Origin of the sequence: Flavobacterium bernardetii (assembly GCF_011305415.1) — a bacterium.
Taxonomy (GTDB): Bacteria; Bacteroidota; Bacteroidia; order Flavobacteriales; family Flavobacteriaceae; genus Flavobacterium; species Flavobacterium bernardetii.
In genome coordinates this window covers 115,344-173,014 of record NZ_JAANOQ010000002.1, presented here as the reverse complement: position 1 = coordinate 173,014, position 57,671 = coordinate 115,344, and the positions used below count along the sequence as shown (strand labels likewise).

Annotated in this window: 56 protein-coding genes, 1 tRNA gene and 1 pseudogene (2 of these 58 cut by a window edge); 11 read left to right on the top strand and 47 right to left on the bottom strand. The window is 31.2% G+C overall.

The genetic code is table 11. The features are described from left to right. Positions 1 to 139: the 5' end (the start) of a fatty acid desaturase family protein gene (locus G6N05_RS05680; protein WP_166125612.1), read on the bottom strand. It extends 959 nt beyond the left edge of the window; the window shows 139 of its 1,098 coding nt (coding positions 1-139); its start codon is at positions 137 to 139; its stop codon lies off the left edge, out of view. Between the two features lie 107 nt (positions 140 to 246). Here G6N05_RS05680 and rsmG point away from each other — a divergent pair, with 107 nt between their 5' ends. Beyond that, complete coding sequence (rsmG, locus tag G6N05_RS05675; protein WP_166125611.1) at positions 247 to 876, top strand: 16S rRNA (guanine(527)-N(7))-methyltransferase RsmG; 630 nt, start codon at positions 247 to 249, stop codon at positions 874 to 876. Between the two features lie 58 nt (positions 877 to 934). Here the strand turns inward: rsmG and G6N05_RS15585 are convergent, their stop codons facing one another. From G6N05_RS15585 to G6N05_RS05620, 12 genes and pseudogenes are all read right to left on the bottom strand, one after another. After that, positions 935 to 1,318, bottom strand: coding sequence for a T9SS type A sorting domain-containing protein (locus G6N05_RS15585; protein ID WP_225875135.1), 384 nt, complete (start codon positions 1,316 to 1,318; stop codon positions 935 to 937). Continuing rightward, a pseudogene (locus G6N05_RS05670) lies at positions 1,316 to 3,460 on the bottom strand (M36 family metallopeptidase); the annotation flags it as partial. The pseudogene G6N05_RS05670 and the gene G6N05_RS15585, both read right to left, overlap by 3 nt. Positions 3,461 to 3,833: 373 nt before the next feature. Beyond that, positions 3,834 to 7,175, bottom strand: coding sequence for a PA domain-containing protein (locus G6N05_RS05665; RefSeq protein WP_166125610.1), 3,342 nt, complete (start codon positions 7,173 to 7,175; stop codon positions 3,834 to 3,836). A gap of 202 nt (positions 7,176 to 7,377) precedes the next feature. Beyond that, a complete protein-coding gene (locus tag G6N05_RS05660; RefSeq protein WP_166126017.1) occupies positions 7,378 to 8,721 on the bottom strand; it encodes a deoxyguanosinetriphosphate triphosphohydrolase in 1,344 nt (447 codons plus the stop codon). Between the two features lie 36 nt (positions 8,722 to 8,757). Next, positions 8,758 to 9,198 (bottom strand): GNAT family N-acetyltransferase, encoded by a 441-nt coding sequence (locus G6N05_RS05655; RefSeq protein ID WP_166125609.1) that lies wholly within the window; start codon positions 9,196 to 9,198, stop codon positions 8,758 to 8,760. A 71-nt stretch (positions 9,199 to 9,269) separates the two neighbouring features. Further along, on the bottom strand, positions 9,270 to 9,491 hold the full coding sequence (locus tag G6N05_RS05650) for a hypothetical protein (protein ID WP_166125608.1): 222 nt from the start codon (positions 9,489 to 9,491) through the stop codon (positions 9,270 to 9,272). 31 nt (positions 9,492 to 9,522) lie between these two features. Then, positions 9,523 to 9,807, bottom strand: a complete 285-nt coding sequence (locus tag G6N05_RS05645) for a type II toxin-antitoxin system RelE/ParE family toxin (RefSeq protein WP_166125607.1) — start codon at positions 9,805 to 9,807, stop codon at positions 9,523 to 9,525. Continuing rightward, entirely contained in the window at positions 9,804 to 10,022 is a 219-nt protein-coding gene (locus G6N05_RS05640; RefSeq protein WP_166125606.1) for a hypothetical protein, read from the bottom strand. Before G6N05_RS05640 ends, G6N05_RS05645 begins: the two co-directional genes overlap by 4 nt. A 192-nt stretch (positions 10,023 to 10,214) precedes the next feature. Next, positions 10,215 to 10,493 carry a hypothetical protein gene (locus G6N05_RS05635; RefSeq protein WP_166125605.1) on the bottom strand — a complete coding sequence of 93 codons (279 nt, stop codon included), beginning with the start codon at positions 10,491 to 10,493 and terminating at the stop codon, positions 10,215 to 10,217. Positions 10,494 to 10,510: 17 nt separating this feature from the next. Then, positions 10,511 to 12,940 carry a ribonucleoside-diphosphate reductase subunit alpha gene (locus G6N05_RS05630; RefSeq protein ID WP_166125604.1) on the bottom strand — a complete coding sequence of 810 codons (2,430 nt, stop codon included), beginning with the start codon at positions 12,938 to 12,940 and terminating at the stop codon, positions 10,511 to 10,513. A gap of 186 nt (positions 12,941 to 13,126) precedes the next feature. Beyond that, positions 13,127 to 14,104, bottom strand: a complete 978-nt coding sequence (locus G6N05_RS05625) for a ribonucleotide-diphosphate reductase subunit beta (RefSeq protein WP_166125603.1) — start codon at positions 14,102 to 14,104, stop codon at positions 13,127 to 13,129. A gap of 267 nt (positions 14,105 to 14,371) precedes the next feature. Beyond that, positions 14,372 to 14,938 (bottom strand): DUF3109 family protein, encoded by a 567-nt coding sequence (locus G6N05_RS05620; RefSeq protein WP_166126015.1) that lies wholly within the window; start codon positions 14,936 to 14,938, stop codon positions 14,372 to 14,374. Between the two features lie 142 nt (positions 14,939 to 15,080). Here G6N05_RS05620 and G6N05_RS05615 point away from each other — a divergent pair, with 142 nt between their 5' ends. The 3 genes from G6N05_RS05615 to G6N05_RS05605 are packed head-to-tail and all read left to right on the top strand — an operon-like array spanning position 15,081 to position 16,519. Then, positions 15,081 to 15,656, top strand: coding sequence for a MarC family protein (locus G6N05_RS05615; RefSeq protein ID WP_166125602.1), 576 nt, complete (start codon positions 15,081 to 15,083; stop codon positions 15,654 to 15,656). Between the two features lie 58 nt (positions 15,657 to 15,714). Then, positions 15,715 to 15,909, top strand: coding sequence for a hypothetical protein (locus G6N05_RS05610; protein WP_166125601.1), 195 nt, complete (start codon positions 15,715 to 15,717; stop codon positions 15,907 to 15,909). A gap of 1 nt (position 15,910) precedes the next feature. Continuing rightward, the gene (locus G6N05_RS05605; RefSeq protein WP_166125600.1) at positions 15,911 to 16,519 is read left to right on the top strand and encodes an FAD-dependent oxidoreductase; all 609 of its coding nucleotides are present in this window, start codon (positions 15,911 to 15,913) and stop codon (positions 16,517 to 16,519) included. A 1-nt stretch (position 16,520) separates the two neighbouring features. Here the strand turns inward: G6N05_RS05605 and G6N05_RS05600 are convergent, their stop codons facing one another. From G6N05_RS05600 to fbp, 5 genes are all read right to left on the bottom strand, one after another. Continuing rightward, a complete protein-coding gene (locus G6N05_RS05600) occupies positions 16,521 to 17,228 on the bottom strand; it encodes a carboxypeptidase-like regulatory domain-containing protein (protein ID WP_166125599.1) in 708 nt (235 codons plus the stop codon). Positions 17,229 to 17,313: 85 nt separating this feature from the next. Then, a complete protein-coding gene (locus G6N05_RS05595; RefSeq protein WP_166125598.1) occupies positions 17,314 to 18,903 on the bottom strand; it encodes a S41 family peptidase in 1,590 nt (529 codons plus the stop codon). After that, a complete protein-coding gene (locus G6N05_RS05590; RefSeq protein ID WP_166125597.1) occupies positions 18,896 to 19,327 on the bottom strand; it encodes a deoxycytidylate deaminase in 432 nt (143 codons plus the stop codon). The genes G6N05_RS05595 and G6N05_RS05590 overlap by 8 nt, the downstream gene beginning before the upstream one ends. A 145-nt stretch (positions 19,328 to 19,472) precedes the next feature. Then, complete coding sequence (locus tag G6N05_RS05585; RefSeq protein ID WP_166125596.1) at positions 19,473 to 20,063, bottom strand: HupE/UreJ family protein; 591 nt, start codon at positions 20,061 to 20,063, stop codon at positions 19,473 to 19,475. Between the two features lie 84 nt (positions 20,064 to 20,147). Then, on the bottom strand, positions 20,148 to 21,155 hold the full coding sequence (fbp, locus tag G6N05_RS05580; protein WP_166125595.1) for a class 1 fructose-bisphosphatase: 1,008 nt from the start codon (positions 21,153 to 21,155) through the stop codon (positions 20,148 to 20,150). Positions 21,156 to 21,393: 238 nt separating this feature from the next. Between fbp and G6N05_RS05575 the strand changes: the two genes are divergently transcribed. The 4 genes from G6N05_RS05575 (at position 21,394) to G6N05_RS05560 (ending at position 25,399) form a co-directional block, all read left to right on the top strand. Beyond that, a complete protein-coding gene (locus G6N05_RS05575; RefSeq protein WP_166125594.1) occupies positions 21,394 to 21,882 on the top strand; it encodes a GNAT family N-acetyltransferase in 489 nt (162 codons plus the stop codon). Between the two features lie 42 nt (positions 21,883 to 21,924). Then, entirely contained in the window at positions 21,925 to 23,175 is a 1,251-nt protein-coding gene (locus tag G6N05_RS05570; RefSeq protein ID WP_166125593.1) for an aspartate kinase, read from the top strand. A gap of 388 nt (positions 23,176 to 23,563) precedes the next feature. Next, complete coding sequence (locus tag G6N05_RS05565; protein WP_166125592.1) at positions 23,564 to 24,391, top strand: UDP-2,3-diacylglucosamine diphosphatase; 828 nt, start codon at positions 23,564 to 23,566, stop codon at positions 24,389 to 24,391. A gap of 6 nt (positions 24,392 to 24,397) precedes the next feature. Then, a complete protein-coding gene (locus G6N05_RS05560; protein WP_166125591.1) occupies positions 24,398 to 25,399 on the top strand; it encodes a glycosyltransferase family protein in 1,002 nt (333 codons plus the stop codon). Positions 25,400 to 25,570: 171 nt separating this feature from the next. Here the strand turns inward: G6N05_RS05560 and bioB are convergent, their stop codons facing one another. The 4 genes from bioB to G6N05_RS05540 form a co-directional block, all read right to left on the bottom strand. After that, complete coding sequence (gene bioB, locus G6N05_RS05555) at positions 25,571 to 26,653, bottom strand: biotin synthase BioB (RefSeq protein ID WP_166125590.1); 1,083 nt, start codon at positions 26,651 to 26,653, stop codon at positions 25,571 to 25,573. 67 nt (positions 26,654 to 26,720) lie between these two features. Next, positions 26,721 to 27,164, bottom strand: coding sequence for a hypothetical protein (locus tag G6N05_RS05550; RefSeq protein ID WP_166125589.1), 444 nt, complete (start codon positions 27,162 to 27,164; stop codon positions 26,721 to 26,723). Between the two features lie 164 nt (positions 27,165 to 27,328). Further along, the gene (locus tag G6N05_RS05545; protein WP_166125588.1) at positions 27,329 to 28,621 is read right to left on the bottom strand and encodes an HTTM domain-containing protein; all 1,293 of its coding nucleotides are present in this window, start codon (positions 28,619 to 28,621) and stop codon (positions 27,329 to 27,331) included. Further along, on the bottom strand, positions 28,618 to 29,601 hold the full coding sequence (locus G6N05_RS05540) for a bifunctional riboflavin kinase/FAD synthetase (protein WP_317167475.1): 984 nt from the start codon (positions 29,599 to 29,601) through the stop codon (positions 28,618 to 28,620). The genes G6N05_RS05545 and G6N05_RS05540 overlap by 4 nt, the downstream gene beginning before the upstream one ends. A gap of 107 nt (positions 29,602 to 29,708) precedes the next feature. Here G6N05_RS05540 and G6N05_RS05535 point away from each other — a divergent pair, with 107 nt between their 5' ends. Continuing rightward, on the top strand, positions 29,709 to 32,537 hold the full coding sequence (locus G6N05_RS05535; RefSeq protein WP_166125587.1) for a zinc-dependent metalloprotease: 2,829 nt from the start codon (positions 29,709 to 29,711) through the stop codon (positions 32,535 to 32,537). 857 nt (positions 32,538 to 33,394) lie between these two features. On the opposite strand, the gene G6N05_RS05530 is transcribed toward G6N05_RS05535, so the two are convergent. From G6N05_RS05530 to G6N05_RS05500, 7 genes are all read right to left on the bottom strand, one after another. Beyond that, positions 33,395 to 35,446, bottom strand: a complete 2,052-nt coding sequence (locus G6N05_RS05530) for a M43 family zinc metalloprotease (RefSeq protein ID WP_166125586.1) — start codon at positions 35,444 to 35,446, stop codon at positions 33,395 to 33,397. 172 nt (positions 35,447 to 35,618) lie between these two features. After that, complete coding sequence (pth, locus tag G6N05_RS05525; protein ID WP_166125585.1) at positions 35,619 to 36,272, bottom strand: aminoacyl-tRNA hydrolase; 654 nt, start codon at positions 36,270 to 36,272, stop codon at positions 35,619 to 35,621. 72 nt (positions 36,273 to 36,344) lie between these two features. Continuing rightward, entirely contained in the window at positions 36,345 to 38,450 is a 2,106-nt protein-coding gene (locus G6N05_RS05520; RefSeq protein WP_166125584.1) for a peptidylprolyl isomerase, read from the bottom strand. Positions 38,451 to 38,531: 81 nt separating this feature from the next. Then, a complete protein-coding gene (locus G6N05_RS05515; protein ID WP_166125583.1) occupies positions 38,532 to 38,723 on the bottom strand; it encodes a hypothetical protein in 192 nt (63 codons plus the stop codon). Positions 38,724 to 38,726: 3 nt separating this feature from the next. After that, on the bottom strand, positions 38,727 to 39,275 hold the full coding sequence (gene lptC, locus G6N05_RS05510; protein WP_225875130.1) for an LPS export ABC transporter periplasmic protein LptC: 549 nt from the start codon (positions 39,273 to 39,275) through the stop codon (positions 38,727 to 38,729). A 4-nt stretch (positions 39,276 to 39,279) separates the two neighbouring features. After that, positions 39,280 to 40,533, bottom strand: coding sequence for a hypothetical protein (locus tag G6N05_RS05505; RefSeq protein ID WP_166125581.1), 1,254 nt, complete (start codon positions 40,531 to 40,533; stop codon positions 39,280 to 39,282). Next, positions 40,526 to 41,260, bottom strand: coding sequence for a type III pantothenate kinase (locus tag G6N05_RS05500; RefSeq protein ID WP_166125580.1), 735 nt, complete (start codon positions 41,258 to 41,260; stop codon positions 40,526 to 40,528). Before G6N05_RS05500 ends, G6N05_RS05505 begins: the two co-directional genes overlap by 8 nt. A gap of 121 nt (positions 41,261 to 41,381) precedes the next feature. Here G6N05_RS05500 and G6N05_RS05495 point away from each other — a divergent pair. Then, positions 41,382 to 41,454 (top strand) — tRNA-Phe (locus G6N05_RS05495). Between the two features lie 82 nt (positions 41,455 to 41,536). Then, positions 41,537 to 42,736, top strand: a complete 1,200-nt coding sequence (locus G6N05_RS05490) for a site-specific integrase (RefSeq protein WP_166125579.1) — start codon at positions 41,537 to 41,539, stop codon at positions 42,734 to 42,736. Here G6N05_RS05490 and G6N05_RS05485 read toward each other — a convergent pair. The 18 genes from G6N05_RS05485 to G6N05_RS05400 form a co-directional block, all read right to left on the bottom strand. Continuing rightward, positions 42,728 to 44,677 (bottom strand): hypothetical protein, encoded by a 1,950-nt coding sequence (locus G6N05_RS05485; RefSeq protein ID WP_166125578.1) that lies wholly within the window; start codon positions 44,675 to 44,677, stop codon positions 42,728 to 42,730. The genes G6N05_RS05490 and G6N05_RS05485 overlap by 9 nt on opposite strands. After that, positions 44,655 to 46,829 (bottom strand): hypothetical protein, encoded by a 2,175-nt coding sequence (locus G6N05_RS05480; protein WP_166125577.1) that lies wholly within the window; start codon positions 46,827 to 46,829, stop codon positions 44,655 to 44,657. Before G6N05_RS05480 ends, G6N05_RS05485 begins: the two co-directional genes overlap by 23 nt. 5 nt (positions 46,830 to 46,834) lie before the next feature. Beyond that, a complete protein-coding gene (locus tag G6N05_RS05475; protein WP_166125576.1) occupies positions 46,835 to 47,227 on the bottom strand; it encodes a hypothetical protein in 393 nt (130 codons plus the stop codon). Then, a complete protein-coding gene (locus G6N05_RS05470) occupies positions 47,224 to 50,721 on the bottom strand; it encodes a phage tail tape measure protein (RefSeq protein WP_166125575.1) in 3,498 nt (1,165 codons plus the stop codon). The genes G6N05_RS05475 and G6N05_RS05470 overlap by 4 nt, the downstream gene beginning before the upstream one ends. Next, a complete protein-coding gene (locus tag G6N05_RS05465) occupies positions 50,721 to 51,200 on the bottom strand; it encodes a hypothetical protein (RefSeq protein ID WP_166125574.1) in 480 nt (159 codons plus the stop codon). The genes G6N05_RS05470 and G6N05_RS05465 overlap by 1 nt, the downstream gene beginning before the upstream one ends. Before the next feature lie 114 nt (positions 51,201 to 51,314). Continuing rightward, positions 51,315 to 51,575: a hypothetical protein gene (locus tag G6N05_RS05460; RefSeq protein ID WP_166125573.1), complete on the bottom strand. Its 261-nt coding sequence runs from the start codon at positions 51,573 to 51,575 to the stop codon at positions 51,315 to 51,317. Positions 51,576 to 51,580: 5 nt separating this feature from the next. Further along, positions 51,581 to 51,823, bottom strand: coding sequence for a hypothetical protein (locus G6N05_RS05455; protein WP_166125572.1), 243 nt, complete (start codon positions 51,821 to 51,823; stop codon positions 51,581 to 51,583). Between the two features lie 6 nt (positions 51,824 to 51,829). Further along, positions 51,830 to 52,108: a hypothetical protein gene (locus tag G6N05_RS05450; RefSeq protein ID WP_166125571.1), complete on the bottom strand. Its 279-nt coding sequence runs from the start codon at positions 52,106 to 52,108 to the stop codon at positions 51,830 to 51,832. A 269-nt stretch (positions 52,109 to 52,377) separates the two neighbouring features. Beyond that, on the bottom strand, positions 52,378 to 52,950 hold the full coding sequence (locus tag G6N05_RS05445; RefSeq protein ID WP_166125570.1) for an NINE protein: 573 nt from the start codon (positions 52,948 to 52,950) through the stop codon (positions 52,378 to 52,380). A gap of 89 nt (positions 52,951 to 53,039) precedes the next feature. Next, entirely contained in the window at positions 53,040 to 53,561 is a 522-nt protein-coding gene (locus G6N05_RS05440; RefSeq protein WP_166125569.1) for a hypothetical protein, read from the bottom strand. A 5-nt stretch (positions 53,562 to 53,566) separates the two neighbouring features. Continuing rightward, positions 53,567 to 54,385 (bottom strand): hypothetical protein, encoded by an 819-nt coding sequence (locus G6N05_RS05435; protein ID WP_166125568.1) that lies wholly within the window; start codon positions 54,383 to 54,385, stop codon positions 53,567 to 53,569. Further along, positions 54,375 to 54,551: a hypothetical protein gene (locus G6N05_RS05430; protein ID WP_166125567.1), complete on the bottom strand. Its 177-nt coding sequence runs from the start codon at positions 54,549 to 54,551 to the stop codon at positions 54,375 to 54,377. The genes G6N05_RS05435 and G6N05_RS05430 overlap by 11 nt, the downstream gene beginning before the upstream one ends. Continuing rightward, positions 54,551 to 55,099, bottom strand: a complete 549-nt coding sequence (locus tag G6N05_RS05425; RefSeq protein WP_166125566.1) for a hypothetical protein — start codon at positions 55,097 to 55,099, stop codon at positions 54,551 to 54,553. Before G6N05_RS05425 ends, G6N05_RS05430 begins: the two co-directional genes overlap by 1 nt. A 34-nt stretch (positions 55,100 to 55,133) precedes the next feature. Then, a complete protein-coding gene (locus tag G6N05_RS05420) occupies positions 55,134 to 55,637 on the bottom strand; it encodes a glycoside hydrolase family 73 protein (RefSeq protein WP_166125565.1) in 504 nt (167 codons plus the stop codon). A gap of 78 nt (positions 55,638 to 55,715) precedes the next feature. Next, on the bottom strand, positions 55,716 to 56,267 hold the full coding sequence (locus tag G6N05_RS05415) for a phage holin family protein (protein WP_166125564.1): 552 nt from the start codon (positions 56,265 to 56,267) through the stop codon (positions 55,716 to 55,718). A 1-nt stretch (position 56,268) separates the two neighbouring features. Then, positions 56,269 to 56,778: a DUF7103 family protein gene (locus tag G6N05_RS05410; RefSeq protein WP_166125563.1), complete on the bottom strand. Its 510-nt coding sequence runs from the start codon at positions 56,776 to 56,778 to the stop codon at positions 56,269 to 56,271. 1 nt (position 56,779) lies between these two features. Beyond that, a complete protein-coding gene (locus G6N05_RS05405) occupies positions 56,780 to 57,244 on the bottom strand; it encodes a hypothetical protein (RefSeq protein ID WP_166125562.1) in 465 nt (154 codons plus the stop codon). Next, positions 57,244 to 57,671: the 3' end of a hypothetical protein gene (locus tag G6N05_RS05400; RefSeq protein WP_166125561.1), read on the bottom strand. The gene runs 1,036 nt beyond the window's last position; 428 of the gene's 1,464 nt are visible here — the last part of the coding sequence; its start codon lies beyond the right edge, outside the window; its stop codon occupies positions 57,244 to 57,246. The genes G6N05_RS05405 and G6N05_RS05400 overlap by 1 nt, the downstream gene beginning before the upstream one ends.

Genomic DNA, 57,671 nt, shown 5'->3' with positions numbered 1-57,671 from the left:
TAATTGTTTTTAAATGTAGCTTCCAGTTTCCTGTTTTTTCAATGTTTTTTTCCTTGAAATAGTCATTAACTCTTTTATTTAGAGTCTTGAAAAACTGTGCTTTATCTAATCTTGAAAAGGTTGGAGATTTAACTTCCATATAATTTATTTAATTTAATTCACAAAGGTACTAATATTTCTCTAAAAAAAATATTGATAAATATCATATCACATAAAAATTGTATTTTTGCAAAAAAAATAAACGATTTGGAACTGATTTTAAAATATTTCCCCGATTTAACTCCTTTACAGATTGAACAATTCACAAAATTGTACGATTTGTATACCGATTGGAATTCGAAAATTAATGTGATTTCTAGAAAAGACATTGATGAACTTTACTCACGACACGTATTACATTCTTTAGGGATTGCCAAAGTGATACAATTTAACCCAGGCTCTAAAGTTTTAGACGTTGGAACAGGTGGTGGTTTTCCTGGAATTCCATTAGCCATTTTATTTCCTGAAACGCAATTTTATTTAATTGACATTATTGCTAAGAAAATTAAAGTAGTTAATGAAGTTGCGCAAGGATTAGGATTAAAAAATGTAAAAGCAGAACAAAAAAGAGCCGAATTAGTCAAAGAAGAATTCGATTTTATTGTAAGTAGAGCTGTAACTAATATGCCTGATTTCGTAAAATGGATTAAAGACAAAACAAAGAAGAATTCTACACATGAATTGAAAAATGGAATTCTATATTTGAAAGGTGGTGATTTAACTGAAGAATTAGCCATTTATCAAACGGTGCAATTGTTTGATTTACCAGACTTTTTTGAAGAAGAATTTTTCGAAACAAAAAAAGTAGTGTATTTGCCTTTAAAATATAAATCATAAAAACAAAAAACCCTGTCTATTTCTAGACAGGGTTTTTTTATACTTAATATTATTTTATTTACTCAATAATAATTTTCTCTGAATAATTTAAGTTTTCACCATTAAGTTTTAAAACATAAATTCCTGTAGATAATGACTCTAAATCAATAGCATTAGTCTTATTAAAATTAGTTACATTTTGATTGTATACTTGTCTTCCATTAAGATCATACACATTAATTTGAAGCTCTCCAATATAGTTATTGATATTTATATTAACCAATCCATTTGTTGGATTAGGGTAAATTTTAAATAAATTACTGTTTTGAAAATAATCGTTTCCTAAAGTACAAGCTGAACCCGTAGCAGGAGTTGAACCAGGAACTGGCTCTGTAAAGTCTCCCACTTGATCTTGAACACCAGGAGCACCCGCAATAGAACCAGAAGTAGCATTTACACCCATTCCTCTTCTAGCAAATGTTTCCCAAATCATACAATAATCTTGACCTCCAGTAGTATTTTGATCCGCTTGAATAATAGCGTTTCTACATTGAATTAATGACGGATTAGCAGGTGTTAATTTCATTGCATCAATAACCAAACGCATTACTTTATTATTACCACCAGTTCCATTATAAATATTTGAGTTGTAACCATATTTATCAATATAATTCCAAGCTAAATCCCATAACATAACACACCATACAGAACCTAAACCATGAACATTAACTTGTTCAAATCCATCAGCATCTGTAAACCATTGATTATTTGTATCAGCGAAAGTATGAGGATTTACCGTCATATCTGTTGAATATCTATACTGTCTAATTCCAGGTCCATTATTTGGTTGATTTGATACATATGTACCAATCCCTCTAGCGTCATTTCTAGTATCTCCTGGCTTAATTTGCATCATCAACCAAGCCCAATCTGACCATCCTTCACCAGGTTGTTCAGCAGAACCATTCATACCCATACCTCCACCAACTAATCTTGTTGAAATACCGTGTCCGTATTCATGAGCAATAACACCATTATCAAAATCTCCATCACTATTTATATATACTTCAGGACTTGACAAACTAACATTTACAGTTCCAGAACTCATAGAAGCAATTAAAGCTTCACCATCAGTTTGAGACATACTAACAGCAGGAATTGTAATTGTTGCATCCGCTCCAGCCATTGATATTCCTCCAGCAACATTGTTTACAATAATCGCTCCAATTGCTCCAGCGTTTTGAGCGTTTTTCACTTTAATTACAAACGAACAAACCCCTCTTCTAATTACTGCAATTTTACCGTTTAATGCAGCTGCGTTAGTTGGTACTTCACAAGCATCAGAAGTATCAGGAGTTCCATCAACATACAATACTAAATTATTTGTAAGTACTGCAGGAGCTAATGGTAAATTAACATGACCTGGACTAAAAGCATTGTCATTAACATTAGTTCCAACCAAAGCGCCTGAATTAATCAATAAATTTGACGGTTTTCTACTGTTCCACAAATACATTTGCATTCTTGGCTTACCACCTTCACTTGGTGTTGAAAAATTCGCATTATTTAAAGCAGGAGTTGCAGCTTGAGATGCATCTTATGCTTCAGCATTTACAGCATCGTTTCCAACACCACCTCTTCCATAGTTAGCTGCTTGGAAATTTCTATTTAATTCATTAAAACCATATTGATACCATAAGTCATGCATGATATTATTTTGATAAAATAAATTTGAGATTGCCGCATTAATATAAGTAGTTAGAGCAACACCATTTCCTCCATAAGCATAATCAAATGTTAAATTTGGATATGTTCCAGCTGATGCATTAGCATAAGTTGTTGGAGTACCAGGGTTAACATTTGTATAGTCAGAATATGCAAAAACATTATTCCCTCTTGAGTAATTATACAAAACTGCAGCAGTAGATCCACCAACAGCAGTACTAGCATTATGCCATCCGTTTGGAGAAGCAGCAACAGCTAAAGGAGCTAAAGCAACTGTAGCTTCTGGATTTGTAATTAATTGTCTTGGAGAATGAAATGGACTTTCATAATTCCAAGGAATAACTCTATAATTTGTTGTACCTGGTGTTAATAAAGTTTCAACTGTTTGCTCTTTAAATAATTTATTTGAATCGAAACTTCCTGAAGCAAGACAAGATGAATGATTATGCTTAGGTCCAAAACTACAATTATGAACTAAATCAAATTTCTCTAATAAATTTCCATTAGTTACATCAATTTTAACTTTCCATAAATGCTTTGCATCTTGAGAATAAAATTCATAGCTCCAAGATAATACTAAATCACCGTTTTGATTTGGAAAATAAACTAAATCAGCAATAACATTGTCTTCTGTTAAAACTCCATTAGATAATTTATATTTATTTTTATCTGAAGAAATAATATTTGAAGAAAAACTATTTTCATTTAATTTTGATAATGCACTTGAAAAACCCTCAACAACACCTAGAGTAGCGTTACTAGTATTTACCTTTGAAGCAACATTCGAAATAAATCCTTCAGGAGAATTAATTACGTTTCCTTTTTTAATCCAAAAATAAACATACGAATTGTCTATTTTTATATTATTATAAGTTTGCATTACTAAATAATTAGTAATCCCTGTAGTTTCAGAACTTGTTTCAGATTGAACAATCCAATTAGACACTTCAGTAGCACTAATATTTAATTTGCTTTGATTTTCAGAAAAATAATTTTGTATTTTTTGACTGGGACTCTGAGAAAAAAAAGAAACAAAAAATGCAAAAACAAAAAGTAACTATTTTTTCATAATTAAGAAGATTGTTTACATATTAAAAATTCAAAATTAGCTTATTAGACATAGACTCAAATATTATTTATGTTAAAAAAAACAAAAACCTTTCTAATTTAACTTAAGAAAGGTTTTTTGTTATATTTAAAAAAAATCCTGCTTAATATTACAATTAAGCAGGATTTAAATATTTTTTTATCTACTACTCTAATATAATTTTCTCAGAATAGTTTAAATTTTCGCCTTGAAGTTTTAAAACATATACTCCAGATGATAATGAAGATAAATTGATTGGGTTAACTCCGTTTAAATTATTTATTTTATTAGAATAAACTTCTCTTCCATTAATATCCATAACAACAATAGTCAGTTCACTAGAAAAATCTTTAATACTAATATTTAAAACATCTTTAACTGGGTTTGGATAAATAGTTACATTTTTATTAGACTCGAAAGTTTCATTACTTAAAACTGTATTTGTTAAAGTTCCTGAAAATACTCCTCTACCATAAGTTGCTGCAAAAACATTATATGCTGTAGGTGCAGTTGGTGAATTTGGTTGTAAATCTAAATCTGTTACCTTAACACCACTCATACCATTGTATGCTTGCATCCAGTTTAATGATTGATTAGCTGTAGTTGCAGGATTAAATGTATTTGCATACCATACACCTAGCTCAGTACCAATCATAATTTCAGAAGTATTTAATGGGTTCTGTAAAATAGTGTGAACTGGTAAATCAGGTAAATTACCTTCAATATTATACCAATTTGTTCCACCATTTGTAGTATACCAAACATTAGTAGTACCGTAATTCTTTAATGTTACAAATATTTGATTATCAGTAGCACCGAATTCAATATCAGAAATAGTTCCTACAAAACCAGAGCCAATTGAAATATCACTCCATCCAGTACCTGCAGTAGAAGCTGCAGCTGTAACAGTACTTGCATTTACTAATTTTAATAATTTAGAATTTGATGTACCAACATATAAAGTTGTTGGCGTAAACTTACCAACTTGTAAAGCAGTTGGGTAAGAAGTTAATAATGTAGGATTAGTAAAATTAGTTCTTACCACAGTAGCACCTGTTATTGAAGAATATCTTCTAATAGTATAAACACGATTAGTAGTATCTGTAAAATCAGAATATACGATATTATTAGGTGAATCTAAAACCATGGCAGGATAAAATAATCCACGATCAATTATCCCGTTACTTAAAGTTCTTTGAACCGCTCCATTTAAACCTCTTTTATTCATATTGTCATTATAAACATAATTTGAAATATAATAAGAAGTCGCAGAAGAAGTCGCGTTTTGTTTAAATAAAGGAATTCCTCCATCACCACCTTGAACTTCGGCACTACCACTTAAAACACCTGGAGCTACACCTGTTGTAGTACTAAGAGTAGAAGGGAAATAGTTTGAACCATTATCTTGTGCACCTGCAACGAAAAAGTCATTAGAAATTCCAGTTACCCCTGTTGGTGAAACTGCTACTCCTACGAATTGAGTTACGTTAAATCCAGAATTTCTACTTGCAGCTGGAGTCCCCGTTGTTGATAAACTACCAGAATAATAAACACCTCCATCATTTCCAAAAATACCAACATTAGGATTTCCAGGTTTAAAAGTCATAGCGTGTTGATCTGAATGCACATCAGACATCCAATTTGAAATTGTTGTCCAAGATGTACCACTGTTTGCAGATCTGTATAAATCAATCCCTCCAACATACACAATAGCATCATTTGTCGGGTTAGTTTCAATCATCATATCATAAAACGCTTGCGCACCCGTGAAACCATAAGTAGCTTCTCTACCTTCATCTCCTGCAGGTAAACTAAGAACCGTTGGAGCAGTTGCAAAACCATTAGTAGTTTTTAACAACTGAACTTCAATTGTTGGGGCTGCTGCATCTGCTTGACCTAATTGAGAACAAACATATAAAACATCCGCTGTTGTTTCAGAAGTTTCAATTTCAACTCTTCTACCTCCACCGTTTCCAACTACTGTATGTTTCAATACCCAAGTTGCTCCGTTATCTGTTGATGAATATATTTTTCCACCACCATCACCAAAAGTTCTACTATTAGTTGTTGAAACCCAAAGTGTTCCACCAACTGCTACTTCAAGATCAAAAGGACATGTTCTGTTTCCACTTGCAGTAACAGGCAATCCTAACGGTCCAGTCCAATTGGTTCCACCATCAACAGATTTATATAAACCATAAGTTGTAGCACCAATATTACCTGCATTGTAAGAATCACCAACAGCAGCATATATATGTGGAACACCAGCTACATTTTTAATCACAACATCATTAATACATTGAATCCCCGTAACATCAAGACCAGCAAACTGACCAGGTAATGTTGCAGAAAAATTTCCAGTTAAATTTGCTAAGTTAGCAACTAATAAATCACCATCTTCTTTTGAAACACTTACTGAAGGAATACTAGCACCTAAATCAGAACTAGCCATCCCAATCACACCAGCACCTGGAACATTATTCATAATAATAGCTCCAACTGCACCTGCAATTTCAGCAGCAAAAACTTTAGATTCAAAAGTACAAGTACCTCTTCTAATTAATGCAATTTTATTTGTTAAAGAACCAGCTGGTGACGCTTCACAACCGTCATCAGTTGGAGCAGTACCATCATTTACTAAAACAATTTCTTTATTTCCTCCTAAATCAGCAACAGGACTACCAAAGCTAGCTAAGCCAGTACTGTATCCACCAATTACCGCTGGATTAGATGGAGCAAAAATACTTAAATTATATACAACACTTGGAGTAGATGAAACAACACCTCCACCAAAAACTCTTGACCATGACACACCTGCATTTGTAGTTTTCCAAATACCATTTCCGTTCACATCACCTGTATACGATTCTCCAGTACCAACATACCAAACACTTGAATTTGTTGGGTCTACAGTAATATTTTGAACATTTAAATGTTCAGGAAGTGAAGAAATTTTTGTCCAAACAGTTGCTGCAGAAGTTATGTTTGTGTTTTTCCACAAACCACCACTTACACCACCAGCAATTACAGTATTACCAGACGCATCAGTAGGATCAAAAATCAATGCTTTTGTACGTCCACCAACATTGTTTGGTCCTCTTTCTTGCCAAGAATTACCAGATGCATCACCAGGTACTCTACCATTTGCAAGAATTTCCTGACGTGATCTCTCTAAATCTTCTCTAATTACAGTTATATTTTCAGGAGTTGGTCTACCTAAACTAGGATTCATAGACAATAACCATTCCTGCTCAAAATATTTATTCGGTGGTAAACCGGCAGCTTTTCTTTCCGTTTTAGAATACTTATAAGTTTCGTAAATTTTACTTGTAGCTAAATAATTATCAAGCTTTTTACGTAATTCTTTAACTTGTTTTTTAGAAAGATTATTAGTAGTAACGTTTTTATCGCTCACAACTAAATCCTTTTTAACAACAGATTTTGTTTCTGAACAATTTATAAAGACTAGAGAAACTAGACCTAAATAAAAGAGTAAAAGTTTTTTCATGTTTTTTGGGTTTTTTATTAAAACATCAAAAGTACTATATTTATTACACAAAAACAATATAAAATTTTGATTTTCTATCATTTAAGTCAGAAATTTAACAAAAATATGCATTAAATAAATTTTAAAAACTAATTAAAAATCAGCATAATATAAAAAATACCAAAAAAATACCCAACAAAACACATTAAATACATTTAGGACATTATATTTTTGTTGCATTGATGATTTTATAAATCTCGATAGCTTTTCCGTCGGTTAATAAAGAAATAAACTGACAGATATTCAACAACTTATCATACATAGTTTCTTTATTACTTTTATACTTTTCCGGCAAGATGTTCATAATTAACTTATCTGAATTGGTTGCCGAATTATTAGCAGTATTAATATAAGCATTGATAAAAACATCTAACAAAGTATGAATGACTTTATAACCAATAATTTCTTTTTCAATAACTTCTTTTGATTGATAAATGTTTTTTACGCTAATATTTATAATATCTGAAATTTGTGCTTTGTACTGACTTTTATCCATTAAAGAAACCGAAAACTCCCCTTTTAAAATTTCCGATTCGTTTTCCATAAAAATAGAAACAGCATCGTTAATTAAACTTCCAATAGCTAAAGCTCTCAAATAACTAATACGATCTTCTTTGGTTTTTAATTCATTATATTTTTTAGAATCGATAGATTTTTGAACCAATTTAATTAGATATTCTAAAGCGAAATCTTCGTTGATTAATCCTAGTTTAATTCCGTCTTCAAAATCTATAATGGTGTAACAAATATCATCGGCAGCTTCCACTAAAAAAGCTAATGGATGACGAAAATAACCTACATCTGGATTGGTTTTGTTAGAAATCATACCTAATTCGGTAGCGACTTCTTGAAAGAATTTTTTGTCTTGCTGAAAGAATCCGTATTTTTTATCGCAAATGTTTTTTGTTGGTTTTTTAGGCAGACTTTCTTTTGGGTATTTCATGAAAGTTCCTAAAGTCGCGTAGGATAATCGCAAAGCACCTTCTACACCTTCTCTACTTGAGGTTAAGATAGAAAATCCGTTCGCATTTCCTTCAAAATCAATAATATCCTGCCATTCTTTTGGTGATGCTTCTGATTTATATTTTTGTCCGCTTCCTGAAGAAAAATATTCTCCGATTGCTTTTTCACCTGAATGTCCGAAAGGCGGATTTCCAATGTCGTGAGACAAACAAGCTGCAGCTACAATAGCACCAAAATCGTTTAATTGATACCCGTGAATTTCTTGTAAATGCGGATATTTTTCTAATACTTTTTTTCCAACTAATCTTCCAATAGAACGACCCACAACTGAAACTTCCAAACTATGCGTTAAACGCGTGTGTACAAAATCCGTTTTAGAAAGCGGAATGACTTGTGTTTTATCTTGCAACAAACGAAATTCTGAAGAGAAAATAATTCTATCATAATCCACTTCAAAACCTAAACGCGTGTCGTCTTGTTCTTTTCGTAATCTTTTACTTGTATCGCCTTGTCTTTTTAAAGACAAAAGTTGTTCCCATTGCATCATAAAAGTTTGATGTTTGATGTTTGAAGCACGAAGTTAACCTTTTTTCATACAAATGCTATTTTCCACACCGATATATTGTCCGTAATTTGGAATCAATTGGTAACCTGTTTTTTCATACAAAGCAATGGCACTAGTTAGTTTTGGAGAAGTTTCTAATATAAATGAAGTAAAACCTAAATCATTTGCCCAAAGTTCTAATTCATTTAAAACAAACTTGGCAATTCCTTTATTTCTGTGATTGGGATGCACGAACATACGTTTGATTTCAGCCGTAGTATCATCAAATTTTTTGAAAGCACCACAACCAACCACTTCTGAATTTTCATAAACCACTAAAACCGTATCTAATTGTACGTTATTATAGAAAGCGAAGAAATCTTTTTCCTCACCATCAATATCCACTAAATAGTCATCAAAAAGTGCTGATAAAATTTTAAAATCTGGGTTGTCTGAGTTGGTTCGAATGAGTTGCATAACGTAATTTTTAAGAATACGAAGATAAAATAAATATACAAAAAAAGCCTTCGAAAGGAAGGCTTTAAAATTTACTCTTTTAAATTAGATAAGAAAAATAAACTCGATTTTTTCGGATATTTTTCATAACTTTTATCGCTAGGATTTTCAATAACTGTTTTCAAATTTACTTCATCTCCCAATTTAAATTTTGAAACGACTAATTTGTAATCTAACATATATGGACCGCAGAAAAAATTTCCGTCAGCGTCTTGTTCAATTATTCCTGTATAAACTCCTTTTTCTTTTGCCATGATTTTATTTTTTACAAAGGTATAACTTTTATTACAATTTATGAACGCCTTTTCTAACATCATAAAATGCTAATAAATTGATATTTGTATCTTGAATTTGGTAATATAAAATTGTCTTTTTATTAATAACCGCTTTTCTTGTTGCTGTTTGACTTTGATAAATTGGAAATAATTCAGGATTGTTTTTTATGTCCTCCACTGTTGAAATAACATCAGAATAAAATTTTTCAGAAACTAATATTCCAAATTTATTTTCAATATAATTAATAATTTCATCTAAAGTTAACTCGGAAGTTTTTGTCCAAATTACATTCATTTTTTTGCAAATTTTGCTTCAAAACGTTTTTTTACATCTTCGTGAGAACTCACGTTTCCGCTTGAAATATCATCTAATCCTTTTTGAATTAATTGATTTTCATAAGTAGAAACTTCATTGTTTTGTTTAATACTCAAAATTCTTTCAATTATTTTCTCGTCAGTAAGACCTTGAATCCACTGAAGTAAATTTTGTTTTTCGATTGTAATATTCATAATCTAAAGTATTTGAATGGTAAAATTACAAAAATTTCTAATTAAATGACAAATTAATAGCCCTGATTACTTCGTCAGTTCGCAAAGCTCGGGTGTAGCGGCATCTCCCGATTTTTCATCGGGAATATAGCGAATAGCAGGATTAGCTTCATAAAAAAACAGCCATTAAAAATAATGACTGTTTTTGTTTATTTATGAATAGATAAGGCTTAATGCAAATTCAGTCAAAAATAATTCAGTTTTAGAATTTATTTCTTTTTCAACATTCTCATCGTTAGCATTATTTATTAAATTATTTGCAAAATCAACAATACCTTTTGTTTCATTTTCAATGAATTTTTTTGATAATTCTGAGTAACTCAAAGTAATTGTAAAATGATTTGACTCATCTGCACTTATTGCTTTTCGCTTTTCGAGATAAATATTTTCGATTCTTCTAAACTCAGATTCTAATTTTATAATTTCATTCATATTTATTAAATTCAAAATTAAGAACCACACATTTCGCAATCGTCTGGACCAGCATTTTTAGCTAATTCAATCATCGCTCTGTATTCTTCAGCACTCATAGCGGCAGTTGAAACTGGTTCTACGGCTTGTACTACTTCTAATTGCTCTTTTGGTTGAGTTGATACGATTGGTTCTGCTTTTTTGTCGTTATTTAACGTAAACTTAATCGCATCAACAGCTGCTTTTGTACGTAAATAATACATTCCCGTTTTTAAACCAGATTGCCAAGCGTAGAAGTGCATTGATGTTAATTTTGCATAGTTTGCATTTTGCATGAACAAGTTTAACGACTGCGATTGATCTACGAAATACCCACGGTGACGTGACATATCAATAATATCTTTCATAGACATTTCCCAAACCGTTTTGTATAATTCTTTTAAGTCTTGAGGAATATTTAAGTTTTGAACTGATCCGTTTTCACGCATTAATTCTTGTTTTAAATCTTCTGTCCACAAGCCTAATTTTACTAAATCTTCTAGTAAATGTTTGTTTACCACGATAAATTCACCAGATAAAACTCTACGAGTATAAATGTTTGAAGTATATGGTTCGAACGCTTCGTTGTTTCCTAAAATTTGAGAAGTTGAAGCTGTTGGCATTGGCGCTACTAATAAAGAGTTACGCACTCCAAATTCCATTACTTCTTTTCTTAAATTGGTCCAATCCCAACGACCAGATAAATCTGAATCTTGTAAGCCCCAAAGGTTGTATTGGAATTCTCCTTGAGAAATTGGTGAACCCTTAAAAGTTGAATATGGTCCTTCTTCTTTAGCCATTTCCATTGAAGCCGTAACAGCTGCAAAGTACATCGTTTCGAAGATTTCTTGGTTTAATTTTTTCGCTTCGTCACTTGTAAAAGGCATTCTTAACATGATAAAAGCATCTGCTAAACCTTGTACACCTAATCCTATTGGACGGTGACGTTTGTTAGAATTTTCTCCTTCAATTACAGGATAATAATTTCTATCAATTACTTTATTTAAGTTTTTAGTTACACGTTTTGTAACCGTGTAAAATAACTCGTGATTAAATGTTCCGTTTTCTACGAACATTGGTAACGAAAGAGAGGCTAAGTTACAAACTGCAATTTCATCTTTCGAAGTATATTCCATAATCTCCGTACATAAATTCGAAGAACGAATCGTACCTAAATTTTTCTGATTTGATTTTCTGTTAGCTGCATCTTTGTACAACATGTAAGGCGTTCCAGTTTCAATTTGCGATTCTAGAATTTTTTCCCATAATTCATGCGCTTTGATGGTTTTTCTACCTTTTCCAGCAGCTTCGTATGAAGTATACAACGCTTCGAATTCTTCTCCATATACATCGTATAAACCTGGACATTCATTTGGACACATTAACGTCCAAACTCCGTCTTCTTGTACACGTTTCATGAATAAATCTGACGTCCACATCGCGAAAAATAAATCACGCGCACGCATTTCTTCTTTACCTGTATTCTTTTTCAAATCTAAGAAATCGAAAATATCAGCATGCCAAGTTTCGATGTAAATCGCAAAACTACCTTTACGTTTTCCACCACCTTGATCTACATAACGAGCCGTGTCATTGAACACACGTAACATTGGAACAATTCCATTAGAAGTTCCGTTTGTACCACGAATGTATGAACCTGTTGCACGAACATTGTGAATAGACAATCCAATTCCACCAGCTGATTGAGAAATTTTTGCCGTTTGTTTTAACGTGTCGTAAATTCCGTCAATACTATCGTCTTGCATTGCCAAAAGGAAACAAGATGACATTTGAGGTTTTGGTGTTCCAGCGTTGAATAAAGTTGGTGTAGCGTGTGTGAAGAATTTTTTCGACATTAAGTCGTAAGTTTCCAACACAGCTGGCAAATCGTTTAAGTGAATTCCAACAGAAACACGCATTAACATGTGTTGTGGACGCTCTACAATTTTACCATTAATTTTTAATAAATACGAACGCTCTAGAGTTTTAAATCCGAAATAATCGTAGTTAAAATCTCTGTTATATATGATATGAGAATTTAAAAATTCTGCATTTTCTTGAATTACTTGATGTACTTCTTCTGATAAAAGAGGCGCTGCTTGATTGGTTCTTGGATTTACATAATGAAACATTTCGTTCATCGTTTCCGAGAAAGATTTGTTGGTGTTTTTATGTAAATTAGAAATGGCAATACGAGCTGCTAGTTGTGCGTAATCTGGGTGAGCAATGGTCATTGAAGCTGCTGTTTCTGCTGCCAAGTTATCTAATTCTGAAGTGGTTACACCATCGTATAATCCTTCAATAACTCTCATAGCTACTTTTACAGCATCTACTAAATCGTTTAAACCATAACACAGTTTCTTGATTCTGTCTGTGATTTTGTCAAAACTTACTGGCTCTTTATGGCCATCTCTTTTTATTACGTACATAGTTTTTGTTTTGTGAAACAGCAAATCCCTTTACTGCTTCGGGTTATTTGTATTAATTATTTTTGGCCAGTAATTAAGGCTTGCCTTTTATTAAAAACAACAAAAGACATACATTTTAGGTAAAGTTTAATATCAGGATTTGGGGAATTCTGTATTATTTATTTAAGATTCTGAAACAAGTTCAGATTAAAAATCAGCGTCAAACGTAATTTTTTGTGCGTCAGAATCAGTATTCATCACACCCGCTTTTTGATATTCGGCAACTTTTTTCTCAAAGAAATTTGTTTTTCCTTGTAAAGAAATCATGTCCATGAAATCAAATGGATTTGTGGTATTGTATTCTCTTTCGCAACCTAATTCTACTAATAATCTATCCGCTACGAATTCTAAATATTGTGTCATTAATCCAGCATTCATTCCAATTAAAGAAACAGGTAAACTTTCTGTAATAAATTCTCTTTCGATATTTAAAGCATCCACAATAATTTCTCTAATTCTTGTTTTTGATACTTTGTTTACTAAATGGTGATTATGTAAATGCACCGCGAAATCACAGTGAACACCTTCGTCACGAGAAATTAGTTCGTTTGAAAACGTTAAACCTGGCATTAATCCACGTTTTTTCAACCAATAAATTGAACAGAAAGCTCCTGAGAAGAAAATTCCTTCCACCGCAGCAAAAGCAATTAAACGTTCTGCGAAAGAATCAGATTCTATCCATTTTAATGCCCAATCTGCTTTTTTCTTGATGGCAGGAAAAACTTCTAAAGCATTGAATAATTCTGTTTTTTCTGCTTCATCCTTCACGTACGTATCAATTAAAAGCGAATAGGTTTCCGAATGGATATTTTCCATCATGATTTGGAAACCATAAAAGAATTTCGCTTCTGCATATTGCACTTCATTCACGAAGTTTTCCGCAAGATTTTCATTCACAATTCCGTCAGAAGCTGCGAAAAAAGCTAAAATATGTTTAATGAAATATTTTTCATCACCAGACAATTTATTATTCCAATCGTTTAAATCTTGAGACAAATCAATTTCCTCCGCTGTCCAAAAACTAGCTTCCATTGATTTATAAAATTCCCAAATATCATGGTGCTTGATTGGGAAAATCACGAATCTGTTTTTGTTTTCTTGTAAAATTGGTTCAACGTTTGACATAAGTAATTGATTTTTTTATATTTAACGAGATGCTTTCTCTAAATTTTTGACTTTACAAATTTGAAGAAATCAATTGAATTATGAAAGTCAAACTTATTCACAATCCGACTAAGTTTTTAACAATCCGAAAGTTTTGTAAAATTAAAAATTATTTTCATAACTATTTAATTATCAATAAATTAAATTTCGATAAACAAAACAAAAAAATCATCTTAACCAGCTGATAATACACTTGCTAAGACGATTTTTGAGGTGTTTTTTTAGCGGTTATTTTTTTAAATCTTGAGCGACTTTTTCTAATTCTTCATACCATTCATTTCCGAACTTTCGCACCAAGGCTTCTTTCACAAATTTATAAACTGGCACTTGTAATTCTGCACCTAAAGCACAAGCATCTGAACAAATATGCCATTTGTGATAATTTACAGCTGAAAAATCTGAATATTCTTTTACTCGAACAGGATATAAATGACAAGAAACTGGTTTTTTCCAATCTACTAATCCTTGATTGTAGGCTTGTTCAATTCCGCAAAGTGCTGTTTTTTTATCAAAAATAACATAGGCACAATCTTTTCCATCAATTAATGTGGTTTCTAATTCGCCATCCGCACCGATTACGTGAGTACCTTGCGCTTCAATAGCCGCAATACCTTCTTTACGTAAAAAAGGTTTTACTTTCGGATAAATGTCAGTTAATATTTGCGTTTCTTCTATAGTTAATGGTGCACCAGCATCGCCATCTACACAACATGCACCTTTACAAGCAGATAAGTTACATACGAAGTCTTTTTCTAAAATTTCTTCGGAAACTATGGTTTTTTGAAGTTGAAACATTCTTATTAATTTAGCCAACAAAGATAGTAATTTGAAGTTAGAAAAAGGAAACCAAAAATTAGAAGTTTTATAATGAAGCGTTAAATTCAAATGCATTTTTAAACAATATACCTATATTTGCAAAAATATTTACACCACAACTATGGGAATCGACTGGAAAGAAGTTTTTACAATATCGATGATATTATTTGCTGTAATTGATATTTTAGGAAGTATTCCTATTATTGTCGATTTACGAAGCAAGATTGGACACATACAATCAGAGAAAGCGACAATTGTTTCCGCAATTATTATGATTGCCTTTTTGTTTGTAGGTGAAGAAATTTTGAAACTAATTGGAATTGACGCCAATTCGTTTGCTGTAGCTGGTTCATTCGTGTTGTTTTTCTTAGCCTTAGAAATGATTTTAGGCGTGCGATTATACAAAGAAGACAATCCAACAACCGCTTCAATTGTTCCGATTGCTTTCCCATTAATTGCTGGAGCTGGAACCATGACTACATTATTATCATTGCGTGCAGCTTATGACAAAATAAACATTATTATTGCCATTTTAATTAATGTCATTTTAGTGTATGGTGTTTTAAAATCGTCAGGAAAAATTGAAAAATTATTAGGCGTAAACGGTTTAGGAATTATTAGAAAAGTTTTTGGTGTAATTTTATTAGCCATTTCGATAAAATTATTTGCCGCAAACGTAAAAGGATTATTTATATAAGTTTAAAAATAAACAAATCGTTGCCTTCGAGTGCCTCAGGCAACTAAAAAAAAGAAAAATGAAGATATTTACCTACATTATTATCGCATTATCATTAATTACTATTGTTTTTAATGCTACAAAAATTAATTTCGAAAAACCTTTTGAAGGAGAAAGCACCATTGCTATCATTGGAATTGTAGCTTCTTTTTGCGCAATACTAATCGTAACCCTTTTTATGGTTGCCAAAAAAGTAGTTGATCAAACGAAGTAATATGTTTGACGTTTTAATCATTGGTGGCGGCGTTTCTGGCGTTTCTGCAGCTTTACTTTTTGGTTCGGCAAAAGAGAAATCTTTTATGGCTGATAGAAAAATTGGACTTATTGCACATCAGAAAACTTCCTCATTACAGAAAGCTGTTTTCAATAACGCTTACGGAATCGCTCCAGGAAAATTAGGTAGTGAATTGCTAGAGGAAAGTTTAGCTCATTTATCTGAAAGTTATCCACATATTTCTCAAATTGAAAACGAGAAAGTCTTAACTATTTCTGGAGAATCTGGAAATTTCATAATTACTACAAACAAAAACAGTTATCAATCTAAAATAATTATGATTGGAATTGGCGCTGGAAATCCGTTTATGATTGAAGGTATGGAAAATTACATTATTCCGCATAAAAAAGCAGCTCCAGAGAAAAACAGAATTCAGTTAGCAAATAACGATCATTTGGTAACCGAAGGCATTTATGCAATTGGAACTTTAGCCGGACACAGAAGTCAGTTAGTTATTGCCGCTGGAAGTGGCGCTAGTGCAGCTGCCGACATTTTAACTTTATGGAATGATAACAAACCTGTTCAGGTTCATGATGCTGTGAAAGAATAAATTATTCTTTTTGATTTACTTTTTTGTATTCTTCTGATTTTGCAATTAGAAATTGTAACAAAACTAATTTATCTGAATTTTCAACCGCTTCTTTTGATTTTGAATCGAAACTACAAAAATTCAGAAATCCTTCTACATCTTCTGGTTTCAACTTCAAACTATTGATTAAAAAATCTGCACTATAACTTTGAGCGGTAAAAGTTCTGAATTGAACTGGTTCTTTTGGTTTTACATTTATCTTATCTTTATTTTTAAACAATCTTCCAATCATTTTACCAATAGCTATAAAATCCATTCCGTTTGGAATAGAACCATCATTGAATTGAACACTTGGTTTATTATATGGAATTACAGGCATTCCTGTTTTTAATCCTTTCAGAAAAGGCTGTTTTTTTTCTACAATTACTTCTTCAATTTGTGTTGATTTTTCAGACAATTTAATTTCTAAATTTTTAGAGTAATCAAATAACGAATCCACATATATTTTTACGACATCGTAATTTTTATGGTAAAATATAAGCCAATTTCCTGTTGCAGCTTTGATTTCGAAAACTCCTTCGGAATTAGTAGTTACAACTTCTTTTTTACTGCTATTTATTACCTCAACATTACTGATTGGTAAATTAGTAGCTCGAACATTTCCTTTTATATTTTGAGAAAAACAAATTTGAAAACAACAGAAAAGAAATAGCGTAATTTTAATTTTCATACATTAAGTTTAGAAATTCAAAATTAAACCTTAAATAATGCCTAAAAGTTAAGCAAAAGACAAAGTATGTAAAAATTTTCTTAAATTATTTCTGTTTGTCTAAAACTTTAGTAATCATTTTGTCTCTTGGAAGTACAATTTGATAATAAGAAGTATCGTTAAACAATTGCTTAGAAAATTCGGCAAACAAATACGTTAGCACTTGTTCTTTTTGGTCCGATAAGTTAAAAAGCAAACCGTTTGAAGTCACATATTCTTTAAACTGATTGAAGTATTTATCATTTTTAAACAATTCCTTTTTAAGTTCTTGCTTATTCATTTTACTGAAAAACCCTCTATTTTGATCTAACTTTTCAAATGCATAATAACTCATAATCTCGGATTGAAGCAATAATTCTAAACCTTCTTTATTGTGATTTTTTTCTATTGGTACGAAAACATCTGGAATAATTCCGCCGCCGCCATACACAATTCTGCCTTTTTTCGTTTTAAATTTTAAACTATCGGCTACTTTTATGCTATCGGCTTCGTATAATTCACCGCTTAAGAAACGTTTTTCAAATTCGTTGAAGTATTTTTCGCCTTTGTCTTCATAAGGTTTTTGAATGCTTCTTCCTGAAGGCGTGTAATATCTGGCAATGGTTAACCGCACCGCAGAACCGTCATTCATTTTCATTTCGCGTTGTACCAAACCTTTTCCAAAAGAACGACGACCGACAATTGTTCCTCTGTCGTTATCCTGAATCGCGCCAGCAAAAATTTCACTAGCGGAAGCGCTGTTTTCGTCAATTAAAACATATAATCTTCCGGTTTCAAAAACACCTTTTTCGGTTGCGTAAGACAAATCTTCTGTTCCTTTTTTATTTTTTGTTTTAACGATAAGTTGTTTGTCTTTTAAGAACTCATCGGCCATAGCCACCGCCATTTCTAAATAACCTCCGCCATTTTCTCGTAAATCGACAATTAATTCTTTTATTCCTTGTTTTTTTAAGGATACTAAGGCTTTATGAAATTCATCATAAGTGGTTTCAGCAAATCGGTTGACTTTAATATATCCTGTTTTTTCGTTGATTTTTGTCGCCACATCAATACTTTTCACGGGAATTAAATCTCGTGTAACGGTGACTTTAAATTTCTTATTTTCCGATTTTCTATAAATAGTTAAATTAATAGGACTACCTACTTCTCCTTTTAGAATAGGAAATAAATTTTCGGATTGGTATTTTTTCTTGAAAAGTTGTTTGTTGTTGGCGAACAAAATTCTGTCGCCAGGTTTTATTCCTGCTTTAGCTGAAGGTCCGTTTGGAATCGGTTTTATAACTGTTAACGTATCTTTATACATATAGAAATTCACGCCAATTCCCACAAAATTACCTTCCATATTTTCTGCTACAGAAGCCAATTGTTCTTTTGGAATATAGGTAGAATGCGGATCGAGATTTTCTAAAATACCAGAAACAGTTAAATCTACTATAGAATCGGTATTTACATCATCTACATATTCGCTATCGATAAAATCAATTAGTTTATTCAGTTTTATTTTTCCTTCGGTTTTTGTACCGATACGCGCATTTTTTAAAACATCAATTTTATTACCTAATAGCAATCCACCTGCAAAAGACAAGGCGATAATTACAGGAATAAAAATATAATATTTGTTTTGCGGTTTATTCATTTATTACTTGCAAATGTTCGGCTTCTACACCGGCTTTTCTTAAAAAATCGACACCAGAAGTGTCTTTATATTCTTCTAAATACACTACTCTTTTAATCCCAGATTGATGAATTAATTTACTACAATCTTTACATGGCGAAAGTGTGATATATAACGTTGCACCTTCACAAGATTGTGTGGAACGCGCTACTTTTAAAATCGCATTTGCCTCTGCATGAAGCACATACCATTTGGTTAAATTTTCTTCGTCTTCACAACAATTTTCAAATCCGCTTGGTGTTCCGTTGTATCCATCAGAAATAATCATCCTATCTCTAACAATAATTGCGCCAACTTGTTTGCGTTTGCAATAAGATAATTTTCCCCATTCTGTTGCGATGCGTAAATAGGCTAAATCGTATTTTAATTTTTTCTTTTCTTTCATGTTAAATTTTACCGCAAAGAAACGCAAAGTTCTTCGCAAAGGTTCGCAAAGTTTTTATTTTAAATACTTTTTGAACACATTATGTTGAATTAAAAATAATTTTGTGAACTCTGTGTAATCCATGTGTAGCTCTGTGTAATAACTTTTACCCGAAAATTTCACTTTGAATAATCATTGGCAAAACTACGCCAATTACAAATGCCGACATCACTAAAGCCCAATCTCTTTTTGAAAATCTAAAAACAGTTTGTACAATATAGGCGATTATTAAAACAATTATGACCACGATTATTTGAGCAGCTTCGATTCCTAGGGCGAATTCTAATAACGGAACTAGCTTTTCTGCTCTGGTTCCAACCATTATCGTATTGAAATAATTAGAGAATCCTAAACCGTGAATTAATCCAAAAAACACCGTTACCAATGCTACAAAAGTGATGCTTTCTTTTTTACCCGATTTTCCGGCGGTGAACAAATGAAAAATGGCGGTTATGAGAATAGTAATTGGAATTAAAAACTCTACCACATTTACCTGAATTTTCACAATTCCGAATACAGATAAAAATAAAGCTAAAGTATGTCCGATAGTAAATAAGGAAACCAATAATAAAACACGTTGCCAATCTTTAAAAGCGTACGGAATCATTAAGGCGATGAGAAACAAAATATGATCATAAGCACCAATGTCTAACACGTGCTTTAATCCCATATTGAAGTATATTAAAAATTCTTGCATAACAATAGATTTAGGAATTTCAAACTTACAGAATTTTATGGAAATAAAAAAGCGACATTTCTGTCGCTTTTGTGATATTATAACTTATTTCGCTTGCTCCATAAATTCTTCGGCTTTTTCTACCATGCTTTTTACACCGCAGAAAAAAGGTACACGTTGGTGTAATTCTGTTGGGACAATTTCCATAGTTCTACCGAAACCGTCTGATGATTTTCCACCAGCTTGTTCTGCGATAAATGCCATTGGATTACATTCGTATAACAAACGTAATTTTCCTTTTGGCGCTTTAGAACTTGTTGGATAAATGTAAATTCCACCTTTAATCATATTTCTATGAAAATCGGATACTAAACTTCCAATATAACGAGACGTATAAGGTCTGTCTTCTTCTTCAGCTTGACAATATTTAATGTAATCTTTTACTCCTTGAGGAAACTGAATGTAATTTCCTTCATTTACAGAATAAATATTTCCGCTTTCTGGAAATCTCATATTTGGGTGCGATAAATAAAACGTTCCGATGGCTGGATTTAACGTAAATCCATTTACACCGTGACCTGTTGTATACACCAACATTGTTGATGTTCCATAAACTACATAACCCGCAGCAACTTGAGCCGTTCCTGGTTGCAAGAAATCTTCTAAAGTTACTGGCGTTCCAAGTGGCGAAACTCTTTTGTATACTGAAAAAATGGTTCCAACAGAAACGTTTACATCAATGTTTGAAGAACCGTCAAGCGGATCCATCAATACGACATATTTGTTATTATGACTTTTATCTAAACCTTCAACAGTGATAAAATCGTCGTTTTCTTCAGAAGCAATTCCACATACAATTTCTCTGTTTATTAACGTTTGAATAAAAACTTCATTCGCATAAACATCCAATTTTTGTTGGTCTTCACCTTGGATATTTTGATCACCAGCTGCTCCAACAATATCTACTAAACCTGCTTTATTAACTTTATAGTTTACTACTTTCGCAGCCAAACGAATAGAATTAATAATTTTAGATAATTCACCAGATGAATATTGATGTGCTTTTTGGTTCTCGATGATGAACTCACCAAGGGTTTTATTTCTTTCTTCCATTACGAAATCGATTGAGTTGAATTGTAATGCAAACTTACGTAAATTTACATGAATATTTTATTGTGTTTGATTTTTTTAAAATAGATTCTAAAAGGCAAAAAAAACAATTTTTATCAAAAAATATAAATTTTTGTTATATTTTAAAGTTATTTTTTAAAAACAATATCGATTAATTACATTTGCATGTTTTTATAACATTTTTTTATATATAAAATCACTAATATTATTTTTTGTTACCATGTTACACATCAGAAAAGGAACTCCAAATGACATGCCAGCCGTTTTGGATTTAATTACCGAATTGGCTATTTTTGAAAAAGAACCAAATGCAGTTGTTATTACAGCTGAAGATTTAGTGCGTGATGGTTTTTCTGAAAATCCATTATTTCATACTTTTGTGGCTGAAGTGGATAATCAAATTATTGGTATAGCATTATATTATTACCGATTTTCTACTTGGAAGGGAAAAACCATTCATTTAGAAGATTTAATTGTGAAAGAAAACAGTCGAGGAACTGGAGCTGGTTTTGCGTTATATTCTGAAATTATCAAACAAGGTAAAAAAGACAATGTTCGTAGAATTGAATGGAATGTTTTAGATTGGAATACACCAGCCATTGAATTTTATGAAAAAAGTGGCGCAAAAGTTTTAAATGATTGGCGAGTAGTTCAAATGGACGAAAACGGAATGGAAGCTTTTTTAACAAATAACAAACACAACTATTAATATTGAGTGAAGAATTGATTTGGAACTCACAATGAAAAAAGAATGAAAATATTTAAATTTGGTGGCGCATCGGTAAAAGATGCTGCTGGAGTAAAAAACGTTTTACACGTTTTACAAACTGTAGGTTATGAAGATGTTTTATTAGTAATTTCAGCAATGGGTAAAACCACAAACGCCTTAGAAATTGTTATTAAAAATTACTTTGATAAATCTAACGAATTATATGCTTCCCTTCAAGATATTAGAAAATATCACAATCAAATTCTTTTAGATTTATTTGACGATGAAGAGCATGAAGTATTTTTTGATGTAAATGCTCATTTTGACGATTTAGAATATTTTGTTAGAAGTAACAAATCGCCAAATTATCCTTTTGTTTACGACCAAATTATCAGCATTGGTGAATTAGTTTCAACAACAATTGTAAGTCATTATTTAAATTTTGCAGGAATTTCTAATCAATGGTTAGATGTACGTCAATATATTAAAACGGACAATAATTATCGTGATACGAATGTAGATTGGGAACATACTCAAAAATTAATTTCGAAAATTAATAGAAAAAAATCTTTATTTGTCACTCAAGGATTTATTGGTGCCGATGAAAATAACTTTACTACTACATTAGGTCGTGAAGGTTCAGACTATACTGCTGCTATTTTCGCGTATTGTTTAGGTGCAGAAAGTGTAACCATTTGGAAAGACGTTCCTGGAGTATTAAATGCCGATCCAAGATATTTTGAAAATGCGGTTTTATTAAATCAAATTTCGTACAGAGAAGCAATTGAATTGGCTTTTTATGGCGCAAGTGTGATTCACCCAAAAACGTTACAACCTTTACAGAAAAAAGAAATTCCGTTATTTGTGAAATCGTTTATTAACCCAACTTTACCTGGAACAAAAGTTAGCAAAGGTGTCGATTTAGAACCAAAAACTTCTTGTTTTATCGTAAAGAAAAATCAGGTTTTAATTTCACTTTCTTCTATTGATTTCTCTTTTATCATGGAAGAAAACATTAGTGAAATTTTTGCTTTGTTTCATAAATATAAAATCAAAGTGAGTTTAATTCAGAATTCGGCAATTAGTTTTTCAGTTTGTGTGGAAGACAAATTTGACAAATTCAAAGAAATAAAAACCATCTTATCTAAAAAATTCAAAGTTTCCTATAACGACAATGTTTCGCTATATACGATTCGTCATTTTGATGCTGCTTCTGCCGAAGTGGTAGAAAAAGACAAAACGGTTTTGGTAAAACAAATTAGCCGAGAAACGTTGCAAATTGTAACGCTGTAAATTTAAAGAGCCAAGGAAAAAGTAAAAAGAGCCAAGCTGAAAGTGATAGATTTCGCAAATTAAAACTGTCACTTTTAACACTATTTCTTAAAACAACTTAGATGCTTTAAGCATGATAAAATTTGCCTGTAACATTCTTTTAGCCACGAATTCTCGAATTTAATAATCTGAAAACTTATTAAAATCGACATTGTCGATTAATAATTCGAATTAAAATTTTCAACACAAATTACCAAGTGTTGATTCGAAAATTCGTGGCAAAAAAAACTAAACACCTAATTAACATAAATTTAATTAAGAGTTTTAATTTACTTCAATTATTTAATTTTCAGATGTTATTCACTTAACAAACAAGCCATTACTTTGCTTAAACAATACAGAACGTATTATGGCAAGAATAGTTGATGTTGTAGTTATTTCAGATACTCATTTGGGAACTTATGGTTGTCAGGCGAAAGAACTACTTTCTTATTTAAAATCTGTAGCTCCAAAAACACTAATTATCAATGGTGATTTCATTGATATTTGGCAATTTAAAAAAAGTTACTTCCCGAAACCTCATTTAAAAGTCATTAAAAAAATTATCGATTTAGCTACGAAAGGAACCGAAGTGGTTTACATTTTGGGAAATCACGATGAGTTTTTACGTCGATTTGCCGATACGAATTTCGGAAATATTGAATTGACGAATAAAAAAATAATGAATCTGGACGGCAAAAAAGCCTGGTTTTTTCATGGTGATGTTTTTGATGCTTCTGTTCAACATTCTAAGTGGATTGCTAAGTTGGGTGGTTGGGGTTACGATTTCTTAATTCGTTTAAATGTCTTATCGAATTGGTTTTTAACTCAATTAGGAAGAGAAAAATATTCGTTTTCGAAAAAAATTAAAAACAATGTTAAGAAAGCCGTAAAATTTATTGGAAATTTTGAAGATGCTGCTACGGAATTGGCCATTGAAAATGAATTCGATTATGTGATTTGCGGACACATTCATCAACCACAAATTAGAAAAGTAGAAAATAAAAAAGGAAGTTGTATGTATTTGAATAGTGGCGATTGGATTGAAAACCTTACCGCTTTAGAGTATAACAACAAAGAATGGAAGATTTACACCTATGATAAAAATGATTTTCAAGACGAGTTAGAAAATGAAATGAACGACATTGAAATGAAAAGTATTGAAAATTTAATTAAAGAAGTTGTTGCATTTAATTAGAAAATTATGAGAATTTTATATGCCGTACAAAAAACAGGAAATGGTCATTTAGCCAGAGCGCAAGAAATCATTCCGATTTTGAGAATTTATGGAGACGTTGATATTTTAACCAGCGGAAGTCAATCTCAAATTAACTTAGGCTTTCCAGTGAAATATGACTTTAAAGGCATTTCTTTATTTTATGGAAGTAATGGAAATGTTTCTTTTTTGAAAACGTTTTTCAAAAATAATTATTTGAAATTTATCTATCAAATTTTACAACTTTATGTTTACAAATACGATTTGATTATTAACGATTATGAACCAATATCAGCTTGGGCTTGTAAATTAAAAGGTGGAAATATAGTTTCATTATCACATCAATCTTCTTTGTTTTTTAAAGAAACACCAAAACCTAAAAAGTTAAATTGGTTGAGTTGGTGGATTTTTAAAAATTATGCACCCGTTACTAAAAAATACGGATTTCATTTTGAAGAATATAATGAAAATATTTTTAATCCGGTCATTCGAAAAAAAGTTAGAAATTTAAAAACTACCACTTCTGGAAATTATGTAGTGTATTTACCTTCTTTTTCTGATATTAAAATCATTAAAGAATTAAAACGAACTTCTGCGAATTGGACGATTTTTTCTAAACACGCAAAAGCTTCTTATACGGCTCATAATTGCACGGTTTTCCCAATAGATGAAAACGAATTTTTAAATTCATTTGCGAATTGCCCAGGAGTTTTATGTAATGCTGGTTTCGAATTACCTTCAGAAGCATTGTATTTAAAAAAGAAATTATTCGTAATTCCTATCAAAAAACAAATTGAGCAAGAATGTAATGCTTTGGCTTTAAAAGAAATAGGTGTTTTAACTTCAAAAAAACTTGATTTCAATTTAATTGAAATGTGGACGTTAAGCAACAAAATCATACCAGTAAACTACACCAATAACATTGAAAAAGTGATTGAAGAAATTGTGTTAGAAAACACATCATTTGACACAGAATTTCTATTCATATAAATTGGATGGAAAGTGACAAACAAGTTGTGTGTTTTTCATTTATTGTGGTTAGTAAATAGTTACTCTTTTTTCCCGTTTAAACAAAAAATTCCCATATCAGACGATATGGGAATTTTGTTTTATATAACTTTAGATTCTGAAACAAGTTCAGAATGACAAAATCAGTTTTTATTATTTTTTACCAGAAGCTTCTAAATTTCTTTCGATTTTATGATCTGGTCTAGTCCATTTTGGTTTTTCGCCCAAGGCTTCAAATTTTGAATCTGCTGCTTCAACCGTTTCTGGTTGCATTTTTTTGATGAATGGTTTTTGTGGATTTAATCCTAACATTTCAAACATTTTCATGTCTTCATCAACATCCGGATTTGGAGTCGTTAGTAATTTATCACCCGCAAAAATAGAATTCGCACCAGCAAAGAAACACATGGCTTGTCCTTCTCTACTCATATTAGTTCTTCCAGCTGATAAACGTACTTGCGTTTCTGGCATTACAATTCTTGTTGTAGCTACCATACGAATCATTTCCCAAATTTCAACAGGTTTTTCATCTTCTAATGGTGTTCCTTCAACAGCCACTAAAGCGTTAATTGGCACCGATTCTGGTTGTGGATTTAAAGTAGAAAGCGCGACTAACATTCCTGCTCTGTCTGAAATACTTTCTCCCATTCCGATAATTCCACCACTACAAACGGTTACGTTAGTTTTACGAACGTTTTCGATAGTTTCTAAACGGTCTTCAAAACCACGAGTAGAAATAACTTCTTTATAATATTCTTCAGAAGAATCTAAATTATGATTGTAAGCATATAATCCCGCTTCTGCTAAACGATGTGCTTGATTTTCGGTAATCATACCTAAAGTACAACAAACCTCCATATCTAGTTTATTAATGGTACGAACCATTTCTAAAACTTGATCAAACTCAGCGCCGTCTTTCACATTTCTCCACGCTGCACCCATACAAACTCTAGATGAACCAGAAGATTTGGCACGTAATGCTTGTGCTTTTACTTGAGAAACCGACATTAAATCGTTTCCTTCAATATCAGTATGATAACGAGCCGCTTGTGGACAATATCCACAATCTTCAGGGCATCCGCCAGTTTTAATTGATAAAAGTGTAGAAACCTGAACCGTATTTGGATCATGGTGTTCTCTATGTATTGATGCTGCATCGTATAACAATTCCATTAAAGGTTTGTTGTAGATGTCAATTATTTCTTCTTTCGTCCAGTTATGTTTAGTAACACTCATAAAATCATAAATTAATGCCTCAAAAGTACTAATTTACATTTGAAGAAAAAACTTATGCGATAAGATTTTATGTTTTTGATATTGCAGGAACATCTTTCCAATATTGCATGATTACAAAAGAACCAATTAATGACGAGGCAATTCCTTCAAAAAACAAAACTGCTGAATACTTAATTAGGTTAGTTTTTCCAGTAAAAAAGAAAGTGTCTGATAATGTTGCCAAATAACTCTCACCACCTTTAATGTAAACGAAAACAATTAACCCAACGATTCCTAAAACCACTCCAATAATTCCTGTTTTAAAGCCAGAAACTAAATTTTCTAGATATTCGGTTGTTCCGTTTGCATAGTTGTTTTTGATGGTTTTCCAAATTCCGAAAAGCACAATGAAAGCGTTTAAAATTCTAAGATAATTTTTATTGGCTAAACCAAACAAGTCCATTAGTAAGAAGAAAAGACCAATACCAATAAAGATTAAGATTCCGTTTTTAATTTCAACTTGATTTTTCATAAATAACGATTTTAATTGTTTTTAAATGAATTTTAGAATCGCATTTTTAACTCAAGAATGTTTTGCGATTTCATAGTAGATAATTTTTTGATACTTATAAAAGTACAAATAATTTTTTATCTATCTGATAATCAAGTTTGTTTTTAACTTTTGTTTTACAGAAATTAATTTAAATCTTGAAGTAAGATCCAATCATTGTGTCCGAAATAATCAAATTTAGCAGTTGCCATATCTGTTTTTTCGTCAATTAATTTATAGTAAGGTCTTCTGTTTATAGAAACGGAACATTCTACAAAAATTGAAATAGGTTTTTTAGCTTCTTTTTTTAATTTCTGACAATATTGCCAAATAAAATCAGGTGAATTACTTAAAATCTTGATTTGCTTTGGTGTTAATTCTGAAGCAAAATTATGATAGCGAATCACTCCTGTGTTTTTATCAACAATTTTTATACTTAAAATTCCTTTTCTTTCTCGAAGCATCATTCTCCATGCTAGTCTGTGACCTTCTTCGGTAAATAAAACATCGCCTTTTATGAAATGATGACGTAATGGCAAAATGATTTGTACGATAAAAAACGGCACAAAAAAGACAACAAATAATTTGGCATTGAAATTCTTATTAGTTAAAATTTCTTGTTCATTTTTTAAGAATTTCAGCGGAATCGAATCGTAAAGCAAAACGATAAAACTCAACGCTAAAAAAGGAAAAATTCCAATTTTCAAAGAATACGCATTAAAAAGATGAAATCCGAAAGAAGCGATAATGGCTAATTTTCTGGTTTTCTTCCATAACAAAGCAGGCATAATTAATAAATCGAATAGAATTCCAGCGTAAGCGTAAAAAAGCAAAAACCATTTCTGATTGAAAATTTCTAGTAGAAATTGACGTTGAGTAATTCCGTTTAAAAGAATTTTAGAGAAAGTTCCGTCTAACCAATCGGGATATAATTTAGCAATTGCTGCATAGAAATATAAAATTGCTAATTGAAAAATCAGCAAATATGGCATCCATCTTGGGATTTTGGTTTGTTTTATTTTGGGGAATAATTTCGCATCGATGCTTAATTTACCATTGGCTGGTAAAAAAACCATAATGATGGAAATGAGAATTAAAAAGTAATAGTGATTGTTGTACGATTCTTTTTGAATTAAATAAACTGCTGTCCACATAATTGTGAAAACTATCATCGCAAATCTGTAGAACAACCCTAAAGCGATAAGTAAACCTAAAATTCCCATAACGAAAAAGTACGAATACATTTTTTCGCCGTGTAAAAATTGCAGAAAATCGAAACCAATAAAGTTAAAAGTGAATTTACTTTTAACGAAAACCGCTTCTACCCAACCTAATAAAATAGCTCCAAAACCTTCCGCCATTATTAATAATCCTAGCAAAATTCTAAAAATTACTAATCCTGAATTATCAATGGTAGAAGAGAGCCACTTTTTTATCATTTTAAATTTTCAAAGTAATGAATCGTATTTTGTTTGTCTGATTCTATTTGTGTTTTTAAGGCATCGAAAGATTCAAATTTTTGTTCGTCTCTTAAACTTTCTAAAACATTGACTTGAATTTTCTGGTTGTAAATATCTTTATCAAAATTTAGTAAATGCACTTCAATTGATAATTTATTTTCACCTAAAGTAGGTTTCACGCCAATATTCATCATTCCGAAAACGGTTTGCTTCGCCTGTTCGCTATCGCTCGAGTCATTATTCACATTTGCGGTTACAATATAAACCCCATTTTTAGGAATCAATTTATAGTCTTCAGGAATTTCAATATTTGCTGTAGGAAATCCAATAGTTCTACCTAATTGGTTTCCTTTCACCACAATACCAGTTAAAACATAGGAGTAACCTAAATATTCATTGGCTAAAGCTACATTTCCATCTAAAAGCGAATTTCTAATTTTTGTAGAACTTACAGAAACTTCATTGATTTGTTGCGCTGAAATTTCTTCTACTTCGAAACCAAATTCTTTTCCGAAGTTGATTAAATCATTAAAATCCGCAGCTCTGTCTTTTCCGAATTTATGATCATGACCAATAATTATTTTCTGAATATTTAATTTTTCAACTAAAACTTGAGTAACAAATTCTCTTGGTGATAATTCCGAAAAAGTTTTATCAAAAGGATGAATTATAAAATTTTGAATGCCTTTTTTCTCTAATAAAGCAGACTTTTCTTCAATTGTATTTAATAATTTAATATCATAATTATTCGACACAATCAATCGTGGATGTGGAAAAAAAGTAAGAATTACACTTTCTAAACTCTCACTATTAGCAACTTTACAAATTTTATCCAAAATAGCATTATGTCCAATATGAACCCCGTCAAAAGTACCTAAAGTAACTATTGTTTTTTTGGTAGCGGTAAAATCAGTTATAGAATTAAAAACTTTCAAAATAGTTCTTTTTTTTTTTTGCAAAAGTAAGTTTTTTAGATGAATATACGAGAAATAGTTAAAATGTTAATATTTAGGTTTTTAGAAAAAAATAGTTTATTTTTGTTCTAAATAATTAAACCTACTTAAAAATGAAAAAGACATTACTTTATTGTTTTTTCACTATTTTCACTGTAACATGTGGATTTAGTCAAACAGAAAAAGCATGGAAAAAAGTTGATGGAACTGGAAACTTGGTTTTACACAAAGCTGTAAAAAGAGCTACTTTTCCTGAAGACTACAAATTGTTTCAATTAGATTTACCAACCGTTAAACAAGCCTTGTTTAGTGTTATTGGTAACGAATCTAAAAAAAGTGAAGGTGTAGTAATTGCACTTCCTAATGCAGATGGGAGCATAGAACATTTTAGAATGTTTGAAGCTTCTAACTTTGATGCAGAATTACAAGCACAATATCCAGAAATTAGAGCATTTGTTGGAAAAGGTATTGAAGATGCTTATTCTCAAATTTGTTTAAGTATAGATCCTAATGGTATACAAACTATGGTGTTTAGAACAGACAAAAGAAATGAGTTTATGGAAAAATATACTGCAGATGGTTCAACTTATGCTGTATATAAATCAGGTAGATCAAAAGGAAAATTACCTTTTACTTGCTCTACTGATGACAAAGCTATGGCTTCTGAAATCTCTAAAACATTTGAAACTAACAGAAACAGTACTGCAACGCTATTAACGTTTAGATTAGCAATGTCATGTACAGCAGAATATGCAAACTTCTTTGGAGCAACTAGTGCTGCTCAATTCAATTTAGTTTTAGCTGCTTACAATGCAACTATGACTAGAGTTAATGGTATTTACAGAAAAGATTTTGCAATCCAAATGAACATTGTGGCCCAATCTTCAAATGTAGCATATTACAATCCTGCAACAGATCCTTATTCTGCATCAGCAGTTGGTACAGATCCAAATAACACAAATAATAACCTAGGTTGGAATATTCAATTACAAAACACACTAAGTTCTAGTCTTACTGGAGCCGCAACAACTTTGGCTGCAAATAATGCTGCTTATGATGTTGGTCACTTATTTGGTGGCGATGGTGGAGGTGGAAACGCTGGTTGTATTGGTTGTGTTTGCACAAATGATGTTGCAGGTGACAACAAAAACAAAGGAAGTGGATACACTTCTCCATCAAGTGCTATCCCACAAGGTGACACATTCGATATCGATTATGTAGCTCATGAATTAGGACATCAATTTGGTGGAAACCACACATTTACACATAGTACAGAAAATAATCCAGCTAATTATGAGCCAGGTTCTGGTTCTACTATTATGGCATATGCTGGTATTACTTCAAGAGATGTTCAATCTAATTCTGATGACTATTTCCATGCTATTAGTATTTCACAAATTCAAACAAATATGGCATCAAAGTCTTGTCAGACAAGTGTTGCTATAACTCACGGAACTCCTGTTGTAAATGCTGGTGCTAACTACACAATTCCACGTAGTACACCATTTGCTTTAACTGGTTCTGCTACTGATACTGGCGGAGGAGCATTAACTTACTGTTGGGAACAATACGACGAAGCAGCTACAAATGCAGAACTTTGTGGTGACGGAACTCTTCCAGGAGATACAGATTGTATTCCTGTTGGAACAAAAACTGCTGGACCGGTATTTAGAAGTTATGACCCAACAGCATCTCCTACAAGATATTTCCCAAACATGACATCTGTGTTAGCTGGTTCAACAACTACAACTGGTGCAGAAATTACTGTTGAAGCTTTACCTTCTGTAGCAAGAGCGTTAAATTTCAGATTAACTGTTAGAGATAACGTTGCTGCAGGCGGACAAACAAATTTTGATGACGTACTCGTAACTGTTGCTAATATTGCTCCATTAAATGTTACTTCTCAAAACACTACAGGGATTGTATACCCAGTAGCTTCTTCACAAACTGTTACATGGACTAGTGCTGGAAACAGTACAATTGCTGGTGGCGCAAATGTTGATATTTTATTCTCTAATGATAATGGAGCAACTTGGGCATATACACTAGCAACTGCTACTACAAATGACGGTACACATACTGTGACATTACCTGCTGGAGTTTCTGGAGCTTACTGTAGATTTATGGTTAAAGCAAATGCTAATATTTTCTTTAATGTTACTACAAAAGCTTTTGCTGTTGGAGATTATGTTTACCAAACTCAAAATGCTTGTACTGATTATGTTCTTAATTTAGGAAGCATTGCTATTCCTGAAAATGACCAACAATTCACTGGATACGGTATTGCTGTTCCAGATATTTTTACTTTGACAGATACAAACATTAAAGTTGAACTTACACATAACGATATTGGTTCAGTATTTGTAGCCGTAAGACCTGCACACATAGCAACTGGAGTTACTCAATTCTTTAATGGTTCTTGTGATGGTACTGCAAATATGAACTTAAATTTTGATACATCTGGAGCGGTTTTAAACTGTGCAGCTTCAACAAGTGGAGCAAATACTATTCCCCCTGTTGCAGCATCTGTTACTGCGATTAATGGATATAACGGAAATTCTGGTACTGGTACATGGTATATCTTTTTCACAGATATTAATCTTGATGGAAATGTAGGTACATTTGAAAAAGCTACTTTTAATCTTTGTAAATCTGAATTAGTTCCTGTATTGGCAAATGAAAACTTCACAGGTTTAGATAACTTTAGTTTATATCCAAATCCAAATAATGGTAACTTTACTATTAAGTTTAACTCAAACACAAACAACCCGATTGATGTTATTGCACATGATATTAGAGGTAGACAAGTTTACACTAAATCATTTGAAAACAACTCTTTCTTTAATGAAGAGATTAAGTTAAATAATATTGAAGCTGGAATTTACATTATTACTATCCAAGATGGTGATAAAAAAGAAGTTAAGAAAATTATTGTTGAATAATTAGTTTCTTATAAAATAGAAAAGCAACCTTTATGGTTGCTTTTTTTTTGGATAAAATTCACTTAAAAAAGGACATGTTTAAATAACAAAAAAAAGAATTATAAAGCTATAAAACAGAAGTCAAAAGATAATCTGCGATAGAAAAAAACAGCAAGTTATTAAGACAAGTATTTTATAAAAAATAATGTTTGAAACTTTAAATTTAAGCATTGACATAAAGTTTAAAAAACTAAGTAACGTAAGCATAATCAATTTAACAAAGAGGTTTAAAGAATTAACATTCTACAAAATTTAAATGATTAAAAACATTACTAATCACATGAGAAATAAAGAATTGAGCAAAACTAAAAACAAGTTGTAAAACAGAAGTTTAATGGCGTGATACCGAATTCAGACATTATACTACAATAATATTATTGACTTTTTACGATTAATCGCTTTCAATATTATTCAATTTAAAATCATACTCTTCATGAAATATTTTCGATAAAAAACATTTCAGACTATAAAAATTATTACTAACGAAAATCATGTTATATTATAAAACTTGTAACACAAAATCAACAACTAATATATTCTGGTGAAATTAGCAAACTAATGCCGTAAATGCTTTAAAAACTACATTATAACGTCTATAACATTAAAACTTCACATCATAACAATGCAATATATTTATAAAAAAAGAACCTATATGTTTCAACAAAACAACTAAGATATTAACAACAAAGAGATGGGCATAACATTTGAAAGAAAATAAATTATAAGTATAATTTAACTACCAAAAATTCATAAAAATTAGTGTATAAAAAAAGGATTGGTATACACCAATCCTTTTTCATTATATAAAATTATAAAAATTATTCTTTGATAAAACGTAATGTTTTGCTGTATTCTCCAATTGTTAAATTAATAAAATACATACCAACTTGGTAGTTATTTGTATTAATAATTAAATCATTTTGAGAAGAAACTTTCTTAGAAGTAATTTTTTGACCAATAGCATTATATAAATCAAATTTACCATTTACATCTAAACCTTGAGGAACAGAAATTGTTACCATCTCTTTTGCAGGATTTGGATACAAAGAAATTGTATCAAATAAATCAAAAGATTGAGAAGATAATGAATTGTTTGTAAATGAAGTTACTTCATTAGTTGTAAAAACACCACCAGCTACAATTGTAACAGCACCAGAATTTGTAGTAATACTATAAGTTCCAGGATCAATTCCATCACCATAAGAATCTAATATTGTGAATGTATAACATCCATTTACTGGTAAAGGCCAGTTTTGTACAATTGGCGCAGGAGTTTGTCCAGCAGCTAAATTAGTGTAAGGTCCACCGCTATACAAAACCGTTCCAGCAGCATTTTTAAGATTCCATGTAGTTTCAGCACCAAATCTATCTCCTTGTAAAGTATAAGTAAAGTTAGTGTACTCATAATTAGTTGGAACTGTTGGCGCAGAAAAAGTAAATGTTTTTGAAGAAGTGTTATTTGTAGCTCTTTGATCAGCACCACCGTTAGCAGAAGCTATAGAAACATTTAAAGTACCTGTATTTTGTACTGTTGAAAACGAAACTAATGCATATTTATTTGGCGCTAAATTTCCAGTCCAGTTAACAGGTGTATTTGCACCACCATTTACATTATAATTAATTGTTGCAGAAGTTAAATTAGCAGTTCCTCTATTATATAAATATACTTGATGTTGATTAGCAGGCGTACAAGGATTAGAAGCACCTGAAGTACAATAAGCTTCAATTTTAACTTCACCATCATTAGCAAATAATGGAATAGCAATATCTTTCGTTGAAGTTTTTAAAGACGATCTTCTTGGAGAGTTATTCATTACCGTAGTAATTCTAGTTTTCTGACCAGTAGTAAATATATTCATACAAGTATCATCAGTATAATCCATATAATTCTCAATCATATCATTTAAGGGCACTGAAGGACATGAATTAGTTCCTGCTGGACAACCACCATTAGGTCCACCTGCAGCAGGAGTATCCGCCACGAAATCTTCATTAGTAGCTACGTTAGTAGTTCCTGAACAAGCGTCATCACCCCAAATATGTCTTAAACCCACAAAGTGACCCACTTCATGTGTCATTGTTCTACCTCTATCAAAAGGTGCTTGAAAAGCTCCAGTTGTTAAAGCTGAGCTTCCAAAAAATCTATAACCTGCAACAACACCATCCGTATTTGCAGTATTTACAGCCATCGTTAAACCAGATAAAGTTGAGGCAAATGGAAATTGTGCATAACCTAACAAAGTACCATCTGTAAAATTAACAGACCACATATTCATATACTGTGTTGCATCCCAAATAGTTGTCGGCTTTACAATTGCATCAATATCAGCTGTAGACCATGAATTTTCACATAAATTAATTCTATTAATACCATTTGTAGGATTTCCATTTGGATCAACTTTTGCCAAAACGAATTCAATTTGAGTATCAGCTCCAACTGGATTTGAATTAAAACCTGGAGTTCCTGACATTTTTCTAAAGTCTTGATTCATTACTGTAATTTGAGACTGAACTTGCTCATCAGTAATATTTTCATTTGTACCATAAGCATCACCGTTATGAATTACGTGAACTACCACAGGTATATAAATGATTCCACCACTTTGAGATGCCACTTCTTGGATTGCTTTTTGCTCTTCAATTTTTTGAGCCATCCAATTTTCAAATTGTTCAACAGATTCCATTTTAGGATATTGCTCTCTTAAATATTGCTCATATTCAGTAGTAGCACATCTGATGTGTCCTGAGGGAGTAATGTTTTTAGGATCTACTTTTTTCCCAAAAACCGTTCTATCACCAGATTTATTTTGTGCGAAAACAACGCTACTAAAACAAATGAATAATGATAAAATTAAAGTAATTTTTTTCATTTTATTTATATAATTGGTTAATTAAAAGCAAATATAATAATAAAAAAAATAATTTCATAACATTAAACCAAAATTGGTATTGTTATTTATCATTACCAGTTAAATGCATTACAAAAAGAAGTTTGCAATTATTTTTATACTTTAATCAACCAAAAAATAAAAATAAATAGACCTATTTCCCGTTAAATAGATTCATTGTATTATTAAGACCCGCCAAAGCAAAAGATATTATTATCTCTGAAGAAACACTTAGCCTTTCTTTCAAACTTTCTTTTTCTTCCAAAGACCATTCCCCTAAAACATAATCAACTTGCTTGCCTTTTTTGAATGCATCACTAATTCCAAATCTAAAACGAGGATACTCTGTAGAATTTAACAATAACTGTATGTTTTTAAGTCCATTATGACCTCCGTCAGAACCTTTTGTTTTAATTCTAATACTTCCAAAAGATAAATTTAAATCATCTGTAATTACAAGCATATTGTCTTTTTCAATATTTTCTTTTTCTAACCAATATTTTACGGCTTTTCCGCTCAAATTCATATAAGTATTTGGCTTTAACAACAACACTGTTCTTCCTTTAATTTTAAATTCAGCAACTTCACCTAATTTTTGGGTTTGAAAAGAAATACTTTCTTGATTGGCGAAATAATCTAACACTTTAAATCCAATATTATGTCTGGTATTAACATACTCAGCACCTATATTTCCTAAACCAACAATTAAAAATTTTTTCATTTCCTGATTATCATTTGAATTAATTTCTTCTAACTTAGTTTTGGAAGACAATCCAAAAAAGCGAAGTATAGTATTTAATACACTCATTTTTATTTTCATTTACAAAAATAAAAAAAGGGCTGAAAAACTCAGCCCTTTTTTTATTTTTCAATTTTATTTTTAGAATTTACCTCTATTGTCAACAATATCAGCTTTATCTTTTAAGCCTTGAACAACTCTGTAAGGAGCTGAACCTTTAGTTTGTTGATTCAATTGATCAATTTGAGTTTTATAATCTTTTACAGCAGGAGCTTTTGTTAATGTTTTAGTTCTCACCATATATAAACCTGAATTCCCTTCTATAACTTTTGATGTTTTTCCAGAATCTAAACCTAAAGCTACACCAACAACTTTTGGCTCGTAACCTAAGTTTGGAATAACAGGAGAAGCCATTGAAGCACCAACTGCAGGAGAAATTGTTGAACCTGTTGCCTTAGAAACAGATTCTAAAGTAGTACCAGTCATTTTCTTTTTAAGTATAGCCGCTTTTTTCTCATTTTTAATTAATGGCTCAACTGATTGCTTAGCTAATTCTAATGGTAAAAGACCATCGTCATTTTTAGCTTTCAATTTCACAATTGCAAAACCAAGATTAGCAATATCAAATCGTTTTACATCATTAATATTTGTATCTTCATTGAAAGACCAAGTTACAATTTGTCTTTGTAAACCTAAGTTAGCAACATTTTCATCATAAGCTTTTACACTTGCAGCAGGAGCAATAGTTAAACCAGCCGTTTTAGCAGCTTTTTCAAGTCCGTTTGCCATTGCATCAGATTCGATTTTTAACGCTTTATTATAATTAGCATCTTCTGTTTGTTCTGAAGGCTGTACTTTTAAAGCAACAGTAGCTAATAATACAGCATCATTCTTACCATCAACTTTCATTACGTGGAAACCAAAATCTGTTTCAACTACTCCTGTTTTTCCAACTGGGTTACCAAATAAGAAATCATCGAATGGTTTAACCATTTGTTTTGGAGCAACATTATCATAAACTCCACCATTTTGTTTCGAACCTTGATCATCAGAATTGATCATTGCTAACATTCCAATACTTGATGGATTAGCATTAACTTGTGCTAATAAACCTTCCGCTTTAGCTTTAGCTTCTTCTTTAGTTAACTTAACAGATGGCGCAGCTTGCATCGCACCTTTATATGCAATTAAGATATGGCTTACTTTTGCAGTAGCTCCAGATTTTCTTCCAGCAACTCTTGATAATTTAGAATATCCGTTATCAGTATATGGTCCGAAAACTTGTCCAGGTGCTAAAGCGTATAATTGTTCAGCAAATTGTGGGTTGATATCTTTTTTAGCAACGTAAGTAGAATCAAATTTGATTTCAGAATATTTATTAACGTAATCTGCTAAATTTGTCGCAGCACGGAACGAAGAAATTGTATCATTCTTACCGTTTTTCATTTCAATTTTACCGTTAACAAAACCATCAATTTTAGATTTCATTGCTGCTTCATCAGCTGCAGATGGTTTGTTTTCAACTAAAACATATTCTACTGATCTTGTATTGTCTGATTTGAATTTTTTAGGATTCTTTTTCATGTAAGCGATAATTTCCTCATCAGTTACTTTAACTTGGTCATCACTTACAGTAGAAAATGCTAATGCTACGTAATCGAAATCAACTTTATTGTTATCTCTTTCGTATTTTAATTTACCTTCTGCTTTAGTAGTATAAACACTTGATTTAATCAATGTATTATACATTTGCTCTTTAGCGAAATCTTCAATTTGAATTTCGTATGCTTTCCATTGATTCCATTGTGTTTGGTCTGGAGCACTTTGTAAAGAATTGATATATTCTGCAAATTTTTTATCGTCAAATTTACCAGCAGCATTTAAAAACTGAGGGGATTGTGATAATTGCGGATCATTTTTGATTACCGCCATTAATTGCTCTTTTCCAAGTAACAAACCAATTTTATCATATTGTTCAGATAATAATGCTTTTCTTACTTCTTGATCCCAAACTGAATTTAAAGCTTGAGTTCCGCTAATTCCTTGTTGTTGTTTTTCAACATTAGCTACTTTACCCATGAATTCTTGGTATTCAAATTTTGTTCCATTGATAGAACCAATGTTGTTTGAACCTCCACTAAATCCACCACTTTTAATTACATCTGCTAATACAAATGAAAATAATGCTAATGCTATGATTAGGACTAATAAGATAGAACGCTGTCTAATTTTTGATAAAATTGCCATTTTTATATTGAGTTATTTTTTTGTTCAGTGGGCGAAAATACAATTATCTATTTAATAATAAAATAGTATTGCATATTTTTTTTACTTGTTTTCCTGATTGTTTTCCATTTTCTTTAAAAAACTTCTTCTAACGAAGTACATAATTATAAATCCAACAGCAATAATTGCTTGTAATCCATAATCTTGTTTATTGAAAATTTTATATATTACAGATATTGAAAACACAATGGCTGCAATTAAATATAAGTATTGAGAATATTTGTAGTACTTCATCTTTTATTTATTCATGTTATTAACTTCTCCGTTATTGTTTTGCATGTTGAAAATTTTAAAATCTTTACTAAAGTCTATTCCAACACCTTGCAAAAAACTTCCATCTGCATCTTTAAACTTAAATGGTTCTTCTGTAAAAAACCATTCGTTTTTTTGATCAAAATACAATTGACTGGTTTCTAAAACTTTACCATCAAAAGTAGCGATTTTCACATTTCCAATTAAATCGATAACTTCAGTTCTCTTGTAAGAAATAGCTTTATCAGCTACAACGGTTGTTCTATTCCCATTATCATCATAAAGCGTAACTAAAACAGCTTTTGGAAATTCCACGAATGGATTTTTAGCTGTAGAATAATCAACCATTTTCAAACTTTGCACGGTTGATTTCACTTTACCCGAATCAGTATATTTTAAATTAATTGAATCCGCTTCTCCTGTTGGAACAAATGAAGTTTTATAAATTCGTTGTACATCCTTTAAATTACTTTCACAGCTTTGCAAAACCAAAACCAAAGCAAGAACAAGTATATAGTCAACAAACTTTTTCATTTTATTAATTATATAATGTTTTTCTAAACCATTTATCATTGAAAATTAATCCAATATTAATTGAAAAATAATCTTCTTTAACCAATCCGTTACTTGTAGTTCCTCTTGTTCCGTATTCTGCACCAACATTTAAACTAGAAAATGATCCAGTAATTGGGAATCCAAAACCTAAAGTTGCAGATCTATCTTTAATTGCAGAATTATTAATTACTAAACCTGTATTTTCAAATTTGAAACCACCGCGATAAGTAATTCTTGCTAAATAACTATTATATGAATCGAATTTTGGGATAATAAAACCACCAATAGCAACTCTAGTTGCATTTTCATATGATACATTTGAATAATTGTCGAATCTATTAATTTGACTTCCAGTTCCTGAAAAAGTAATATCTCCTCCAACAAACCATTTTCTGTTTCCTACACCAGCACCAATTGCTAATTTTGAAGGCACATTAAGGTTAGTGTCAACCACATTTAATTCTGTATCCAAAGTAACTGGAACTGCAGTTCCATTATCCGATAAAGATATTAAAGAAATATACCTTTTATTATCAGATGTTAATTTAGCTTCAGGTGAATAAACTAAACTAGATGTGAAATTTAATTTACTATTTAGTTTTGTATTATATATAAAACCTGCATTAAAAGCTACACCTGACAAAGACGATTCATTAATTTCTCTTGTACCAAGTTGAACTTTATTTTCAAATTTTTGTGATTCTGTATTTATAGTACCAAATAAATATTGCACATCCAAACCAACACTGAATTTAGAATTAATTTTATATCCAGAACCTAAATACACTTTACTAACTCCACCTCTTCCCATATATCTACTAATAGTGTTATCTCCTAACCTATTGTCATTCACAAATCTATAACCTACTGAACTTTGTGGCAATAATCCAACAGAAACACCCAATTTTTTTGAAACAGGGAAACCCATAATCAAATAATCAAATGTTGATTTTTGTGCTTTCTCTGTATTTGAAGCAGAATTCAATTTATAAAATGAACTTGTAAGACCTACTTGAAAAGTTGTTACGATTTGGTTAGAAAATGAAGCTGGATTTAGTACATTAATGTGTGTACTATCAGAATAAACACTAATCCCTCCTGTATTAACAATATCGTTTGTTCCTTTAAATTTAGTACTTCCAATTCCGTAAAAAGAATATGGAGAAGGTGTGTTTTCTTGTGCAAAACCGAAATTCGCAAGTAGTATAGTAACTATTAAGGCAATTTTTTTAATCATTTTGTAAACTGTAAGTGTATAATTGTTGTAAACTTTTTAATAAGAAATTTTCATCGGCAAATATGACACTTTTTAATCGATTAGCCAAAAAATTAGCGTCTCCGCCTGTTAAAATTATTGTAAATTGTTCGTTTTTAACAGAATATCCGGAAAGAAAGCCTTCAATTTCGTTACACAAACCATTTACTACCCCTGAATGAATGGCTTCTTCTGTATTGTTACCAATAAAACTTTCAGGGTATTTTTTTGTTAATAAAGGAAGTTTTGCAGTAAAATTATGAAGTGATTCATATCGCAAACGCAAACCAGGAGAGATGGCTCCTCCTAAATACTCCTTCTTATTAGTCACAAAATCATAAGTCACACAAGTTCCTGCATCTATAATCAACGTATTTTGGTTCGGATACAACAAAACTGCTCCTGCAGCCAAAACCATCCTGTCTACACCTAAAGTTTTTGGAGAACCATATAGATTTTTGAACGGAAAAGTGGAAGCATGACTTATTTCAAGCAAATTCAAATGACTTTTTAACCACAAAATATCTGTTTCATCCAGTTTTCCCACAGAAGAAAGCACTGAATTTGTACAATCTGGATATTTTTTTAAAATATTTTTAAAATTATTTTTAAGCTCATTTTTTTGAAAAACAAACTTCTCAACCAAGTTAACCTGTTTAAAAACAGCGACTTTGATGTTTGTATTCCCTACATCAATTGTAAGTATCATATCAGAATATTAGAATTGCAAATGTACGAAATTGATTTTTTTTATTTTTTATTTTGGAAAATATAAAAATGGTTCTATATTTGCACCCGCAATAAGGAAGTAATATTACTTATTTATTCAAGGTACCTTAGCTCAGATGGTAGAGCAATGGACTGAAAATCCATGTGTCCCTGGTTCGATCCCTGGAGGTACCACTTTTTTAAAATTCTCAAGCGCACAGCAAGCAGGTTAACCCCTGAGAACTGTGCGCTTTTTTATTAATTTAATTTTATAAACATGAGAATTTTAAACACCAAAACCGACATTTTCGACACACAAATTAGCACAAAAAAATTATTTGTGCCAATGAAACATAAATTTACACTTCGAAACTACATCAATAAAGAAGGAGAAGCTTTATTGTATTTAAAAGTCAACCACAAAAATGAGCTTGAAAGAATTCCGCTAGGTTTGTACGCTAATCCAAAAAACTGGAACCAGGATAAAAGCAGAATGACTGATAATTCACAAAAAAGTCAGGATCTTAATCTTATTTTAGAAAACATTGAAAGTAAAATAACTGCCATCAAAACTACTTACAGACTAAGTGAACGATTTTTGACTGTAGAAAACTTTGTATATGAATTTCATCACGGAATCCCGAGAATTGACTTTGTAGCGTTCTGGTCCTCTCAATTAGATCTACAAAAAGAAATAGTTCATAAGAATACACACAAAAAAGAGAAAAGTGTACTGAAAAAATTTAGAGAATTTAAACCTCGAGTAATGTTTACTGATTTAGATTTTGATGTGATTTTAAAATTTAAAGCATTCATGATCAAAAGAAAAATGCTCGCAACAAGTATAAATTCAAATTTAAAGGTTCTGAAAAAATACTTGAAAATTGCTGAAGAAGCCGGCATAAAAATGCCTTTAAACATTAGAGCTATAAAAATAGGATCTACAAATGGAAATCGGAACTATTTAAATGAAGAGGAATTAAAGAAGCTTAACAGATATTTCCATTCTGAATTTATTAATGAAACTTACCGAATTCCGTTAGCTTTATTTTTAACATCCTGCTTTACTGGATTAAGAATTTCGGACATGCAACAAATAGAATTAAAAAATATAGTTGATGGAGCTCTTAAATTCACATCTATAAAAACTAAAAAGAATCAAAATGTAAAGCTTAATAAATATGCTTTACAAATACTTGAAGCATGTCCAGAAATGCTAGTAACAAAATTTACAGATCAATACATTAACAGAATTTTGAAAGATATTTGTAAAGACCGGAATATTAATAAAATAGTAACTTTTCACGTTGCAAGACACACATTCGCTACAAACTATTTAAAACAAGGTGGAAAAGTAGAAGTTTTACAAAAAATCCTAGCCCACAGCAATATTAAAGAAACTATGATTTACGTTACTATATTGCAAGAGGACCAGGATAAAGAAATACAATTTATGGATAATATGAATTTAGACTAAAGTTTCTGTTTTTGCAGAAATTTTCCAATACATGTGATTAATCCTTTCTTGTTCAATTTCTGTGAAAATATGATAGTTATTATAAGCATATATTAAAGACTGTGCTGTGATTTCTCTAAATTTTTCAACCGACATAATAAAATCCCATTGATATGTTTTTGAATTAATTAGAAAATTTAGCCAGTCTTTATAATCATTTTCACAAATTTTTGGAATAAGCATGTTTGAATTCTCATAACAAACAGGAATTTCAGGCTCTTCGTCATCATCCAAAGAAATTCCGTTATAAAACACAAGTCTTAATTTACTAATTTCATCATCAAAAGCAAATGCAGTCTTTATTTCGGTTCTTTGAACTACAGGATAAGGCAAAGCATCAATTGATATCTGAATTGTATCTTTTTTAGTTTGATAATCATTTATAATAATGCCATCTGAATCAATATAAGCAGAATCATACTTATATGTTTCATGAGTTTTTCCATCAGCAAAAAATAATTCATACGATCTCGAATCATTATTTGTAATTAATGGTTCTTCGACTTCTTTTTCTGATAGTTTTATAGCTTGATTTCTATCAAGCTGATTAACAACGTAATTCATGTAAACAACATTGCCAACTGGAGTCATGTCTAATTTTTTCCAAACCATTAATCTTTCAATCAATTCCCCAAATGTCATATCAGGAACAACCTGTGTTAAATTCACTTTGTTTCTGTCTAAAATGGAAAGTATAGGAGAATTATCAGGATTCCTATATCTTAAAGGAATGACTTTCATATCAATTGTATAAGGATAATCTGCAGAAGGAGGAAAGAATGTTGAATTTCGTATAGCCTCTTTTTTTTCAAATCGTAAAATATCTCCAGCTTCAAAAGATACAGCTATATCAATGTTTTTAGTTGGATGTGTCCAATAATAAGAACTAAGACTACCACTTGTTAAATCGGTATCAGCATTTTTAACATAATTCAAAATAGTAGTAGTAACTCCACCACTTATTTTGGTAATTTTATATCTTAAATCAGTAATAAAAAGAAAAGGGAGTGGGTTTTTAAACCTTTTCACTTGTACTGATTTTGTTTGTCCAAATAACAAATAATCACCTTTTTTTTCAATTACAATTTCTTTGAAGAAATTAACCACTTCGACACTGAAAGGATAATTATCAATTGGAACTAAAGGATCTGTAGAAACATAATCACCAACTTCTATTTTAAATGGAATTTCATCTCCTTTTCCTGTTTTTTCAAAATAATCTCCATCACGACAAATTAAAGCTTTTTGAAAATCTGTTATATTCATAATATCACCTTGTAGGTCGTAACCATCAGCTTCAAATCCTTTTTTAACAACATGAAGTAAATAAGGAAGTGGCTGCATGATATTTTTAATACGATCAGTATTTGTTCCTGGTGCTAAATCACTCTCAACAAAGCTTCCATCTACATATTTATTTAATATTTTTTCAAATTGATAAAATTCAGGGCTTTCCGGATCATATTTGTCCGTATGAATCATAGGAAAATTATGTGAAACCGCTGGATAATCTTGCGTAATCACACTCAAAGCATGAGTTTTAATATTTGAAACCACAAAATTATCAAGAGGTAAATCCTTCAATTGTTTATCAAAAACCGTAAAACCCTCGAATCCTGAATAAATCATACATGACACAAATTTTCCTTTTGTCTCCTGGACTTTCAAAGTAGCAGAATTCAACATGCCATCTCGATATAACTTTCCTTCAAATTTTACTAATCCATCAACTGCATTATAATGAATTGAGTTTGAAATTTTAGCCCATTCATTCCATGGAATATTAAAAGGAAATGAATAATCTGAATTAATTTCTGTTTTAAACCAAATATTCTCGCTGTTAAAAGTAATTTTTAAGTGAGATATATCTATTTTAAAATCATTGTGGATAAACTGTAGCATTAGCGTCTTCTAAAATATTAAATTCAACATCATAACTATTATCTTCTTTAAATGTATCTGAAGGAGTCATTTTAGTAGAAGTAGAATCTACCAATAAATATCTTCCTGAAGGATCATTAAATGCACACCATACTTTTTTGCTTTTTATTATCGTATCAATTATTTTATGATCTGAAGGCAACAATTGGCCAGTATTAATTATCAACGATTGATTGTTTGAAGAATCAACTTTTTTATTTCTTTCAAATAATTTAGCAAAAACCTTATTGGTAATATGAGTGTAAGCATTGTTTACACGTACTCTTCCTGAAAATTCGAACGGTTCAATTACTCCATTATCATTTTCAAATAAGAAGTAAGTACTGTCATAACCTTCAGCTAACACTAAAAATCTTTGAATTCTAGTTTCCAAATTATTAAGAACCTGAATTTCTATTGTATCACCAAAACGGAAATTATTGTCAAAACGGAAATAAGAATAAATTATTTTTTCAGGAACTGATGCAAAAGAAAGCACATTCGTTTCTTCAATTAAATTTCCGTTTTTAAAAACTCGAATTAGTGGGTTTCCCAAATGAGTGAAAGCAATTCCAATTACAGATTTAGGTGTAATTCTACTAACCTCTTGTTGCATCACCGTTAATAAAGACAATTGATTTTCTGTAACATAAGGTTTATGGCCTTTGATGAATTTGATTAAATCAATGGATCCTGAACGGATAACATCATCACTAGTATAATTTTTTTGAACAAAAGAAACTGAAACTTCAGCTGGAGCATATTGCAGTTTTGTGTAATTTCCTTCTCGCAAAGGAACAACATCCTGTAAGTTTTCAATTTCTTCAAGTAACTGATGAATAATAGTTCCAATGTGGAAATCTCCGATTCCTTTAAACAATGGCAGTTTATATTGTCTTGTATATGGAATTTCTTCATATAAATTCAAACTGAAAATTTTAATTCCCAGTTCAATTTCAATAAAAGTTGGATCCACTTCATCTGAATTAAAATCAAGGTAATCTAAATCTTGAGTAAAAAACAATTTACCAGGAACAAATGGATAAGTTACAAAATCATGAAGAATTAAATGCACCTGAACTGTTTTAGTCTCGGTATCATTTGTAAATTCTAAATTAAAATTATAATTACCTGCAGGTAAATGATTATAGTTTAATGCCTGAAGGAACACATCAGTTGTTCCAGAACCACTGTTTTGAGAAACACCCAACCATTCCGGCAATGCCGTGTTGATATTCCAAGGTGTTGGAGATATTGTATTAACAACTATTGGAACTGGAGCTGTAGCATTTCTGTAAACTTCAAAAGTAACATCAGTTGGATTTACATAAAAAGCTGAAGGATCATTAAATATTTCAAGCTGTATGTTAACCACTTTTGAAAGTCCAGTTCCGTAATTTAAAGTAGCTGTGAAATTATGAATACCAATTGATAAACCTGAAATCCCTGAATCAAAAGACAGTTCTAGCTTTGAATAATTAGTTGCTGCTGTTACAGTATAAAGTAATAAAGGATCACTAACGGCAACAGTAAAAGGAACATTATGGTAAACAAAAACGTTTTTTGCTGCAGGAAGAACTCCACTTAAATTATAAGAATAATACAAATAATTAATAAGCATCAAATCCCAAGTGTAATCTAAAAATTCAACATCAGTATTTACAACTTCTAATTGAAAATACATTCCTTGTGAAATAATATCTTCACGAACATTTGTTGCAGGATTAATTGCTGATATTTTATAAATTGCTGTTGCGAAATATGTACCTAATGATAATAAATGAAAATTAACAAAAGGATAACTAATTGTTTTCTCGTAAAAAGTTAAACCACCCTCAGTAACTGGAGTTCCAATAGAACCTACATGAACAGAACCACCACCAACTTGAACCCATTGCGCTGCAGAACCACAATCTACATTTATATGTAATAAAAAAGATGTATAACCCGTATATGCCGGCATTAATTCATAAGCCGGAATTCTAACTTTTATTGGAGTAGAATTAAAAAAAGGTGTTCCAACCTTCCAGACTCTTTTAAAGACCGATGAAGGAGTCCATTCCCAAAAAATTGTAGTTGCAGAATTAACTGTATTAGAAACATTTCCGCTATTATTTGATACAACTATTGACATATTATTTATTTAACTGATTTCACATAAATCCCGTAAATGTCAAAAGATTCAACTTTAACAGGATTAAAATTTACAATTATTAATTTTTCATTTATTACCATGGTTACTTTGGCATCATTAACAATTACTTGAGATACATTTAAATTACTATAACCACTTTTTATGCAATTAAAAATCTCTTTATTATCGGTTATTAATTCCACAGCTGCAGTTGTAGTAGTCAAATCTACTCCTTGCATAATTTGTGCAACATCTCCAGTAATTATTAAGTTCGGAATAACAATATCTTCAGTAAGAATATTAATCAATAATGTAAACAATTGATTTAATGAAGTGTTTAAAAGAGGATCTGCAAACACTTCATTTTCAGAGAATTTTTGGTAATATATTACACTCATTTTTTTCTTAATTTTTCGATTATTTCTAACTCTTGAAGTTTTTTTCTAATTCTTTTTGCCGTTGGTAAATCAAGTTCCAACCACGCTGCAATTCCTTCTTCTAGAATTTTTTGTAAAAGATTTGAGTTTCGCTCGATAACTTTTGCTAAAAACAATTCATTATTTGAAGATTGACCACCTGCAGAACCTAAATCAATATTATCTGAAGATTGAGATCCTGGTTTAATTTTTCCTGTACGTTTTCCTTCCACATATTCCATAATGCTAGGCATTGCTGGATCATTATCATAAAGAACATCTGCAGGAATGACATATTCGTCTTTATGTGTAACTCCTGCAATTTCATTTTTATTACCTCGAGTTGTAAAACCTCCTGTTTTATATCCTTTATCAGGTAAAGGCTGCCGGGCAATTGTAGCAATTTGCAAAGCTCCAAAAGCTCCAACAATTGCAGCCATTATTATTCCGCCCGGACCAGGAGTCGCTGCAAGAGCACCTGATATTGCCTGAGCAGTGTTAATTATTGCTTCAACGATAGCCATTGCTCTTTTACGTTTGGCCTGTTTATATTCTAAATCAGCTTTTTTACGATTTAATTCCTCATCAGCTTGAGCTATTCTTGCATTATAGACTTCTTGAGTGATGTATCCTTTTTCTAACTGATCTGCCAAAGCACGCTTCTTAGCATCAGTACTTTTTTGAAATTTCTGAAGAGTTCTGTTTTCTCCAGCTTCCATAAAAGCAAAGTATGCATTAAAAGCTTGTTTAAGAGCTCCTGCAACCATTTGTACAGCAGTTAGTTTTTCAGCAAAAGTGTCTAAACCATCAAAAAGAGCCTCCCATTTCCCAGCATCAAATCCAAGAATATCAACTCCAGTATTAGCAGCGTTATCAAAAGTTTTCGGACCTTCTTCTGATTCTGGGGGCTTTTTTAAACCTGAAATTTTATTTTGAACTTCTTCAAGATTTTTAAGAACCGCATCTCTTTCTTCATCTGAAAACAATTGGAATCCTGATTGAGCATCAAGAGCCATCAAAGCCTGAATCTGAGTAGCAATTTTCTCAAGATTAGCCTTCTCCATCTCATATTGTTCTTTGAGATGTTGTTCCTTAATCAATTTTTTGGCCTGCTCAAGTGTTGTAACTCGTTTAAGTTCGTCACTTGACATTGTCTCTGACAATAATGCCTTTGCCTCTTTTAAAGAGGTAATTCCATTTAACTCATAGTTTTGTTGAGTTTGTAGGTTTTTTAATTGGCGAGCATGTACTTCTTGCTCCTTTTTAAATTCTTCAGCTAAATATTTTTCCTGAAGCTGGGCAATTTTTAAATTTCTAGTTTGTTCTGAAGCTACAATTGAATCATTATAAGCCTTGTTAATTTCTAGTTTTTGATTTAATAAAGCCTGTAACCTTTGAGCTTCGTTATTATTTCCAGAATTTTTAGCCGCATCAATTTGATTTTGTAAATCCTTTAATTCTGATTCTTTGAAAAGATGAGATCTTAAATCTTCTATTTTCCTATCGTGCTCAAGATTAATTTTGGCTTTTTCCTTTTCATAACCATCAGCCATCAGATCCAATTGAGCATCTTGAAACGCACGTTGGGTGGCCAACAATTGTTTATCCAAAGCTTCACGTTCTTTTGCTTGAGCTTCTAAAAGCTTCTTTCTTTCTTCTGCAGCTTTTTTAGCCGCTTCTGCACGTTTTAAAGCATCTGATTTTTCATCAGCATTACCATTATCTTTAGTAGTTTCTTTTGTTTTAGTATTCCCTTCTGGATTACCAGGATCTCGAGTCCCTTTTACTTTAACTTCTCCTTTTAATTCAAATTTTTGAGACTTCCAACTTTCAAGTTTTTTCTTGATTTTGTCAACATCTAATCCCAAAGCTTCAAGCATAGGTGCGACATTTTCTATAATATTGGAAAGAGCAGTTAATAAATTGTTTTTTAATCCTATAAAAACATTTCCTATAATTTTTGCAGCGTTTTTCAAACCATCAGTTGCAGCGTCAAGCGCACCACCAAAATCACCTTTAAATAATTTAGTAATTACATTTATTCCTGTTTTTATAATGTTTCCAAAAAACTTGAAATAACCTCCAATAATTTCAAAAGCATTAGAAACAGTAAATTTAATTCCCTCCCATGCATTAGCAAAAACGATGGAAACTAAATCTATTATTGGCTGAATATCAGTTTTAAATTCTGCAATTCCTTCTAAGAAAGCGGCGAAGGCATCGATACCTGCAGTTTTGATTTTTGTCCAGGTATCACCAAAACCATCAATTTCAAATAGTTCAGCTTGAGCTTCATTTAAACGCTCATTTGCTAAACGTAAATCGTCTGTAGCCTTTGCGCTTTCAGACATATTTCTTTTAGCTGATTGAGCAACTGCATCAAGTATTTTTTGAGCACCACCTGCATCTTCTCCAGCTCCTCTGAAAACATCTGCAGTAAGTTGTGCTTGTTGTTGTTGAGATAGGCCAACCTCTTGAGATTTAACAGCAATTGCATCTAAAGCTTCTTTAGTGGTCATTTCTCCAGTACGAACTTTTTGCAAAATATCATTTGTAAAACTCGCACCAAATGCATTGATTAACGCATCTCTTGTTGATTTTGTTTGCTCTTTTAAAGATAAATCAGCCTCTTTTAACGCATCAGGAAGTTTATCATCATAAATCCCTAAATCGTAACCTGTATTAATTACATCAACAAATTGCTTTGCAGAATAACCTGCTTTTGCAAAAAATTCATCGTATTCGCCTAAAGAATTAAGAAACTCCCCATTCTGTGCACCTCCATTCGCTAAACCTTGAGCAATGATATCATTTGCTTCAGTCATGGAAATACCATACGTTTTGGCAAGGGAATTGGCTTTTTCCGCAATTTCGTCAAACTCTTTTCCGAAAGTTTCTGCAGTGGCAGCAACTTCCGATCTAACTTTAGACAATTCTTGAGAACTTACTCCAAGTGAACTTAGTTTGTTGTTCATTTCTGTAAGTCCGGCATTATAATCCCATAAAGCTTTAACACTAGCACCTAAAACAACTAATCCAGCAATTACAGCACCAATTGGAGTTGAAACAAATGCCAGTCCTGCTTTAGCAGATTCTTGTAAACCAGTTTTTAATCCATTAAGCCCTTCTTGAGCTTGTTTCATATTACCAGTTTTCAATCCCTCCCAAAGATTCCCGAATGCAGAACCTGCCGCATCCAGTTCGCCAGTCATTTCTTCAGCTGATTTTTTGGTGTCGTCAAATCCTTTTTTCACACCATAAATGTCTTTTTTAAATTGGGATTGAACTTCCTCAAGATCTTGATATTCTTTGTTTAATTTATCTAATTGTTCCTGATAGTCTTCAGCTCCTTTATTAAGTCCACGCATTTGCGCTCTTACTTTCGACATTTCACGAGTTACACCTGTTAAAGAATTAGTAACTTCTCTATCATTGATATATATATTAAGCCTTCTATTTACATTTTCTCCAGCCATTAGAAATCAATTTTAGATACAACAATTACAGCTCTATTTTCAGTTAAATCTGTAGCTAATTTTTCTAATGCTGGTTGTGCGTTTCTCATCGCATTTGCTAAATGACCATAAGCTTTATACCTGATTCCTTTACGGTGTGCAGATACAGAACCGCCAGAACGTGAAAAAGCATTAACCGTTACGGTATTTCCTTTAATATGACGAGAAAAAGATTTTACAGAACCTCCTGCTCTTGATACAGATGGCGTGGTTCCTGTTTTTGAAGATCCAAAATGATTTTTAAAAGAATAGTGTGGAGATGAAAGCGTTAGCCTATCTAAATTTCCATCGCGATATTTTGCTGAAACATTAGATTTTTCTGCTTTACCTGTTCTACGTTTAAAAGTAGATTTAATAGATGTGCGAAAAACAGCTCTTAAAGAACTGGCCGCTGCACTACCTGCTTTTTTTTCTAAAGAAGTAATATCTGTATTTTGCATGCTTTTTAATTTTGATGCAAATTCCCAATTATAGCAAGCTGAAAAAAGGACATAAAAAAACCACTCGATTGAGTGGTTTTTAAAAAATATGCGAAGCTGTGCGACTTTTACATATTATAAATCAATATTAGCTTTTAATAAAGCAGATTCCATTTCACGTAAAAAAGATAATTGAAAATCTTGTTCTTCAGAAACATCCCATAAAGATTCATCAGCTGGATTTAAAAGTTTTAAATCAATTAATCTTTTTAATTTCTCCAAAGGGAGTTTACTTAAAAACTCTTGAATAAATTGTCTTTCAATCACATCCATTGGAACTTTATCAAGTGTATCTTGAAACAAAGTTTTTTCAAATTTATAATTTTCTTTTTCCATAATTTTTATTTGCGTTTAAAATACCAGTAAAATTCTAGTGGACTTTCTTCTTTTGGCTGAAAACCTAGTTCTAAAAGTGCTTCATAAACTAAATGTTCATCAATAGCTTTATATGGTAAAATTGTCATTAGCAGATTAGTTAATTGTATAGTTGTAAATTGAAACTCTTTATTTATAATATCTGCAGATTCGTAAGTTTCAGAAATAAGACGTTTTACCTCTTCTTTATAGTTGATAATATCAGGCATAACAAATTATTTTAAATTTTTAAACATACAACTTTGAATATTATCTGAATGAATTTCTTCAATACTATCCAAGTTTTCCAACAAATTACACAGTGCAAGATAAACAGGTGTTAATCTTTTCGCTGTGAAGTTTTCAATTTCATCATCTGGAGCATTAGCTACCGATGAAGTAAACATTTCGTGAAGTAACATTCTCTGATTGCGAAAGTTAACACCACATTCTACAATTGGCTTAATAGCCTGATCCAACGTTAATGGATTTTCTTTTTTTTCTGTACTGGTCATAATACAAATTTTTTAAAAGGTTAAAAAAAATAAGAACTTTATCAAAGGTAACAAATAAAGGAGTTCCTTTTGCGGTCTGACCAATCATTACGAGGAATGAGAATCGGCTGTTTACAGTTGTCCGAAACCTGAGAACTCCAGTATTAATATTTAAAAAAAGAAGTTTTTTGAGAACCTCTGTAATAATTGGTCAAAGCAAAGATAAAAATATTTTTAAAACAATAGTGCATATACCCCAAAAAAGTACAACTAAAGTTAAACTAAATTATTTAATCATAATCTACTCTAATATAAAGTTTCACGTGCTCAGTACCAGGATTAGAAAAACTATCTTCAATTATATACTCATCAATAAATACTTTATAAGAAGAACTTTTTAAAAGTTTATTTACAATTGAAGTTTTATCTGAAGGAATATAACCTAATGTTTCTTCAAATTCATCTTTAACCGCAATTGCATTTGGATCAACTTTATTAGTTGGTTCTGGAACAAGTTTAACTAGCATTCCATCATAACAATTTTTTAAAATATAATTTTTTCTTTTGACAATATGAGTACCTGCAACATAAAAATTATTTGAAAAAGAATATTTCTTTTCTATTTTAGAACCTGTATTATTAGCTTTTACAACTGATTGAACAGGATAATTAATTACAATTTGCTTTTCTTTTAAATTACCAGTAACAATAAGAATAAAATCAATTAAAGTCCATAATCCAAATCCACCAAAAGTGAACAATTGTAGAATTCCAATTAATGTATAACCAAGATAAAATCGATGTATTCCTAATATTCCAAAAAAGAAACAAAGAACTGCTGATGTTGTTTTTGACTTTTGCATAAATTATTTTTTAAGTTGATTCAAATATATAAAAAATGCGAGAACCTTTCAGTATCTCGCACTTCAAACTAAAAAAAATTAACTATAAACTAAGGTAAACAAAACTCATCACCGTCAAACCATTTATTTGGAGACACAACTAAAGGCTCTGTGTTTTTTAAATCAAAATGAAATTCCATACCAAAAACCCCTTCAGAACCTTCCAATTCAATTTCGGAATAATGAGCTGTATCTTTTTGGAAATTATTATATAGCCAACCGATAGCTTCTTTTTTGCTTTCAACATTTATCCTGGACAAAATTTCAAGACCAATAATTTCAGCATCATCAATAGCTTGTTTTTGCGCAGCAAAGTCTTCAGCATCAATTCCTGTAAAACAAATTGAGAAAGACAAAGTTCTGTCGTTAAATGTGCGTTGCTGGTTTCCTGAAAGTTTCCCTTGGTAATTGAAAAAACAAAGAAACGGTATTTGCAAACCATCTACAGTAGCAGTCTTTGATTGAAGCTCCGTTGTAGATGTGCCAACATAATCTTTTATATCAACATGCTTTGCAGCCAAACTACTGAAATACTCATCTACTTTTTTATATGATAAAACTCTTTCTAACATTGTTTTTATTTTTTGTTGGCACGCTCACGTTCACGCATGCGAATTATACTTTCTTCATAAATTTTAAAGAACTGAACTGCGTTTGCTTTTTCAGTTTGCTGTAAATTTCCAAACACCTGAACTTCATCCATGGCCATTGCGTGTATAATTCTGTCGAATGGCTGATATGATTTTTTTATTTTTTTTAAATCTTCAGGAGTTTTTTCTTTTTCTGATTCTTTAGGTTTTGGAAATATAATCGGATAACGTTTTGCAAACAGATCTCGACATCCTTGATATGCCAATGCAATAATTAATTTGTCTTGCATTGGAATTTTATCGGTAAAGTTTGCATTATTTGGCAGCAACAACTTATTAAAAGGAACTCGACGATCATCTAAACCTGCATCTTTGCCTTCTTCACGATACAGAACCGCTACAAGTCTGTGCAGATCTAAATCGTTTTTCTCAAGAATCCAATTGAAAAAGAACGTATCAGCATAAGAAAGCTCCTCAATAGTAACGTTTGACAACCTTTGTGCTGGTCCGATAAATATTTTTTTACCAATTTTAAATTTTTCAGGAAACTTAGTTAAATGCTCATCTTTATCAAAAATCCAACTGCAGTATTCTTCAAGCACAAATAATGGAACTTGCGTAAACAAATAAATGGATTTTATATAACCAACAAAAGAACGCTTTGGCATTATCAAAATAGAAATTAACATCGAAATAAATAATCGATGTGGTAATTTAGATTGTGAATGCACCAACTTTCCGACACGTTTAAGTTGCCATTTACTCAGCTTATTCCAATTTTGCGGAATGGTATAATTAACTCGCATCAAATGTGTTTTTATTTTCCTGAAGAATTTTTCTCTCAAGATGACGAATTTCAACTTCTACTTTTCCGATCTGTAAATACAACGATTCACTTACTGAAGAAAGCATATCTACTTGTGTATATAATCCTTCACGTTTTAATTTTAAATTTCTTAATTGAGCTTCCATTACTTTGTTTTAATTTTTTTGATTAATAAAGAAAATGGATTGTAAATAGCCGAAACACCTTCAACTATTCTAGGCATTAAGTAGATAATAGCTACAACCCAAAGCCACCATGGTATTTGAGAAATTTTTTTACTAAAATATTCATCCGTGGTTTGTTCGAATGATTTATCAGTTTTTGTATCAATAACAGAGCTCGTGTTTTTATCTTGAGTCGCACCAATAATATTTGCTATTTTAAAAGCCATTGCTTCTTCATCAAAAATAAATTGAGTTGAATTGGTTCCAGACTGCTTATTAAAATTAAAATCTCGAAAAGCATCCCGAATGGCTTTATTAACTTCCTCGTTATTTGACCTTAATGGCACAGAAATATTGTCGTTTATTTCCTTATTAGTTTTTGTATCTGAAACTTTATCAGTTGTTTTTTCAGATAATTCTTTAATTTTTGTTTCCGAATTTTTTTCCGAAATCTTCTTTGTTCCGGTACAACTTGAAAGGGCCAGAAATAGGCCAAAGAAAATTATTGATTTTAATATAAATTGTTTCATAAGTGTTGGTTTTATTGGTTTTTAAATGGCCAATCTAAATATGTTTTTGGATTGAATTCGCAACCGATTTTAAGATTATTGCATAATCTGGAGCAGTTGCATAACCAGCCTTTGCCACTTCATCAATAAATTTTATTGGATCATATTTCACTAACAAAGCTTTTGCGTATCTCTTATTTTTGAAAAAGAACTGAGCATGATCGTTGAAACAATCAGCTGGAGTATTATATTTTCTGAAGTAGTCTTTTACTTTGTACTTGAAAAGTTTTCGGCCATTTCTCACAGTCGGTGTGATGCTGATAACAACTGGATACTTCACATTCATTGTTGAATGAAACTCCGATGTAGTAATTAACTGCTCGTTTCCGTTGATTCCATCTGTGTCTTTTACACCAAAAAACATATTACCTGGAGCAAATTTTCCCCAGCCACTTTCAAGTGCAGCTTGTGCCAAAATAGCCACAGCCGAAATTCCTGTTTTATCCTGGACAATTTTTGCATGTGGATAAAATGCTTTTACAAATTCTTTAATAGTCATATTAGTCGATTTTTTTTGAAGTTAAAAACCCATATACGGAGCAAATAACTGCAATGATTAAATAAATTATTAGCGGTTTCATTCTTCTATTTCTTCTTTAGTTTTAAAAATCAATTGCCATTTTTCAGGTAAAAAATGAAATATCTTTTTAAAAATATTAACTCCACCTGAAGCTTCAATATTTTCTCCAATGCTCCAAAGCTCTACTGCAGAAAACAAATACAAAGCAATTACAGGAAGCGTTAATTTTCTCCCCATAAAATCAATAAGAAACTCTTGCTTAAAAATTAGAACATCAACCACAAAAGCAATGAACAGATAAACCATATATTCTGAGAAAATCTTTTTCATCATTTCACGTAAGCCAGTACTTTGGATTTCTAACCAGAAATATTTTTTAAAAGGATTGAACTTCAAACCTTTTTCGACTGCATTTGCGTTAATTCTAGTTAATGTGTCCAAAAATGTAATAATTAAAAACGCCCAAAATGCTGTTTTTAAATCTGTATAATGTGCAAGAACTGTTGAAAGCGAAAGGCAAATAGCTAAATAAATTTCCTTTGAAAATAAATATATTTCGACTCCAGTAATTTTAATATTCTCTAATAAATTGTGTAACCACTTTCTCATACTAATCTAATTTGTTATTATTTTCTCCTGTATAATTAATTATTATTGGAAGCATCCCTATCCATTCAGCTACTAGCAAACTATACCAATTAAATGCGAAATGTCCGAGCATGGATATAATTATGATTAAACCCAAAAACATCTTTAAAAGGCGTTGTTTTGGACTTGAAAATAGTATCATAGCGAATAAGCTACCAATGAAAAATATACCAGCAAATGAGTAGTGAAGAATTGAAAAATCTTTGTGCGGTGTAATGGCTACTCCGATAAGAGACAAACCCAAAATAATTGAATACCATTTGTTACGAGTAAACAAATCGTCTTTACAACCATCTACAATAAGCATTGATCCTGCAAATGTTAGAAATGCCACAAAAACAAAACTATATTCGGAGTAGGCATAGTTTGAAATTGAAGTTCTTATTTCGCCATCAACTGCATACAGAAATATTGGAAGAAAAATCAACCAGATAAAAGAAATGTTTAGTAGTTTTTTGATTCGCTTTTCCATACTATTGAATTTTATTTCCTTCTATAAAAATTTCGTCTTTAATTTCATCTGAAACGCTTAACATATTAGCAAGATTGATGAAATCCTTATGGTATCTGTTGAAGCTTACCGCATCTTCTAATCTGTCAATAAGTTCATCTTTATCATCTTGTGTAAAAAGTTCCGTTACTGCTAAATTTTGCATATAAGTAAGAATAATATCGTAGCTATAAATTGTACTTCTACGTATCTGAATTTTAAACTTCATCCGTGAAATTTCTTCAGGAACTACAATTACTTCTACGTAAGCTTCATACCAATTTGAGCCGTTCCATTTAGGTGTTTTAAATTGAGTATTTGGTAATATTTCAGTCAATGTCCATTCAGAGACTAATTCACCATTAATAACATTGTTTTCATTCTCCAATAAAAAATCATCGGAATAGACACCTCCAAAATTTTCAAAATTTATAATTCTTACTTTCATTATATCTCTTCTAAAATTATGTGAGTTGTTAAACAATAGAATTTATTCACTGTTGCAGCTGCCGCAGGATCATTTGAAGCAATCGCATATACAATCATTGCGTTTTCAGGAATTAATATGTTTGAATTTATATTTACAACTAAATACGTACCGTCATTAGTTTCACCATAAGAAACAATATTATCATAAATTACAGTTGGATTTATATGTATTATTGGAGATAAAGTATTTTTTTCATAATATCCAATTAAAAACCTATCGTTGGGTCTGTAATAACTAAATCTCGCCTCAAGAACTAGTTTCTTTAAATTTGAGTTGTAAGCAGAAATTGCAATAGGAACAACACCTGAATTTGTAAGTAATGAAACAGCATTTGATGTTGCTCCTGGTTGTGATGATTTTAAAGTGTTTCCAGAATTCCAACCTA

Bases quoted from the DNA above. Each gene is read 5' to 3' on its own strand.
- G6N05_RS15585 (WP_225875135.1), bottom strand. From the start codon at position 1,318: ATGGGTGTAAATGCTACTTCTGGTTCTATTGCGGGTGCTCCTGGTGTT.
- G6N05_RS05665 (WP_166125610.1), bottom strand. From the start codon at position 7,175: ATGAAAAAACTTTTACTCTTTTATTTAGGTCTAGTTTCTCTAGTCTTT.
- G6N05_RS05660 (WP_166126017.1), bottom strand. From the start codon at position 8,721: ATGCAATGGGAACAACTTTTGTCTTTAAAAAGACAAGGCGATACAAGT.
- G6N05_RS05655 (WP_166125609.1), bottom strand. From the start codon at position 9,198: ATGCAACTCATTCGAACCAACTCAGACAACCCAGATTTTAAAATTTTA.
- G6N05_RS05650 (WP_166125608.1), bottom strand. From the start codon at position 9,491: ATGGCAAAAGAAAAAGGAGTTTATACAGGAATAATTGAACAAGACGCT.
- G6N05_RS05645 (WP_166125607.1), bottom strand. From the start codon at position 9,807: ATGAATGTAATTTGGACAAAAACTTCCGAGTTAACTTTAGATGAAATT.
- G6N05_RS05640 (WP_166125606.1), bottom strand. From the start codon at position 10,022: ATGAATATTACAATCGAAAAACAAAATTTACTTCAGTGGATTCAAGGT.
- G6N05_RS05635 (WP_166125605.1), bottom strand. From the start codon at position 10,493: ATGAATGAAATTATAAAATTAGAATCTGAGTTTAGAAGAATCGAAAAT.
- G6N05_RS05630 (WP_166125604.1), bottom strand. From the start codon at position 12,940: ATGTACGTAATAAAAAGAGATGGCCATAAAGAGCCAGTAAGTTTTGAC.
- G6N05_RS05625 (WP_166125603.1), bottom strand. From the start codon at position 14,104: ATGTCAAACGTTGAACCAATTTTACAAGAAAACAAAAACAGATTCGTG.
- G6N05_RS05620 (WP_166126015.1), bottom strand. From the start codon at position 14,938: ATGTTTCAACTTCAAAAAACCATAGTTTCCGAAGAAATTTTAGAAAAA.
- G6N05_RS05615 (WP_166125602.1), top strand. From the start codon at position 15,081: ATGGGAATCGACTGGAAAGAAGTTTTTACAATATCGATGATATTATTT.
- G6N05_RS05610 (WP_166125601.1), top strand. From the start codon at position 15,715: ATGAAGATATTTACCTACATTATTATCGCATTATCATTAATTACTATT.
- G6N05_RS05605 (WP_166125600.1), top strand. From the start codon at position 15,911: ATGTTTGACGTTTTAATCATTGGTGGCGGCGTTTCTGGCGTTTCTGCA.
- G6N05_RS05600 (WP_166125599.1), bottom strand. From the start codon at position 17,228: ATGAAAATTAAAATTACGCTATTTCTTTTCTGTTGTTTTCAAATTTGT.
- G6N05_RS05595 (WP_166125598.1), bottom strand. From the start codon at position 18,903: ATGAATAAACCGCAAAACAAATATTATATTTTTATTCCTGTAATTATC.
- G6N05_RS05590 (WP_166125597.1), bottom strand. From the start codon at position 19,327: ATGAAAGAAAAGAAAAAATTAAAATACGATTTAGCCTATTTACGCATC.
- G6N05_RS05585 (WP_166125596.1), bottom strand. From the start codon at position 20,063: ATGCAAGAATTTTTAATATACTTCAATATGGGATTAAAGCACGTGTTA.
- fbp (WP_166125595.1), bottom strand. From the start codon at position 21,155: ATGGAAGAAAGAAATAAAACCCTTGGTGAGTTCATCATCGAGAACCAA.
- G6N05_RS05575 (WP_166125594.1), top strand. From the start codon at position 21,394: ATGTTACACATCAGAAAAGGAACTCCAAATGACATGCCAGCCGTTTTG.
- G6N05_RS05570 (WP_166125593.1), top strand. From the start codon at position 21,925: ATGAAAATATTTAAATTTGGTGGCGCATCGGTAAAAGATGCTGCTGGA.
- G6N05_RS05565 (WP_166125592.1), top strand. From the start codon at position 23,564: ATGGCAAGAATAGTTGATGTTGTAGTTATTTCAGATACTCATTTGGGA.
- G6N05_RS05560 (WP_166125591.1), top strand. From the start codon at position 24,398: ATGAGAATTTTATATGCCGTACAAAAAACAGGAAATGGTCATTTAGCC.
- bioB (WP_166125590.1), bottom strand. From the start codon at position 26,653: ATGAGTGTTACTAAACATAACTGGACGAAAGAAGAAATAATTGACATC.
- G6N05_RS05550 (WP_166125589.1), bottom strand. From the start codon at position 27,164: ATGAAAAATCAAGTTGAAATTAAAAACGGAATCTTAATCTTTATTGGT.
- G6N05_RS05545 (WP_166125588.1), bottom strand. From the start codon at position 28,621: ATGATAAAAAAGTGGCTCTCTTCTACCATTGATAATTCAGGATTAGTA.
- G6N05_RS05535 (WP_166125587.1), top strand. From the start codon at position 29,709: ATGAAAAAGACATTACTTTATTGTTTTTTCACTATTTTCACTGTAACA.
- G6N05_RS05530 (WP_166125586.1), bottom strand. From the start codon at position 35,446: ATGAAAAAAATTACTTTAATTTTATCATTATTCATTTGTTTTAGTAGC.
- pth (WP_166125585.1), bottom strand. From the start codon at position 36,272: ATGAGTGTATTAAATACTATACTTCGCTTTTTTGGATTGTCTTCCAAA.
- G6N05_RS05520 (WP_166125584.1), bottom strand. From the start codon at position 38,450: ATGGCAATTTTATCAAAAATTAGACAGCGTTCTATCTTATTAGTCCTA.
- G6N05_RS05515 (WP_166125583.1), bottom strand. From the start codon at position 38,723: ATGAAGTACTACAAATATTCTCAATACTTATATTTAATTGCAGCCATT.
- lptC (WP_225875130.1), bottom strand. From the start codon at position 39,275: ATGAAAAAGTTTGTTGACTATATACTTGTTCTTGCTTTGGTTTTGGTT.
- G6N05_RS05505 (WP_166125581.1), bottom strand. From the start codon at position 40,533: ATGATTAAAAAAATTGCCTTAATAGTTACTATACTACTTGCGAATTTC.
- G6N05_RS05500 (WP_166125580.1), bottom strand. From the start codon at position 41,260: ATGATACTTACAATTGATGTAGGGAATACAAACATCAAAGTCGCTGTT.
- G6N05_RS05490 (WP_166125579.1), top strand. From the start codon at position 41,537: ATGAGAATTTTAAACACCAAAACCGACATTTTCGACACACAAATTAGC.
- G6N05_RS05485 (WP_166125578.1), bottom strand. From the start codon at position 44,677: ATGCTACAGTTTATCCACAATGATTTTAAAATAGATATATCTCACTTA.
- G6N05_RS05480 (WP_166125577.1), bottom strand. From the start codon at position 46,829: ATGTCAATAGTTGTATCAAATAATAGCGGAAATGTTTCTAATACAGTT.
- G6N05_RS05475 (WP_166125576.1), bottom strand. From the start codon at position 47,227: ATGAGTGTAATATATTACCAAAAATTCTCTGAAAATGAAGTGTTTGCA.
- G6N05_RS05470 (WP_166125575.1), bottom strand. From the start codon at position 50,721: ATGGCTGGAGAAAATGTAAATAGAAGGCTTAATATATATATCAATGAT.
- G6N05_RS05465 (WP_166125574.1), bottom strand. From the start codon at position 51,200: ATGCAAAATACAGATATTACTTCTTTAGAAAAAAAAGCAGGTAGTGCA.
- G6N05_RS05460 (WP_166125573.1), bottom strand. From the start codon at position 51,575: ATGGAAAAAGAAAATTATAAATTTGAAAAAACTTTGTTTCAAGATACA.
- G6N05_RS05455 (WP_166125572.1), bottom strand. From the start codon at position 51,823: ATGCCTGATATTATCAACTATAAAGAAGAGGTAAAACGTCTTATTTCT.
- G6N05_RS05450 (WP_166125571.1), bottom strand. From the start codon at position 52,108: ATGACCAGTACAGAAAAAAAAGAAAATCCATTAACGTTGGATCAGGCT.
- G6N05_RS05445 (WP_166125570.1), bottom strand. From the start codon at position 52,950: ATGCAAAAGTCAAAAACAACATCAGCAGTTCTTTGTTTCTTTTTTGGA.
- G6N05_RS05440 (WP_166125569.1), bottom strand. From the start codon at position 53,561: ATGTTAGAAAGAGTTTTATCATATAAAAAAGTAGATGAGTATTTCAGT.
- G6N05_RS05435 (WP_166125568.1), bottom strand. From the start codon at position 54,385: ATGCGAGTTAATTATACCATTCCGCAAAATTGGAATAAGCTGAGTAAA.
- G6N05_RS05430 (WP_166125567.1), bottom strand. From the start codon at position 54,551: ATGGAAGCTCAATTAAGAAATTTAAAATTAAAACGTGAAGGATTATAT.
- G6N05_RS05425 (WP_166125566.1), bottom strand. From the start codon at position 55,099: ATGAAACAATTTATATTAAAATCAATAATTTTCTTTGGCCTATTTCTG.
- G6N05_RS05420 (WP_166125565.1), bottom strand. From the start codon at position 55,637: ATGACTATTAAAGAATTTGTAAAAGCATTTTATCCACATGCAAAAATT.
- G6N05_RS05415 (WP_166125564.1), bottom strand. From the start codon at position 56,267: ATGAGAAAGTGGTTACACAATTTATTAGAGAATATTAAAATTACTGGA.
- G6N05_RS05410 (WP_166125563.1), bottom strand. From the start codon at position 56,778: ATGGAAAAGCGAATCAAAAAACTACTAAACATTTCTTTTATCTGGTTG.
- G6N05_RS05405 (WP_166125562.1), bottom strand. From the start codon at position 57,244: ATGAAAGTAAGAATTATAAATTTTGAAAATTTTGGAGGTGTCTATTCC.